This is a genomic window from Arthrobacter sp. zg-Y750 (assembly GCF_020907365.1).
Taxonomy (GTDB): domain Bacteria; phylum Actinomycetota; class Actinomycetes; order Actinomycetales; family Micrococcaceae; genus Arthrobacter_B.
On record NZ_JAJJOC010000022.1, the window covers coordinates 56,192 to 113,242 of the forward strand.

General features: G+C 67.1%; 55 protein-coding genes (2 of these 55 only partly in view). 9 read left to right on the top strand and 46 right to left on the bottom strand.

Features of this window, described 5'->3' with window-relative positions:
* The 4 genes from LOC57_RS14300 to LOC57_RS14315 all read right to left on the bottom strand — a co-directional run.
* Nucleotides 1-256 carry the 5' end (the start) of an FtsK/SpoIIIE family DNA translocase gene (locus LOC57_RS14300; RefSeq protein ID WP_229960546.1) on the bottom strand. The gene continues 2,654 nt to the left of window position 1, outside the view, so the window shows 256 of its 2,910 coding nt (coding positions 1-256); it begins with the start codon at nt 254-256; its stop codon lies off the left edge, out of view.
* A 122-nt stretch (nt 257-378) separates the two neighbouring features.
* Entirely contained in the window at nt 379-2,070 is a 1,692-nt protein-coding gene (locus LOC57_RS14305; RefSeq protein ID WP_227914013.1) for a ribonuclease J, read from the bottom strand.
* Between the two features lie 6 nt (nt 2,071-2,076).
* Nucleotides 2,077-2,994, bottom strand: a complete 918-nt coding sequence (gene dapA, locus LOC57_RS14310) for a 4-hydroxy-tetrahydrodipicolinate synthase (protein ID WP_229960548.1) — start codon at nt 2,992-2,994, stop codon at nt 2,077-2,079.
* Nucleotides 2,995-3,081: 87 nt separating this feature from the next.
* A complete protein-coding gene (locus tag LOC57_RS14315) occupies nt 3,082-3,891 on the bottom strand; it encodes a helix-turn-helix transcriptional regulator (RefSeq protein ID WP_229960550.1) in 810 nt (269 codons plus the stop codon).
* An 86-nt stretch (nt 3,892-3,977) separates the two neighbouring features.
* Here LOC57_RS14315 and LOC57_RS14320 point away from each other — a divergent pair, with 86 nt between their 5' ends.
* The gene (locus LOC57_RS14320; protein ID WP_227914010.1) at nt 3,978-4,649 is read left to right on the top strand and encodes an SDR family NAD(P)-dependent oxidoreductase; all 672 of its coding nucleotides are present in this window, start codon (nt 3,978-3,980) and stop codon (nt 4,647-4,649) included.
* Between the two features lie 89 nt (nt 4,650-4,738).
* On the top strand, nt 4,739-5,914 hold the full coding sequence (locus LOC57_RS14325; RefSeq protein ID WP_229960553.1) for a heparan-alpha-glucosaminide N-acetyltransferase domain-containing protein: 1,176 nt from the start codon (nt 4,739-4,741) through the stop codon (nt 5,912-5,914).
* Here the strand turns inward: LOC57_RS14325 and LOC57_RS14330 are convergent.
* From LOC57_RS14330 to modA, 9 genes are all read right to left on the bottom strand, one after another.
* Nucleotides 5,911-6,393 (bottom strand): hypothetical protein, encoded by a 483-nt coding sequence (locus tag LOC57_RS14330; protein ID WP_229960555.1) that lies wholly within the window; start codon nt 6,391-6,393, stop codon nt 5,911-5,913. The genes LOC57_RS14325 and LOC57_RS14330 overlap by 4 nt on opposite strands.
* 8 nt (nt 6,394-6,401) lie before the next feature.
* Nucleotides 6,402-7,160, bottom strand: coding sequence for a 4-hydroxy-tetrahydrodipicolinate reductase (gene dapB / locus LOC57_RS14335; RefSeq protein ID WP_227914007.1), 759 nt, complete (start codon nt 7,158-7,160; stop codon nt 6,402-6,404).
* Between the two features lie 20 nt (nt 7,161-7,180).
* Nucleotides 7,181-7,618, bottom strand: coding sequence for a molybdenum cofactor biosynthesis protein MoaE (locus tag LOC57_RS14340; protein ID WP_227914006.1), 438 nt, complete (start codon nt 7,616-7,618; stop codon nt 7,181-7,183).
* Nucleotides 7,608-8,111: a MogA/MoaB family molybdenum cofactor biosynthesis protein gene (locus LOC57_RS14345; RefSeq protein WP_229960557.1), complete on the bottom strand. Its 504-nt coding sequence runs from the start codon at nt 8,109-8,111 to the stop codon at nt 7,608-7,610. The genes LOC57_RS14340 and LOC57_RS14345 overlap by 11 nt, the downstream gene beginning before the upstream one ends.
* Nucleotides 8,108-8,533, bottom strand: a complete 426-nt coding sequence (moaC, locus tag LOC57_RS14350; RefSeq protein ID WP_229960689.1) for a cyclic pyranopterin monophosphate synthase MoaC — start codon at nt 8,531-8,533, stop codon at nt 8,108-8,110. Before moaC ends, LOC57_RS14345 begins: the two co-directional genes overlap by 4 nt.
* 124 nt (nt 8,534-8,657) lie before the next feature.
* Nucleotides 8,658-10,025: a molybdopterin molybdotransferase MoeA gene (locus tag LOC57_RS14355; RefSeq protein WP_229960565.1), complete on the bottom strand. Its 1,368-nt coding sequence runs from the start codon at nt 10,023-10,025 to the stop codon at nt 8,658-8,660.
* Nucleotides 10,026-10,077: 52 nt separating this feature from the next.
* Nucleotides 10,078-11,700 (bottom strand): molybdopterin-dependent oxidoreductase, encoded by a 1,623-nt coding sequence (locus LOC57_RS14360; protein ID WP_229960567.1) that lies wholly within the window; start codon nt 11,698-11,700, stop codon nt 10,078-10,080.
* Nucleotides 11,697-12,542, bottom strand: a complete 846-nt coding sequence (locus LOC57_RS14365) for an ABC transporter permease (protein ID WP_227914001.1) — start codon at nt 12,540-12,542, stop codon at nt 11,697-11,699. Before LOC57_RS14365 ends, LOC57_RS14360 begins: the two co-directional genes overlap by 4 nt.
* On the bottom strand, nt 12,532-13,320 hold the full coding sequence (gene modA, locus LOC57_RS14370) for a molybdate ABC transporter substrate-binding protein (RefSeq protein ID WP_229960570.1): 789 nt from the start codon (nt 13,318-13,320) through the stop codon (nt 12,532-12,534). The genes LOC57_RS14365 and modA overlap by 11 nt, the downstream gene beginning before the upstream one ends.
* Before the next feature lie 38 nt (nt 13,321-13,358).
* Between modA and moaA the strand changes: the two genes are divergently transcribed.
* Nucleotides 13,359-14,561, top strand: coding sequence for a GTP 3',8-cyclase MoaA (moaA, locus tag LOC57_RS14375; RefSeq protein ID WP_442860191.1), 1,203 nt, complete (start codon nt 13,359-13,361; stop codon nt 14,559-14,561).
* Entirely contained in the window at nt 14,562-14,822 is a 261-nt protein-coding gene (locus LOC57_RS14380) for a MoaD/ThiS family protein (protein ID WP_227913998.1), read from the top strand. It abuts the gene before it with no gap.
* Here LOC57_RS14380 and LOC57_RS14385 read toward each other — a convergent pair.
* The 9 genes from LOC57_RS14385 to truB form a co-directional block, all read right to left on the bottom strand.
* The gene (locus LOC57_RS14385) at nt 14,819-16,231 is read right to left on the bottom strand and encodes an HNH endonuclease (protein WP_229960578.1); all 1,413 of its coding nucleotides are present in this window, start codon (nt 16,229-16,231) and stop codon (nt 14,819-14,821) included. The two genes, LOC57_RS14380 and LOC57_RS14385, sit on opposite strands and share 4 nt — an antisense overlap.
* Nucleotides 16,232-16,509: 278 nt before the next feature.
* Entirely contained in the window at nt 16,510-17,904 is a 1,395-nt protein-coding gene (locus tag LOC57_RS14390; RefSeq protein ID WP_227913995.1) for a M16 family metallopeptidase, read from the bottom strand.
* On the bottom strand, nt 17,905-20,130 hold the full coding sequence (locus LOC57_RS14395; protein ID WP_227913994.1) for a polyribonucleotide nucleotidyltransferase: 2,226 nt from the start codon (nt 20,128-20,130) through the stop codon (nt 17,905-17,907). It abuts the gene before it with no gap.
* A 342-nt stretch (nt 20,131-20,472) separates the two neighbouring features.
* Nucleotides 20,473-20,742: a 30S ribosomal protein S15 gene (gene rpsO, locus LOC57_RS14400; RefSeq protein WP_227913993.1), complete on the bottom strand. Its 270-nt coding sequence runs from the start codon at nt 20,740-20,742 to the stop codon at nt 20,473-20,475.
* 146 nt (nt 20,743-20,888) lie between these two features.
* On the bottom strand, nt 20,889-21,872 hold the full coding sequence (locus LOC57_RS14405) for a bifunctional riboflavin kinase/FAD synthetase (RefSeq protein WP_229960580.1): 984 nt from the start codon (nt 21,870-21,872) through the stop codon (nt 20,889-20,891).
* A gap of 109 nt (nt 21,873-21,981) precedes the next feature.
* Nucleotides 21,982-22,671 carry a DUF4345 domain-containing protein gene (locus LOC57_RS14410; protein WP_229960582.1) on the bottom strand — a complete coding sequence of 230 codons (690 nt, stop codon included), beginning with the start codon at nt 22,669-22,671 and terminating at the stop codon, nt 21,982-21,984.
* An 85-nt stretch (nt 22,672-22,756) separates the two neighbouring features.
* Nucleotides 22,757-23,206 carry a hypothetical protein gene (locus LOC57_RS14415; RefSeq protein WP_227927291.1) on the bottom strand — a complete coding sequence of 150 codons (450 nt, stop codon included), beginning with the start codon at nt 23,204-23,206 and terminating at the stop codon, nt 22,757-22,759.
* Nucleotides 23,203-23,577 carry a hypothetical protein gene (locus tag LOC57_RS14420; protein WP_227927292.1) on the bottom strand — a complete coding sequence of 125 codons (375 nt, stop codon included), beginning with the start codon at nt 23,575-23,577 and terminating at the stop codon, nt 23,203-23,205. Before LOC57_RS14420 ends, LOC57_RS14415 begins: the two co-directional genes overlap by 4 nt.
* Nucleotides 23,578-24,495 carry a tRNA pseudouridine(55) synthase TruB gene (truB, locus tag LOC57_RS14425; RefSeq protein WP_231700865.1) on the bottom strand — a complete coding sequence of 306 codons (918 nt, stop codon included), beginning with the start codon at nt 24,493-24,495 and terminating at the stop codon, nt 23,578-23,580.
* Between the two features lie 66 nt (nt 24,496-24,561).
* Here truB and LOC57_RS14430 point away from each other — a divergent pair, with 66 nt between their 5' ends.
* The 3 genes from LOC57_RS14430 (at nt 24,562) to LOC57_RS14440 (ending at nt 30,331) form a co-directional block, all read left to right on the top strand.
* Entirely contained in the window at nt 24,562-25,725 is a 1,164-nt protein-coding gene (locus LOC57_RS14430; protein ID WP_229960584.1) for a pyridoxal phosphate-dependent aminotransferase, read from the top strand.
* Nucleotides 25,726-25,909: 184 nt separating this feature from the next.
* Nucleotides 25,910-28,951: a beta-glucosidase gene (locus LOC57_RS14435; protein WP_229960593.1), complete on the top strand. Its 3,042-nt coding sequence runs from the start codon at nt 25,910-25,912 to the stop codon at nt 28,949-28,951.
* A 126-nt stretch (nt 28,952-29,077) separates the two neighbouring features.
* The gene (locus tag LOC57_RS14440) at nt 29,078-30,331 is read left to right on the top strand and encodes a ScyD/ScyE family protein (protein ID WP_229960595.1); all 1,254 of its coding nucleotides are present in this window, start codon (nt 29,078-29,080) and stop codon (nt 30,329-30,331) included.
* 104 nt (nt 30,332-30,435) lie between these two features.
* On the opposite strand, the gene rbfA is transcribed toward LOC57_RS14440, so the two are convergent.
* The 5 genes from rbfA to rimP all read right to left on the bottom strand — a co-directional run bounded on the left by rbfA (nt 30,436) and on the right by rimP (nt 36,070).
* Nucleotides 30,436-30,918 carry a 30S ribosome-binding factor RbfA gene (gene rbfA / locus LOC57_RS14445; protein WP_227913984.1) on the bottom strand — a complete coding sequence of 161 codons (483 nt, stop codon included), beginning with the start codon at nt 30,916-30,918 and terminating at the stop codon, nt 30,436-30,438.
* A gap of 81 nt (nt 30,919-30,999) precedes the next feature.
* Nucleotides 31,000-33,894: a translation initiation factor IF-2 gene (gene infB / locus LOC57_RS14450; protein ID WP_229960597.1), complete on the bottom strand. Its 2,895-nt coding sequence runs from the start codon at nt 33,892-33,894 to the stop codon at nt 31,000-31,002.
* A gap of 132 nt (nt 33,895-34,026) precedes the next feature.
* Nucleotides 34,027-34,422 carry a YlxR family protein gene (locus tag LOC57_RS14455; protein ID WP_227913982.1) on the bottom strand — a complete coding sequence of 132 codons (396 nt, stop codon included), beginning with the start codon at nt 34,420-34,422 and terminating at the stop codon, nt 34,027-34,029.
* Between the two features lie 49 nt (nt 34,423-34,471).
* Nucleotides 34,472-35,443 carry a transcription termination factor NusA gene (gene nusA, locus LOC57_RS14460; protein ID WP_229960600.1) on the bottom strand — a complete coding sequence of 324 codons (972 nt, stop codon included), beginning with the start codon at nt 35,441-35,443 and terminating at the stop codon, nt 34,472-34,474.
* Nucleotides 35,444-36,070 (bottom strand): ribosome maturation factor RimP, encoded by a 627-nt coding sequence (gene rimP / locus LOC57_RS14465; protein ID WP_229960602.1) that lies wholly within the window; start codon nt 36,068-36,070, stop codon nt 35,444-35,446. It abuts the gene before it with no gap.
* A 105-nt stretch (nt 36,071-36,175) separates the two neighbouring features.
* Between rimP and LOC57_RS14470 the strand changes: the two genes are divergently transcribed.
* Nucleotides 36,176-37,333: a DUF4439 domain-containing protein gene (locus tag LOC57_RS14470; protein WP_227913979.1), complete on the top strand. Its 1,158-nt coding sequence runs from the start codon at nt 36,176-36,178 to the stop codon at nt 37,331-37,333.
* 33 nt (nt 37,334-37,366) lie between these two features.
* Nucleotides 37,367-38,356, top strand: coding sequence for an aminoglycoside phosphotransferase family protein (locus LOC57_RS14475; protein ID WP_229960604.1), 990 nt, complete (start codon nt 37,367-37,369; stop codon nt 38,354-38,356).
* 7 nt (nt 38,357-38,363) lie between these two features.
* On the opposite strand, the gene LOC57_RS14480 is transcribed toward LOC57_RS14475, so the two are convergent.
* The 19 genes from LOC57_RS14480 to LOC57_RS14570 all read right to left on the bottom strand — a co-directional run.
* On the bottom strand, nt 38,364-39,161 hold the full coding sequence (locus LOC57_RS14480; RefSeq protein WP_227927299.1) for a sulfite exporter TauE/SafE family protein: 798 nt from the start codon (nt 39,159-39,161) through the stop codon (nt 38,364-38,366).
* A gap of 5 nt (nt 39,162-39,166) precedes the next feature.
* Nucleotides 39,167-40,966 (bottom strand): proline--tRNA ligase, encoded by a 1,800-nt coding sequence (locus tag LOC57_RS14485; protein WP_229960605.1) that lies wholly within the window; start codon nt 40,964-40,966, stop codon nt 39,167-39,169.
* Nucleotides 40,967-41,136: 170 nt separating this feature from the next.
* Nucleotides 41,137-41,868: a hypothetical protein gene (locus LOC57_RS14490; protein ID WP_227913975.1), complete on the bottom strand. Its 732-nt coding sequence runs from the start codon at nt 41,866-41,868 to the stop codon at nt 41,137-41,139.
* Nucleotides 41,869-42,017: 149 nt separating this feature from the next.
* Nucleotides 42,018-42,863 carry a hypothetical protein gene (locus LOC57_RS14495; protein ID WP_229960606.1) on the bottom strand — a complete coding sequence of 282 codons (846 nt, stop codon included), beginning with the start codon at nt 42,861-42,863 and terminating at the stop codon, nt 42,018-42,020.
* A 99-nt stretch (nt 42,864-42,962) separates the two neighbouring features.
* Nucleotides 42,963-43,853, bottom strand: coding sequence for a GNAT family N-acetyltransferase (locus tag LOC57_RS14500; RefSeq protein WP_331460679.1), 891 nt, complete (start codon nt 43,851-43,853; stop codon nt 42,963-42,965).
* Nucleotides 43,828-44,994: a flavodoxin-dependent (E)-4-hydroxy-3-methylbut-2-enyl-diphosphate synthase gene (gene ispG, locus LOC57_RS14505; protein WP_227914062.1), complete on the bottom strand. Its 1,167-nt coding sequence runs from the start codon at nt 44,992-44,994 to the stop codon at nt 43,828-43,830. The genes LOC57_RS14500 and ispG overlap by 26 nt, the downstream gene beginning before the upstream one ends.
* 139 nt (nt 44,995-45,133) lie before the next feature.
* On the bottom strand, nt 45,134-45,424 hold the full coding sequence (locus tag LOC57_RS14510) for a YciI family protein (RefSeq protein ID WP_227927302.1): 291 nt from the start codon (nt 45,422-45,424) through the stop codon (nt 45,134-45,136).
* Between the two features lie 51 nt (nt 45,425-45,475).
* Nucleotides 45,476-45,826 (bottom strand): hypothetical protein, encoded by a 351-nt coding sequence (locus LOC57_RS14515; protein ID WP_227913972.1) that lies wholly within the window; start codon nt 45,824-45,826, stop codon nt 45,476-45,478.
* 13 nt (nt 45,827-45,839) lie between these two features.
* On the bottom strand, nt 45,840-46,496 hold the full coding sequence (locus LOC57_RS14520) for a MarR family transcriptional regulator (protein WP_227913971.1): 657 nt from the start codon (nt 46,494-46,496) through the stop codon (nt 45,840-45,842).
* A gap of 428 nt (nt 46,497-46,924) precedes the next feature.
* Complete coding sequence (locus LOC57_RS14525) at nt 46,925-48,268, bottom strand: M50 family metallopeptidase (RefSeq protein ID WP_229960608.1); 1,344 nt, start codon at nt 48,266-48,268, stop codon at nt 46,925-46,927.
* A 31-nt stretch (nt 48,269-48,299) separates the two neighbouring features.
* Nucleotides 48,300-49,526, bottom strand: coding sequence for a 1-deoxy-D-xylulose-5-phosphate reductoisomerase (gene dxr, locus LOC57_RS14530; RefSeq protein WP_227914061.1), 1,227 nt, complete (start codon nt 49,524-49,526; stop codon nt 48,300-48,302).
* 37 nt (nt 49,527-49,563) lie between these two features.
* Entirely contained in the window at nt 49,564-50,241 is a 678-nt protein-coding gene (locus tag LOC57_RS14535; protein WP_227913969.1) for an NAD(P)-binding oxidoreductase, read from the bottom strand.
* Nucleotides 50,242-50,290: 49 nt separating this feature from the next.
* A complete protein-coding gene (locus tag LOC57_RS14540; protein ID WP_227913968.1) occupies nt 50,291-51,556 on the bottom strand; it encodes an MFS transporter in 1,266 nt (421 codons plus the stop codon).
* 32 nt (nt 51,557-51,588) lie between these two features.
* Nucleotides 51,589-52,401, bottom strand: coding sequence for an HpcH/HpaI aldolase/citrate lyase family protein (locus LOC57_RS14545; protein ID WP_229960611.1), 813 nt, complete (start codon nt 52,399-52,401; stop codon nt 51,589-51,591).
* A 44-nt stretch (nt 52,402-52,445) separates the two neighbouring features.
* A complete protein-coding gene (locus LOC57_RS14550; RefSeq protein ID WP_229960692.1) occupies nt 52,446-52,952 on the bottom strand; it encodes a MaoC family dehydratase in 507 nt (168 codons plus the stop codon).
* A 31-nt stretch (nt 52,953-52,983) separates the two neighbouring features.
* A complete protein-coding gene (locus LOC57_RS14555) occupies nt 52,984-53,625 on the bottom strand; it encodes a CoA transferase subunit B (protein ID WP_229960613.1) in 642 nt (213 codons plus the stop codon).
* Nucleotide 53,626: 1 nt separating this feature from the next.
* Nucleotides 53,627-54,418, bottom strand: a complete 792-nt coding sequence (locus LOC57_RS14560) for a CoA transferase subunit A (protein WP_227927309.1) — start codon at nt 54,416-54,418, stop codon at nt 53,627-53,629.
* A gap of 43 nt (nt 54,419-54,461) precedes the next feature.
* On the bottom strand, nt 54,462-55,625 hold the full coding sequence (locus tag LOC57_RS14565) for an acyl-CoA dehydrogenase family protein (RefSeq protein WP_227927310.1): 1,164 nt from the start codon (nt 55,623-55,625) through the stop codon (nt 54,462-54,464).
* Nucleotides 55,612-57,051: the 3' portion of an ATP-binding protein gene (locus LOC57_RS14570; protein ID WP_229960615.1), read on the bottom strand. The gene runs 720 nt beyond the window's last position; 1,440 of the gene's 2,160 nt are visible here — the last part of the coding sequence; its start codon lies beyond the right edge, outside the window — the gene reads right to left on this strand; it ends in the stop codon at nt 55,612-55,614. Before LOC57_RS14570 ends, LOC57_RS14565 begins: the two co-directional genes overlap by 14 nt.

Here is a 57,051-nt window from a genome sequence, read left to right on the forward strand (position 1 = left end):
GGGACACATCGGTGCCGAGCTTGCGCACCCCGCCGCCGGCAATACGGGAAATGCCCATCCAGGCGCTTTCAACGGCGCGCAGCGGCAGGGGCAGCTGTTCCGGCGGGGCCGGGCGTGCTGCAGCGCTCCCCCGGCCTGTTGTTCCGCCTCGCGGGCTGCCTTTGCCTGATGCCTTGCTTGTGCTGCCGCCGGCACTCCGGGCCGTGGTACGGCCGGAAGAACCGCTGCGTGCGGCAGGGGAAGTACGAGTCGCCATACCAGCCACGCTACCCGACGGGACCCCTGATCCCCCGGATTTACGCGGCCGGACCGGCATTTACCGGCCTGCTCGGGCCGCGCAGGTACCCGCAAGTACCCGCGGGGGTCCCCTTCAGCGGGCTACGCCTCGACGACTACGGGGACAATCATGGGGCGGCGGCGCAGGCGCCGGTTGACCCAGGTGCCCACTACCCGCCGGACCACCTGCTGCAGCTGGTAGGTGGTGTGGTCCGTGTTGGAACGGACCGCTTCCTCCAGCGCTGCGCTGATCTTGGGAATGATCTCGTCAAAGACCGCATCACCTTCGGCGAATCCGCGGGCATGGATTTCCGGTCCGGAGACGATGGTCCCGGTGCTGCGGTTCACCACGGAGATGATCGAGATGAAGCCCTCTTCGCTGAGGATCCGCCGGTCCTTCAGATCGGTGTCGGTGATCGCTCCCACGCTGGAGCCGTCCACGTAGACAAACCCGCACTCAACCTCGCCGACCACCCGCGCCTTGCCGTCGCGCAAATCCACCACCGTGCCGTCGTCGGCCAGGACAATGTTCTGTTCCGGGACGCCGGTGGCCGCGGCCAGCCGGCCGTTGGCAATCAGGTGCCGGGTCTCGCCGTGGACCGGCATGGCGTTCTTGGGCTGCAGGATGTTGTAGCAGTAGAGCAGTTCACCGGCCGCGGCGTGCCCGGAGACGTGGATTTTGGCGTTGCCCTTGTGCACAACGTCCGCACCCATGCGCATCAAACCGTTGATGACGCGGAAGACGGCGTTCTCGTTGCCCGGGATCAGGGAGGAGGCCAGGATGACCGTGTCGCCCTTGCCGATGCTGATCCGGTGGTCTCCGTTGGCCATCCGGGACAGTGCTGCCATGGGTTCGCCCTGCGACCCGGTGGACATCAGCACCACCTTGTTGTCCGGCAGGTCGTCAACGTTTTTCAGGTCCACCAGGATGCCCTCGGGGACGTTCAAGTAGCCCAGCTTCTCCGCAATGGCCATGTTGCGAACCATGGAGCGGCCCACGAAGCAGACGTAGCGGCCGTGTGCCGCGGCGGCGTCCAGAACCTGCTGCACCCGGTGGATGTGGGAGGAGAAGGAAGCGACGATGATCCGTTTGTTGACCTTCCCGAACAGTTCCTGCAGCACCGGGCCGATCTCGCGTTCGGCAGTGGTGAAACCGGGTACGTCGGCGTTGGTGGAGTCGGCCATAAAGAGGTCCACGCCCTCTTCGCCCAGCCGTGCGAAGGCACGCAGGTCGGTGATCCGCCCGTCCAGGGGCAGCTGGTCCATCTTGAAATCACCGGTGTGCAGCACGGTGCCCGCCGCCGTGCGGATGAACACTGCCAGCGCGTCGGGAATGGAGTGGTTGACCGCCACGAACTCGCATTCAAACGGTCCGAAGCTTTCGGTCTGGCCTTCCTTCACGGTCAGGGTGAACGGCTTGATCCGGTGTTCCTGCAGCTTGGCTTCCACCAGGGCAAGGGTCAGCTGTGAACCGATCAGCGGAATGTCGTTCTTGAGCCGCAGCAGATACGGAACGGCGCCGATGTGGTCTTCATGGCCGTGCGTGAGCACCACGCCCACAACGTCCTCGAGCCGGTCCTGGATGTAGGAGAAGTCCGGCAGGATGAGGTCAACGCCGGGCTGGGTCTCTTCCGGGAAGAGGACCCCGCAGTCAACAATCAGCAACTTGCCGTCGATCTCGAAGACGGCCATGTTCCGGCCGATCTCCCCCAGCCCGCCCAGCGCGACGATGCGCAGCGTTCCCGGTTCCAGTGCCGGCGGGGTCATCAGTCCGGTGCCCGTTGTTTCCGTCATGTCCGGTTACGCCTCGTTCCGGGAAAAGTCCATGCCGGCTTCGGCCAGGTCCGTCAGGACCGTTTCCATTTCGACGGCGTCCGGTGCCACCAGCGGCAGCCGGACGGCGGCGGTGGGGATGACCTTCTGCATCGCCAGGACCTGCTTGGCGGCGACGGCACCGGGAATGTGGGTCATCACCGCGCGGATCAGCGGGTCCAGTTCGAAGTGGATCCGGCGGGCGGTCTCGAAATCCCCGGCCGCGGCGGCGTCCACCATGGCACGGAACTGTTCGGTGGCGATGTGCGCGGTGACGCTGACCACGCCCACGGCGCCGGCGGCCATCCACGGGAGGGTGAGGCCGTCGTCGCCGGCGTAGATGTCAAGCGTGGTGTTGGCCAGCACCCGGGTGATGCCGGCGAAGTCGGCCTTGGCATCTTTCAGGGCAAGGATGCGCGGGTTCTCGGCGAGCTTGAAGATAGTGGAGGTGCTCAGCGCAATTCCGGCGCGGCCGGGAATGTCATAAACCATCACGGGCAGCTCGGTGGCGGCGGTAACGGCATCGAAGTGCGCCACCACTCCTGCCTGCGTGGGCTTGTTGTAGTAGGGGGTCACCACCAGCTGGCCGTCGGCGCCGGCCCGCTCGGCGCGGCGGGCCATTTCCACTGAATGGGAGGTGTGGTTGGTGCCCGTGCCGGCGATGACCTTCGCCCGCCCGCCGACCGTTTCGGCAACCACCCGGAACAGGTCTTCCTTTTCGCTGTCCTCCAGAGTGGAGGTTTCCCCCGTGGTGCCGGAGACCACCAGGCCGTCACAACCGTCTTCCACCAGCTTGTTCGCGAGGTTGGCGGTGGCGTCGAAGTCCGCTGCTCCGTCCTCAGTGAACGGGGTCACCATGGCGGTGACGAGTGTACCGAAGGGAAGGGTGCGGTTTTGGAAATCCATGGGTAAAACGTTACCCGCTGCGCAGCGCAAAGGGGCAACGGTCCCGCGGCCGGCTGTTCCCAGCCGGATGAACCGGACGGGGCGGCATCAGGAGCAGACGGCTGCCTGCAGCACCTTCAGTGCGGCGTTCGACGCCGATCCCGGCTCCGTCCGGTAGACCACCAGTTCCTGTCCGGGTGCAGCCCGGACGTCGAACGCCTGCAGGTGCAATTCCAGGTCCCCGGCCTCCGGGTGGCGGAAGCGTTTGCTCCTCAGCCGTCCGCCGCGCACCTCGGCATCGGTCCACAGTTCCGCGAAGCGGGCATCGGCGGCCAGCAGGCGTCCGCGGACCTCGGCGATCCGCGGCTCGCGGGGCTGGGCTGCCTCCAGCAGCCGGAAACTGGCCACCATGCTGGCGGCCACCGTCTCCCAGTCCCGGTACAGCACAGCCGCAGCCGGGTCCAGGAACATGGATTCCAGCAGGTTGCCGGTGGGGCCGAACCCCAGGAACAGGGCCTCGGCCAGCGGGTTGGCAGCAAGGACGTCGAAGGCCTGGCCAAGGACGAAGGCAGGGTGGTCCGGCCATTCGTTAAGGAAGGCCGCCAGCTGGGGGTCCACGGCGGCGGCGGTCGGAACGGTGCGCGGCGGCGTCAGCCCCGCCAGGCGGTACAGATGCGCCAGCGCATGTTCGTCGAGCAGCAGTGCGGTGCCGATGGCAGCCGCGACTTGGGGCGACGGCGAGGCTTCGCGGCCCTGCTCCAGGCGCATGTAGTAGTCCACGCTCACATCCGCCAGCCGCGCGACCTCCTCCCGGCGCAGGCCCGGCACGCGGCGCCGGCCGTTGCTGCGCAGCCCGACATCGGCGGGCTGGACACGGGAACGGCGGAGGATGAGGAATTCTCCCAGCGGCGAAGGCACATCAGCAGTGTAGCGAGGGTGGGTGCCGTGCACCCGGGAACGGCACGGCGTTCCGCGGCGGCCTTCTGCGCGCAAGCATTGACGCCATGGAAGACGCCATGGAAAACGAGCAGCAGAAAACAGTCCTGATTATCGGCGCGGGGCCCGGCATCGGCCTTTCCGTGGCCCGGCGCTTCGCGTCCGGCGGGGTTGCCCTGGTGGCACGCTCCGCGGAACGGTTGCAGCAGCTGGCCGCCACGCTGGCAGGCGAGGGGATCGCTGCCGAGTGGGAAGCGGCGGATGCTGCGGACCCGGCCGCCCTGCAGCAGGCCGTGAAGTTGCTCGTCGAGCGGGTAGGCCCCATCGACGTCCTCTGCTTTAGCCCGCTGCCCAGTCTCGACCTGATCGGTCCGGTCCTGGACACCGGCGCCGAAGAGTTCCTTGCCTCGCTTGCGCTCAGCGTAGGCGGGGCCGCTACCGCCGTGCGCGCGGTGGTGCCGGGCATGCTGGAGCGCGGACACGGCAGCCTGCTGTTCACCACCGGCAGCGGAGCCCTGCGGCCCTCCCCCGGCCGGGCGGCCAGCGCCGTTTCAACGGCAGCGGAAACGGCGTATGTGGACCTGCTGCACCGGCAGCTCAGCCCGGCCGGAATCCGGGTGGCGCACGTGCTGATAGTCGGACCGGTGGGTCCCGGGCTCAAGCACGAGCCCGAGGCCGTTGCTGCGGCGTTGTGGGAAGCCCACCGCACGGACGGCGGCGTCGTCACCGTTTTGGACTAGGGCCGTCCTGGACTAGGAGCCGTCCCCGGGTAGGCTCCGGAGCCTACCCGTGCGCGGGCAAGCGGGTACGGCGTGAGACGATGCTGTGCATGATCCAACGCCGCCTCACGGGCATCGATGCTGCCCGCGGGATCGCCCTGCTGGGTATGATCGCCACCCACACTATGCCCCTGTACAACCAGGAGACCGGGGATCCGTCGTTTACCGGCTTGGTCTTTTCGGGTCGGTCCTCGGCGCTGTTCGCGCTGCTGGCCGGCGTCGGGCTGGCCCTGCTGACCGGTGGCAGCCAGCCCCACGAGGCGAAGGCCGTGAACCGCGACCGCCGCGGCATTGCGGTCCGTGCAGTCATCATTGCCCTGGTGGGCCTGGCCCTGGGTGGATTGGAGACCAACATTGCGGTCATCCTGTTCCACTACGCGGTGTTGTTCCTGCTGGCCCTGCCGTTTGCCGGCATGCCGCTGCGCCGGCTGGCGGTCTGGGCTGCCGGGTGGTTGCTGCTCTCCCCCGTGCTGGCATACCTGCTGCGCGGCTGGCTGCGGGAAGTCCTTGCGCCGTCGGAGATCGGCGGCAACCTCACGTGGGACTCGTTCCAGGAACCGGCCGCCCTGGCGGCAGACGTATTCGTCACCGGCTTCTACCCGGTGCTGCAGTGGCTGAGCTACATCTTGCTCGGGATGGTCATTGGACGGCTTGACCTGAAGAACCTGCCGGTGCAGGTGGGACTGCTTGCCGCCGGGGTGTTCGCCGCCGTCGCCGCCAAGTTCACCTCGTACTACCTGCTGGGCACACTGGGCGGCCTGCAGGTGCTGGAAGCTACCGAATCCGGGCAGCGGCTGCCGCTGGCCAGGATGCTTGAGGTTAACCTCAGTCCGGTGGAACAGACCGGGTCCTGGTGGTGGCTGGCGCTGGCGGGGCCGCACTCCAACACCAGCCTGGACATGCTGCATGCCTCCGGGACCGCCGCTGCGGTCCTGGGTGCGTGCCTGCTGCTGACCAGGGCCCGCCCCAACCTGCTCCTGCCGCTGTCGGCAGCCGGGGCCATGACCCTGACGCTGTACAGCCTGCATGTATGGGTCATGACCATTGTGGACCAGCAGGACCCGGCGCTGGAGCCGCTCCCGGTGTTCTGGATCCAGGCCGTCTTCTACGTGGTCCTGGCCGTCCTGTTCCAGCGCATCCAGGCGCGGGGACCGCTGGAGTTCGTGACGTCCGGGGCGTCCCGGCTGGCGCGCGGGAAAGCGGCCGGCCGTTCAGCAGCTCGCTAGCTGCCGGCCTTCGCGCGTTCGGCAAACAGCTTCCCGGCCTGCCGCATGGAACGCCGGGCACGGGTGCGGTCCCCGGCGGCGTCGTAGGCGCAGGACAGCCGGAACCAGCTGCGCCAGTCCTCCGGTGCAGCTTCGGTCTCGGCCTTGTACTTGGGGAATTCCGCGTCCGCCGCTTCCCGGATGATGCGCCCGGCCGGTGTGCGGGGCAGATCATCAACGGGCAGGCGGCCTTCTTCGGCCAGGATGGCTGCCATCTTTTCGGTCCGCGCACCGAACATCAGTTCCCGGATCAGTGCCCAGGCGCCTACCACCGGCAACACCAGGTAAGCGGCGCCCATAAAGCGTGCAGTCAGCTCAGACGAGGTCAGCAGCAGCCAACCCCGCTGCGCGGAGACCACCAGGTAGAACAGCAGCAGCAGCGTCACCAGGGCCACGCCCAGTTTGGCGCGGTTGGAAAACAGGCCGGTGAAGAAAGACAACGTGTTCCTTAGTCGTTCAGGTTGAGGTAGCCGTCAAGTCCGACGGTCAGTCCGGGGTGGGCGTCCACCTGGCGCAGCCCCAGCAGCACGCCGGGCATAAAGGAGGCACGGTCGAACGAATCGTGCCGGATGGTCAGCTGTTCGCCGGGGCCGCCCAGGAGCACTTCCTGGTGGGCTACCAGTCCGCGCAGCCGGACTGAGTGCACATGCACGCCGTCCACGTCGGCGCCGCGGGCGCCGTCGAGCTGTTTCACGGTGGCATCCGGCGACGCCGGCACACCTGCCTCGCTGCGGGCGGCGGCAATCAGCGCGGCCGTGCGGACGGCGGTGCCGGATGGGGCATCCACCTTGTCCGGGTGGTGAAGTTCAATGATTTCCACCGACTCGAAGTACCGCGCCGCCTTGGCGGCGAAGGCCGAGGCCAGCACGGAGCCCAGCGCGAAGTTCGGAGCGATGAGCACACCCGTGCCCGGCGACGCGCGAAGCAATATTTCCAGCCGGGCGAGCCTATCGGCGTCCCAGCCCGTGGTGCCCACTACGGCGTGCATGCCGTGTTCGACGGCGAAGCGGACGTTGGCCTCGGTGCTGTCCGGCACGGTGAGGTCCACGACATACTGCGCTCCGGAGGAGACGAGGGTTTCGAGCGGGTCGGTGCGGCCCAGGGCTGCAACGAGCTCCATGTCCCCTGCTGCCCGCACGGCGGCCACAGCCTCGGATCCCATGCGGCCTGCGGCGCCGAGGACCGCCACGGCAAGTTTTTCGCTCATGTGCACCAGATTACCGGTGCTCAGGGGCGGTCGCTGACGCCCACCCACTCGGTTGTGCCGTCCGTGAAGCCCTGTTCCTTCCAGATCGGTACGTTCGCTTTGACGGTGTCCACCAGCTCGGAGCAGGCCGCGAAGGCCGTGCCGCGGTGGGCCGATGCCACGGCGGCCACCAGGGCTGCGTCGCCGATGTCCAGGTTCCCGGTGCGGTGCGCCACCCAGATCCGCACGCCGTCGTACTTGGCGGCAACAGCTGCGGCAGTCTGGCCCAGCACTGATTCGGCGCTCGGATGCGCGCTGTAGCCCAGGGAGGTCACGGACTTGCCGTCGTCGTGGTTGCGGACAATGCCGCTGAAGGTCACCACGGCCCCGCAGTCCGGTGACCAGGCGAGGCGTTCCGCCTCGGCGCTGCTCAGCGGTTCCCGGGAAACTTTGGCGTTCAGGACTTGGCTAGTGTTCACGTTTTCCTTCGAGCTGGCCGCAGATGTGGCCGATGATAGGTTCCAGCACGGCCAGTCCGTCGGCCACGGCCGCCGGCGAGCCAGGCAGGTTGACGATGAAGGTCCGGCCCGCTGTGCCGGCGAAACCGCGGCTGATGGACGCCATTGGTGTGGACGCCAGGCCCTTGGCCCGGATGGCTTCCATGACGCCGGGCACGTGGCGTTCGAGCAGCGGTTCGGTGGCGTCGGGGGTGACGTCATCCGGGCTGAGGCCGGTGCCGCCGCTGGTCAGCAGCACGGACGGTTCCAGGGCGAGGATGCGCTGCAGGGAAGCGGCCACTTCCTCTCCGTCGGGCACCACTTCGGCCAGGACAATGTCATACCCCAGCGCGTAGAGCCAATCCGCTATCAGCGGACCGCATTCATCCTGGTAGGTTCCGGCGGCGGCGCGGGTGGAGGCGATCAGCACGCCGGCGGTGCGGCGCGGCGACGCGGCAGGCTGCGAGACGCTCACAGCGTCCAGTCCCCGCTTTTGCCGCCGGATTTGGCGAGCACCATGGTGTCCGTGATCCGGGCGTGCTTGTCCACGGCCTTGACCATGTCGTACAGCGTCAGGGCGGCAACGGAGGCGGCGGTCAATGCTTCCATTTCGACGCCGGTGAGGGCCTTGGTCTTCACCGTGGCCTCGACGACGACGTCGCCGCCCCGGGGCGTGAAATCCACTGTGACCTTGGTGATCGGCAGCGGATGGCACAGCGGAATGAGATTGGAGGTCTGCTTCGCGGCCATGATCCCGGCCACCCGGGCCACGGCCAGCGCGTCTCCCTTGGGCAGCCCGCCGTCGGCGATCAGCCGGACCACGTCTTCGGTGCTGCGCAGTACCGCCTGGGCGGTGGCCTGGCGCGTGGTCTCAGCCTTGGCTGACACGTCCACCATGTGAGCGGACCCGTCCTCGCGGACGTGGGTCAGTCCGGCGGGTGGTAAATCTTCGGGTTCGACGCTCACGCGGGGTCCTTTCAGTGCACGCTTGATGCGGTGGCTCGTTTAGTCCCACCGGCAATTAGTCCAACAGCAATACTGTCACTTCCGTGCCGGCCGGAACGTCTTCGATGCCCGCAGGGATGGAAACCAGGGCGTTCGAGGAGGCCAGGGCGTGGACCAGGTGCGAGCCGGGACCGCCCACGGGTTCCACCGTGCCGCCGGCATACCGTCCGCGCCGCACCTGGTGTTTGCCGGCCGGGCTGTCCAGTGCTTCGGTGAGGCGGGCCCGGATCTCCGGGCGCGGCCGCGGGGCGCCGGTGACAGTGCCCAGGGCCGGGCGCAGGAACATTTCGAAGGAGACCAGCGAGCTGACCGGGTTGCCCGGGAAGCCGAGGAACGGCACACCGTCCACGGTGCCGATCCCCTGCGGCCCGCCCGGCTGCATGGCCACGGACAGGAACCGGACATCGGCCGAGGCCAACGCCTGCCGCACCACCTCGTACGCACCCTTGCTGATGCCGCCCGAGCTGAGCACTAAATCCGGTGCGTCGGCAACCAGATCGGCGCGGAGCAGGGCGGAGAACTCCTCCGGGGAGTCGGCCAGGATCCGGGAGCGGAGCACTTGTGCCCCGGCCTGCTCCAAAGAGGTCCGCAGCAAGGTGGTGTTGGCATCGTGGATCTGGCCCGGGTCCAGTTGCTGGCCGGGTTCCCGGACTTCGTCTCCGGTGGTCAGCAGCAGCACGCGCGGGCGGGCCCGGACGGGCACCTCGGCCAGGCCCAGGCCGGCCAGCAGCCCCAGTTGCAGCGGACCAAGAACCGTTCCGGCTGCCAGCGCGAGGCTGCCGGCGGCTATGTCGCTGCCTGCGGTCCGCACAAACTGCCCGGCCGGAACAGCAGCCGGCACGTCCACGGTCCCCTGGGCATCCGGCGGAAGGAAGCGGTCGGGACGGCAGGCCTCAATCGGCACGACGGCGTCTGCTCCCGCGGGCAGCATCGCCCCGGTCATGACCGGTGCAGCGGTTCCGGGCTGCAGCGCAGCCGGGGCGGTCCCGGCGGGAATGGAGGCAGCCCGGGCCAGCCGGACCAGGCCAGCGGCCGGGGCGGTGGTGCCGGGGCCGCTATAGGGACCGGGAACGGCGTCGGGAACAAGGTCAGCCGACCGGACCGCGTAACCGTCCATTTGGGAATTCGTAAACGGCGGAAGGTTTCCCGGCGCATACATGTCCTCGGCCAGCACCCGGCCCGCGGCAGTAGCCAGCCCCACCGTCTCCCGGGCCGGCGGGTGTGCTTCGAACCAGGTAGCGAGCAGCTCCCGGACGGCTTCGCGGTGCTCGGCAACACTGCGCGCACCGTGGGCGGAGTGCTGTCCGGAAGCACTGTGCTGTCCGCCGTGCGGGACCTGCTCTGGGGCGCGGGGGGCGCCTTGTGGAAGGGGCTGCGTGGACATCTTCCTCCTAGTGGAGACGGCGGGATGGAGCATCGGGCCCGGCGCCCTGGCCTCAGCGCACCGTCACCCGAATTGTATGCAGGCCGGTGGCGCCGTCGGGAAGCACCGACCGTTTCTCGTCGGTCTGCACAGTGCCGTTGGCATCCACGGCCCGCACGGTGATGTCGTGTCCGCCCGGCGACAGGTCAACAGGAATCCGGTACTGCCGCCAGGTGTCCGCCGAAATTCCGGCGGCCAGTTCCGCGTCCTGCCAGTCGCCGTCGTCAACGCGGACCTGGACGGCACTGATTCCAGTGTGCTGCGCCCAGGCCACGCCCGCCACCGTCACTGTGCCGGCCTGCACAGGCTTGCGGCCGGGAACGTCGATGCGGGAGGACAGCTTGACGGGCCCGCGCTCGCCCCAGCCGCGTTCGGTCCAGTAGGCGGTGTCATCGGCGAATCGGGTCACCCGCAGTTCGGTCACCCACTTGGTGGCGGAAACGTAGCCGTAGAGTCCGGGGACCACCAGGCGGACCGGGAAACCGTGTTCCAGCGGCAGCGGTTCCCCGTTCATGCCCACGGCCAGCAGCGCGTCGCGGCTGTCCGTGAGGGCCTCCAGCGGGGTGGACGCGCTCCACCCGTCGTTACTGGTGGAGAGCACCATGTCCGCGCCGGGCCGCACTCCGGCCGAGGCCAGCAGCTCGCGCACCGGCCACCCCAGCCAGCGGGCATTGCCGATCAGGTTTCCGCCCACCTCGTTGGATACACACGCAAGGGTCACGAAGCTTTCCTGCAGGGGTTTGGCCAGCAGGTCCGCGTAGCTGAGCTCCACTTCGCGGTCCACCATGCCGGTGACCCGCAGGCGCCAGTTCTCCGGATCGATGGCGGGCACGCTCAGCGCCGTGTCGATGCGGTAAAAGTCCGCAGCGTCAGTCACCAGCGGAGTCAGCCCGTCCACGGCCAGTTCAGCCCCCGCCGGAATCGGTGCCGCGGCGCGGGCGGGAGGGGGCAGCCGTACAGCGTCGCGCACGGCAGCTACTCCGGCCTGCCCGCCGCGGGCAATGCCGGCCAGCGCCGCACCGAGCAGGGCCACCAGCGCTCCCCCGCCGACCGAGACCAGGACCGCCCGGCGGCTCACGGCCGCGTCAGCGGGTGCGGGCGCCGCAGCCAGGGCGCGGACACGCACGGCGAGCCAGCGCAGGACCATGACGGCGACGACGGCGGCAGCCAGCGGCGGAACAATGGAGAGGACGGCTGACTGGGGACGGGTCAGGACAGCAGCCAGCCCCGCCGCTCCGAAGGCACCAAGGATCAGTGGCCCGGCGGGCGGGCGGCGCAATTCCAGTACCCCTGCTGCAATAGCAGCGAGGGCAATGATCAGTCCCATGCCTGCCAGCAGGGCGGCTTTGTCCGCAGTGCCGAACAGGGCAATGGCTGCGTCCTTGACGGGTCCGGGAACGGCATTGATGACCACTGAGCCGACGGCCGAGACCGGGGACAGCGACGGACTCAAGAATGCCGCGAACAGTTCCCCGGCTGCGACGCCCAGGCAGGCTGCCACCAGTCCCGCCCCTGCCGCCCAGCCGCGGATCCGCCGCTGAGCGGGAGCGGGCTTACCTGCTGGACGTTCGGCAGGAGTTCCGTCCGGCTTTCCGCCGGGGGCGGGCGGCTCCGGTGCCGCCTCCGGTCCGCTCATCGCGGCAACAGCCGTCCGGCGCCGAGCCGGGCCAGCAGCAGGACCAGAAGGTACAGGGCAATGAGCATCAGGCAGATCCCCAGTGCCGCCTGCGGCTGGTTGGAGTTCAGGCTCAGCTCGATTTGCAGCGGCAGGGTGCGGGTGCGGCCTTCGATGCTTCCGGCGAAGGTGATGGTTGCCCCGTATTCACCCAGGGAGCGGGCAAAAGCCAGCAGCGCTCCGGCCACAATGCCGGGCAGCGCCAGGGGAAGGGTGATGTGGCGCAGGATGGCGGTTGGGCCGGCACCCGAGGTGGCGGCAGCCATTTCCAGGTCCCGGTCCACGGCCGAAAGGCTGTTCAACGAGGCGACCACAAAAAACGGCAGCGACACGAACACCTGGACAATCACTACGGCGGCCGGTGAGTAGCCGACGTCGAGCCCTGCTGCGCCCAACAGCCGGCCGGCAATCCCGTGCCTGCCCCAGAAATAGAGCAGGGCAATGCCGGAGACGACGGGTGAGAGTACCAGCGGGATCAGCAGGATCCCTCGCATGAGCTGTATAGCGGGCCCCTCGAGTTTGCTGAACAGGACAGCCAGCGGCAGCCCCAGCAGGACGCAGATCAGCGTGGAGATAACCGAGGTGGCCAGGGACAGCCCCAGCGCGGTCCGGGCCTGGTCCGAGTCCAGCAGGTCTGAAAGGGAGGTCCACGGGACGTTCAGCAGCAGGGCGGCAACGGGTCCGGCACACAGCAGCAGGGCGAGACCGGCCGGCAGCCAGAGCCAGCCGGGTGTGGTTGCGCGCGCTTCCCGGTCCCGCAGGGAAGTCCGAGCGCGGGCAGGGACGGAAGTATTAGGGGGCATCGGTGTGTCCTGTGCCGGCGGGGCCGAAGCCTGCCTCGGCGAGGATGGCTGCGGCATCGGAGCCGGTGAGCCATTCATAGAACGCTGCGGCACTGGCATTTCCGGCTCCTTCGGCGGTCAGGGCGGCCGGATAACGGTTTGGTGCCGGATCATCCAGCGGCAGGAATCCAACGCCCGTGCCCGCTGCTGCCAGGGCGTCGGTCCGGTAGACAAAACCGGCGTCGGCCTGCCCGGTGGACACCTTGGTCAGCACTGATCGCACGCTGTCCTCGATGCTGGGGGCCTGCAAGGCCAGGCCGGCGGTTACCAGGATCCGCTCCGCAGCCCGGCCGCAGGGAACGGAAGGAGCGCAGACGGCGGTGCGCACCGCGTCGTTCGCGGCGTCGCCCAGCGCTGCAATTCCGGCGGGATTGCCCGGCGCATAAGCCAGGACCAGCGTGTTGCTGGCCAGCACGTTTTCCTCCGCCAGCAGGCCGGATGCGCGCAGGGGGTCAAGCGATTCAAGATCAGCGGTGATCACGACGTCGGCCTGCGCCCCCGACTGCAGTTGTGCCACGAGCTGGCTGCTGGAACCAACGTTGATGCGCAGCTTCCCCCCGCCGTCGTACGCGGCGTTCAGCGTCTCCACCACGTCAGTGAGGGACGATGCGGCGAAAACGGTGACGCCGCCGTCGCCCTCTGCGCCGGAGCCGGTGGACGCACACGCGGCCGTGCACGTGGCCAGGAAAACCGCCGCGCACGCCGCCAAGGTCCTGCGGACCCGGAGAACAAAGCGCATTCATAGAGCCTAACTGTGAAAGAGCGTAACCTCGAGGGATGGGAATACAGCTGGGAATGCCTGCCGTTGGCCCTTCCCCACACGCACCGGGGACCGGATCATCACCAACTAGTACATCAGAGTCCAGTACAGCAGAATTCAGCGTACCGATGGCCCCGGTTCCGGCGGCTGCTGAAGCGCCGGCCACGGCTGTGCTGTCCCCCGGCCCCGCCGCGGCGGACGGCCTGCTGGACAGGTATGGGCGCAGGGCCACCGATATGCGCCTCTCACTGACGGACAAATGCAACCTCCGCTGCACGTATTGCATGCCCGCCGAGGGGTTGGACTGGCTGGCCAAGGACAAAGTCCTGTCACGGGACGAAATTGTGCGGCTGGTCCGTATCGGTGTGGACCGGCTGGGGGTGCGGGAGCTGCGCCTGACCGGCGGCGAACCGCTGGTGCGTGCCGATCTGGTGGACATTATTGCCGGGATCCGGGCCAACCATCCCGATCTGCCGATCTCGCTAACCACCAACGGCCTGGGCCTGGACAAAAAGGCCCAGGCACTCAAGGAGGCGGGCCTGACCCGCATAAACGTTTCCCTCGATTCCCTGCATCCGGACACTTTTGCGCAGCTGACCCGGCGGCCTTTCCTGGACCGTGTGCTGCGCGGGTTGGAGGAAGCGGCGCGGGTTGGCCTGGGTCTTGTGAAGATCAATGCGGTGCTGATGCGCGGCATCAACGACGCCGAGGCCCCGGATCTGCTGGAATGGGCCGTCAGCAACGGTTTCGAGCTGCGTTTCATTGAGCAGATGCCGCTCGATGCCGACCATGGCTGGACCCGCGACGGCATGATCACCGCCGCCGAGATGCGGAGCCTGCTGGAGCGGGACTTCGTCCTGACTCCGGACCCCCGGGAACGCAACGGTGCTCCTGCCCAGCGGTGGGAGGTCCGTCGGCGGGCCACGCCGGAAACCGTGGCCGGCACGGTGGGGATCATTGCCTCCGTCACGGAGCCGTTCTGTGCCGAGTGTGTGCGGACCCGGGTCACGGCAGAGGGGAAAGTGCGCAGCTGCCTTTTCTCCCACGAGGAAACAGACCTGCTCGCCTTGATGCGCAGCGGAGTGGACGACGACGCGGTGGTCCGGCGGTGGCAGGAAGCAATGTGGGGCAAACCGAAGGCCCACGGGATGGCCCACGTTGGGCTGGGTGCGCCCGACTATGTACAGCCTGAACGAACCATGAGCGCGATAGGTGGCTAGGTGCTGATCCGATATTTCGGCGCTGCGAAAGCGGCAGCCGGCACAGAAGAAGAAACCCTGGATGAAGGACCCCTGACACTGGGCGAACTGGCGGAAAAGCTGGGTGCAAAGTATCCGGCCGCCGGGCCCGGGGTGCCGGTGCTTGCCACCGTGATTGCGCGCAGTACGTTCCTGGTGAATGAAACCGCAGCCCAGGATCGGGCCATGCTTCTGCAGGAGGGCGACGTTGTGGATATCCTGCCCCCGTTCGCCGGGGGTTAGGCGCCCGGCAAGGGTGGAGCCGTCGACCGGTACCGATGGCCGGTTGGCGTGCTGATCTCCACAGTGTGCCAGCGGGCACATGTGGCCTTCCGGGCGGTTGGGGCATTCCGCGCAGCAGCAGTGGCCTTCCGGACCCGCGGTGTCGGCTGATCGGTGGTGCCGGGTGCCCCGATGACTGTTGCCCTCCAGCCTGGTGCCTCCTTGGCCTGGTTGCACGCCTCGCACAGCCCCTGGATATTGGCTGCCTCCGTGGGACCGTCATCACGGTTCGGCCGAATATGGTCCTGGTGCCGGATCGGCGCATCACACCACGGGGTCCGGCACATCTGGTCCCGTACCGTGATCAATCGGGCCAGGGACACCGGTACGAACCGGGCCTTCGAGTCCATGGCCAGCAACTCCCCGGAACTCGGGGCAGTGTAGAGGCGGCGCAGCCAGAATCCGGGAGAGGACTCCCCCGGTTCCCCTGACTCCCCCGGCTTCCCTGTCTTCTGAGCCCTTCGACGGGCGCCCTTGCCTACCAGGTCCCGTGCCCACGGTGCCGGAACCACCCCGTACCCGGCCAGGTATGCCGGCTCCCGATCCCCGGCCAGCAAGGTTCGGTCCGTCATCACCAACTGCACTTCCACCGGCACCTGCTCAGCCTTCGCCTGGCCCGTGATGCGTTCAACCATCGTGTCAGCCATGATCTGCCCCCGGCCACGGGAATCACCCCGGGCCCGCAACGAATCCGCCACCCGGCACAAAGCCGCATACACCGCAACACCCTGAGCCACCGGCAGCAGACCCGTCAGGTAGGTCATGGTGTCCGGAGCCGGACGGCAGGACACAAACCGGTCCGCCTCCGCCTTCGCCGCCCGCCGCACCAGCGCGGCCTGATCAAGCCGGTACGTGATCTTCCGGATCCTCGCTATCAGGCGTCCATCCCCCAATCCGTCCAGCCCGGCAGGATCCCCGGCGATTTCCTGATCTACCAGTTGCCGGTCCGCCACGGACAGGCAGGCAGTCTCGCGGACCAGCAGGGTCGCCCGCCACTCACTGATGTGGCCTTCCGAGAACGCTTTGAGCGTGCACGGCATCTCCTGGGTCAAGGCCTTCGCGAAGCCCAGGATCCGTCCGCCGCGGGCAGGAGACTCCCGCCGCGCCAAAGCCACCTGCGCTCCAACGCCCACACCATGCTTCTCCGCCGGCAGCCCGGCACGAGCATGATCAGCACGCACGGACACGTCCAACGCCGCCGCCACCCGCGCCTGCGCCGCACACGCAGCAGCCTTCAGCTCCTCCAAAGCACGGAGCCGGTCAACAAGCCCTGTATCCGAATCAGCAGCAATCGCGGCCAGCGTGTCAGGCGAAGAAAGTTCCAGCGTCAGGGCAGCTACTGCGGCAGTTGACGCCGTTTTTGGGCGCATCTCAAACGCAGCGTGCGGGCCCGCATCTGCAAGTCTTAAGTGCGGTCCGGCGCTGCCGTGAGTACCTGTTGATTCGAACATGTGTTCGATAGTAACGGCGGCAAAAGGCCGCAACAACGGTGTTTTGGGGGCTGTGGATAAAGTACTTGGACATACAGGTACCAGCATCCGGCGCGTCGACACGCGCCGCCCCACACGCCCCCTCACACCCCGCCCACAGCCCCAGGAAACAGCAAAAGCCGGGAACGCCCAGCGTTCCCGGCTTTGACGAAGTGCGGCTAGAAGCCCAATTCCGTCGCTGACTCGAAGGGTCCAACCACCGTGATGGTCCGCGGCGCCGCAGCCAGCTCAGCGGCCAGCTCCTGGACCTGCTCCGCCGTGACGGAGTGGATCCGCCGCAGGGACTCGTCAATGTCGATGAATTCGCCGCTGACCAGTTCAGCACGCCCGAGCCGGGACATCCGCGAACCGGAGTCCTCCAGCCCGAGAACCATGCCACCGGAAATCTGGCCCAGGGCCTTGGCAAGTTCCGCCGGCTCAACGCCGTCGGCCGCCAGGCGCTCAAGTTCGCTCCCGAGCAGGTCAATGACCTGCCGGGTCTTGGCAGGAGAGCAACCGGCGTACATGCCGAAGTAGCCGGCGTCGGCGTACGACGCCGAGAAGGAGTAGGTGGAGTACACCAGGCCGCGCTTCTCGCGGATCTCCTGGAACAGGCGCGAGGACATGCCGCCGCCGAGGATCGTGTTCAGCACGCTCATCGCAAAGCGCCGGTCATCCGTGGCAGTCAGCGACGGGCAGCCCATCACGATGTTCGCCTGCTCCACCGGCCGGTTGTACACGTGTACGCCCGCGGTGCCGGAGATCAGTGCGGGTTCGGTGTTGCGGCGGGGAGACGGTGTGGCTGCAGGATCAAGGTCCCAGCCGGCAGTGCGGAGAGCTTCAAAAACGAGGGTGCAGACCTGGTCATGGTCCAGTCCGCCGGCAGCAGTAACCACCAGTTCCGAGGGACGGTAGTACCGGTGGTAGTGCTCCAGCACTGCTTCCCGCGAGACGCTGCGGATGGCTTCCGGGGTACCGCCGATGGGACGTCCCAGCGGGTGGTCCCCGAGAACGGCTTCGGAGAAGCGTTCGTGGCACAGGTCCGCGGGATCGTCATTGTCCATGGCAATTTCTTCCAGGATGACGTCGCGCTCCTGCTCCAGCTCGTCCGGGTCCAGGACGGCGGAGGTGACCATGTCGGTGATGACGTCAATGGCCATGGGAAGGTCGGTGTCGAGCACCCGTGCGTAATAGCAGGTGCTCTCCTTGGCTGTGGCCGCATTGGACTCACCGCCCACCTCGTCAAAAGCCGAGGCGATGTCCAGCGCCGAACGGCGGCTGGTGCCCTTGAACAGCAGGTGCTCAAGGAAGTGGGTGGAGCCGTGCCGGCCCGCGGCTTCATCCCGCGAGCCGACCCCAACCCAGAATCCGATGGCCGTACTCCGCTGGCCGGGCATTTCCTCCGTCAGTACCCGGACGCCGCCGGGCAGCACCGAACGGCGCACGACAGCGCCTCCCGGAGTGCCGACCACGAGGGTCGGGTCGGAGGGCAAAGTGGTCAGTGGAAGCTTGACGACCGTCCCGTGTCCCTGCGAAGCGGACACGGGACGGGCACCATCGGAAAAGTCCGGCATTTACTCTGCAGACTCGGTTTCTGCTGCTTCGTCGCCTTCGGCGTCTTCAGCAACCACCGGGGAGAGCGAAAGCTTTCCGCGGTCATCGATCTTGGTGATTTCGACCTGGACCTTCTGGCCCACGGAGACGACGTCGTCGACGTTGTCCACGCGCTTGCCGCCGGCGAGCTTACGCAGCTCGGAGATGTGCAGCAGGCCGTCCTTGCCCGGGGTCAGGGAGACGAAGGCACCGAAGGTGGTGGTCTTGACGACCGTACCCAGGTAACGCTCGCCGATTTCCGGAACCATCGGATTGGCGATCGCGTTGATCGCCGCGCGGGCAGCCTCGGCGGAGCCGCCGTCGGTTGCGCCGATGAGGACGGTGCCGTCATCTTCGATGGAGATGTCAGCGCCGGTGTCCTCCTGGATCTGGTTGATCATCTTGCCCTTCGGGCCAATGACCTCGCCGATCTTATCCACGGGGATCTTCACCGAGATGATGCGCGGAGCGAACTCGGAGAGCTCGTCCGGTGCGTCAATGGCGGCCTGCATCACGTCGAGGATGTGCAGGCGAGCTTCGCGGGCCTGCTTCAGCGCTGCTGCCAGCACGGAGGCGGGGATACCGTCGAGCTTGGTGTCCAGCTGGATGGCCGTGACGAACTCGGAGGTACCGGCAACCTTGAAGTCCATGTCACCGAAGGCATCTTCGGCGCCGAGGATATCGGTCAGGGCTGCGTAGCGGGTTTCGCCGTCAACCTGGTCGGAGACCAGGCCCATGGCGATGCCGGCAACCGGTGCGCGCAGCGGCACGCCGGCGTTGAGCATGGACAGCGTGGAAGCGCAGACCGAGCCCATGGAGGTGGAGCCGTTGGAGCTGAGCGCCTCGGATACCTGGCGGATGGCGTACGGGAACTCTTCACGCGAGGGCAGCACCGGAACCAGTGCGCGCTCGGCGAGGGCGCCGTGGCCGATTTCGCGTCGCTTGGGCGAGCCCACGCGGCCGGTCTCACCGGTGGAGTACGGCGGGAAGTTGTAGTTGTGCATGTAGCGCTTGCGCGTTACCGGCGACAGCGAATCGATCTGCTGTTCCATCTTCAGCATGTTCAGCGTAGTGACGCCCAGGATCTGGGTTTCGCCGCGCTCGAAGATGGCCGAGCCGTGCACGCGGGGCAGGACCTCGACCTCGGCGGTGAGCTGGCGGATGTCCGTCAGGCCGCGGCCGTCGATGCGGACCTGCTCCTTGAGGATGCGCTGGCGCACAACCTGCTTGGTGACGGAGCGGAAAGCTGCGGAGATTTCTCCTTCGCGGCCTTCGAACTTCTCGGCAAGGGAAGCCTTGATTTCGTTCTTCAGCTCGTCGGAAGCAGCGTCGCGCTCCTGCTTGTCGGCGATGGAGAAGACCTTGGCCAGCTTCTCGGCAGCTGCAGCTTCAACGGCCTCGTACACGTCGTCCTGGTAGTCCAGGAAGATCGGGAACTCGACGGTGGGCTTGGCAGCGCGTGCGGCCAGGTCCGACTGGGCGTCGCACAGAACCTTGATGAACGGCTTTGCAGCCTCAAGGCCTTCTGCAACAACCTCTTCGGTCGGGGCGGTAGCGCCCTCGTCCTTGATGAGGTTCCAGGCGTTGTCGGTGGCTTCGGCCTCGACCATCATGATGGCGACGTCGTCACCGGCAATGCGGCCGGCAACCACCATGGAGAACACGGCGCGCTCCAGCTCGGAGTGCTTCGGGAAGGCAACCCACTGGCCGTCGACCAGGGCAACGCGGACGCCGCCGATCGGGCCGGAGAACGGCAGGCCGCTCAGCTGGGTGGACATGGAGGAAGCGTTGATGGCAACCACGTCGTAGAGCACGTCGGGGTTGATCGCCAGCACGGTGACCACAATCTGGACCTCGTTGCGCAGGCCCTTCACAAAGGCGGGGCGCAGCGGGCGGTCCATCAGGCGGCAGGCCAGGATGGCTTCGGTGGACGGGCGGCCTTCGCGGCGGAAGAACGAGCCCGGGATGCGGCCGGCAGCGTACATACGCTCCTCGACGTCCACGGTCAGCGGGAAGAAATCGAAACCTTCACGCGGGGACTTGCCGGCGGACGTGGCCGAGAGCAGGGCGGTGTCTTCGTCGATGTAGACCATTGCGGCGCCGGCTGCCTGCTGGGCAAGGCGTCCGGTTTCGAACCGGATAACGCGCGTGCCGTATTTGCCGTTGTCAATGACGGCTTCTGAGAACTGAATTTCGGGACCCTCCATATGAGAGCCACCTCCGTTTCTTCTGTGGGCGGAGGCACCCAGCACCGTTTCAAACTTCCGTCCGTACGGCCGTGCCGTACGTTCAACACCCGGTCTTCGATCGAGGTCCACGGGCTGAAATCTCCCGGAGACCACTACCGAGGACCGCGAATGCTGCGATGCTGGCTGACTCCTGCTGTTTTCTTCTTTGCTGCGTGTTTCTTTTTGCTGCTTGCGGGTCCCCGGTTCAGGGGACCCGTTCGTCAATCAGACAGGTGCGCTTCCGGCTTTCCCGGTGTCCATGCCTGCCTGCGCAAAAGGCGGCTCCCCGTGCTGATGCACAGGTGCCGCCTTTCACAAAGACTATCGACGCAGGCCGAGGCGCTCGATGAGCGCACGGTAGCGGGCGATGTCGGTCTCGCGCAGGTAGGTAAGCATACGACGACGGCGACCAACCAGGGCCATCAGGCCGCGGCGGGTGTGGTGGTCGTGCTTGTGGGTCTTCAGGTGCTCGGTCAGGTCGAGGATGCGGCGCGAAAGCACAGCAACCTGAACCTCGGGGGAACCGGTGTCCCCTTCAGCCCGAGCGAATTCCCGGATGATCTCCTGCTTGACGGCGGGATCGAGTGCCAATGTAACTCCTAGAGTTGTGCCGTGAGGCCCGAGTCAGCACTTCGCTGCCGGGAATCTTTCCGCTCCTTGGGATGAACCCTGGGGCTCACACCCCGGAACACAAAGAAATTCAGCCGCCACGGACCGCAGCCGAATTTGAATCCAGTTTACCTGCCCGCGGCGGTTTCTGTCGAAAGCACATTTCTGGTGCGTTCGACGTCGAGGCGCATCTGCTCCACCAGCGCTTCGGGCCCGGTGTAGGCGACCATGCCGCGCAGCCGCTCCACGAACTCCACCACCACGTGCTGGCCGTACAGGTTGAAATCGTGCACGTCCTCAGCCGGGCGGTCGATGACGTGCGCTTCAACTTGGCGGCTAACCCCCTCGAAGGTCGGATTGGACCCGACGGACACCGCGGCCGGCCAGCGGGCACCGGCCTCGTCCACGAGCCACCCGGCGTAAATACCGTCGGCTGGGATGAGACCGGAAGCTTCCGGTGCCAGGTTGGCAGTGGGGAACCCGAGTTCGCGGCCGCGGGCGGCGCCGTGCACCACTTCCCCGCGCATCCGGTGGGTGCGGCCGAGAAGGCGGGCAGCTGTGCGGACATCGCCTTCCCGCAGCGCCTCACGAATCCAGGTAGAGGAACAGCGCCGCCCGGAGGCCGGACCGTCCGCCAGGGCACCGAAGTCGTCCACCGCTTCGACGTCGAACCCCAGTTCGGCACCGAGGGCGCGCATGGTCTCCAGGTCTCCGGCGTTGCCGCGGCCGAAGCGCACGTCGTGGCCGATGACCACGGTCTTGACGTGCAGTGCGCCCACGAGGACGGTCCGGACAAATTCCTCGGCCGTCAGGGACGCGAGGTCCATGTCGTAGTGCATCATCAGCAGCCCGTCCAGGCCGGTGTCAGCAAGCGCCTGGACCCGGTCCACGGTACCCATGATGAGTTCCGGGGCGCTTTCGGGACGGTGCACCTGGGCGGGGTGCGGGTCAAAGGAAATGGCTACCGCTGCCGCGTCCTGTTCCCGGGCCGCCTTGACCAGTCGGTTCAGCACATGCTGGTGGCCCAGATGCACGCCGTCGAAGTTGCCGATGGTGATTACTGTCGGACCAATGCCGGCCGGTATCTCCGCCAGGTCATTCCAGTAGTACACGCAGGCTCCTTAGCAGCATTTTTTCGTGCCGGACCTTTCGCTTTGTCCGGCGCACCGCCGTCGGCTTCCGCCGCACGGGGACCTATCCATTATGTCCGATCATCGCCGGTCACCGGGCACCGCCCGCAATACCGGGGTCCGCGGCGCCTCCGCCGGCCCCGCCCTGCTGGCTGTACTCCTGCCGCAGTTCACTGGTCTTGGCAATGAACCGGTGCCAGACCAGCAGCGCCGGCGGGAAGGCCAGCTCCACGATCATCAGCACAATAAAGGTGAAGTGCGGCGTGCCGGAAAAGGCCCAGGACACCACCCTGCCAATGCCGCCGAGGAAGACCATCAGGCAGACCAGCCACAGCATGTTCGCCCACTGGAACTTCACGGCTATGGCCACGAACGCGGCTCCGACGCCCACCATCATGGCGGAGAAGAAGCGGTACTGGCTCTCCAGGGTGGCGTTGACCTCTCCCCCGCTTCCGTCCGGCAGGCCAGCGGTGCCGGTGATGAGGTTGTACAGGCCGAAGCCGGCCACCAGGATGCCCACGCCGATCACCACGGCCCGGAAGACTGCCCAGTCATCGCTGGCCTTATACGCTTTGGGGGCCTTGCGCGGCTTCGGCGCCCCGGAGCCCTTTGACCCGCGGCGCGGCTTGGCACCGCTGCCCGGGACCGCCTGCTCCGGCACACGCCGCCCGTCGCCGGTTCCGGGGGCCTGCGCCGCTGCTGCCTGCGGCGGCCGGGTTCCGGGTATGTCGGATCCGGCGCGGCGGTTCCCCTCGCCCGGTGCTGGTGCGGTGTTGCTCATGGCTCCCCCTGATTGGGTTTGGAACAGTGTCTGTTCCTGCCATGGTCTCACGCACCTGACCGGATCAGGTAAGCATGCTGTCTTTCTACTTCCGTGCGTCTGCGCGGTGACGGTACAGCCACCACAGGCCCACCATGGGCAGCACCAGCGGAACGTAGCCGTAGCCGCTGCCGAAGCCGGACCACACAGTGTCATCGGGCAGTGCCGCGGGGTCCACGAGGCCGAAGATGCCCACGGCCAGCACGCCGACCATTTCCACGCCCACGGCCGCAACCGAGACCTTGTACGCGGTGGAACCGGACCGGGCCAGTCCCACGGTTGCCACTATGTAGACAACCGCAGCGAAGGCGGACAGCAGATACGCCAGCGGTGCGTGGTCGAACTTGGTGAGGATCTGGAACGCGGCACGCGCGGTCGCGGCCAGGGCGAAGATGGCGTACACGGCTACCAGCAGCCGCCCGGGGCCGGCATTGCGCGCAGCAGGGGCCGTATCTTTGGCCGCACCGTCGTTGCGGGGGCCCATGTTGCGTTTCATAGCAGGTTTACTCCATCCCAGATCTGTTCCATGCGGAACAGCATGACAAATACGGTGATGCCGACGGCGGAGAGCACAATGTTGCTCCAGCGGCTGCGGTCCATCAGCGACCACCAGACCGCTCCGATTGGAACAATCAGGGCGGTCAGCAGGTAGCCCCAGAATTCCCACGCTTCACCGGCAATGTGCTGCCCGGTGGCCAGGCGGACCAGTGACACCACGCCGTAGACCAGCAGGAAGAGTTCAACGGCGGCAGCGGAGAGGATCGTGAGGTCGTTCGGCCCGTGGCGCAGGGCGGCTGCGCCGATGCACAGCACCACCGACACCAGGCAGATCAGCGAGCCGACCAGGAAAAGAAGGTCCACGCCCATTTACGCTTTCTCATTTCCGGGCGCGAAGACCAGCAGCGCTTTGGCGGCGGTGCCCTTGTCCTCGAGCAGGCCCACCACGTGGCCCTCGGGGTCCATGGCAGCCACCGGCCCCGGCTCCGGGTTACCAGTGGCGGTGATCCTGCGGCCGTGGGACAGGTCCTCCGCTTCGGCCGCGGAGAGGTTACGGACCGGGAAGAGCTGCGCGGCGGCGTCGTCCAGCTCCAGGACGCGCAGGTCACCGGCCAGCTCCTCCAGAGTGGACGCGTCGTCGATGCCGAAGGGCCCCACGCAGGTGCGGCGCAGGGACGTCAGGTGCCCGCCCACGCCCAGCGCGGTACCGAGGTCGCGGGCCAGGGCGCGGATGTAGGTGCCGGAGGAGCAATCCACGGTGACGTCGACGTCGCGCAGCTTGCCGCCGTTCTCCCGCCGTATGTCGTGGATTTCGAAGCGGGACACCGTTACGGGGCGGGCCGGCAGGTTCACTTCGCCGCCCGCGCGGACCTTGGCATAGGAGCGTTCCCCGTTGACCTTGATGGCGCTGACGCTGCTGGGGACCTGCTGGATGTCTCCGGTGAGGGCCTGCACGGCGGCACGGATTTCTTCATCGGTCACTGCGGCGGCAATCGTTTCGGCAGTGACCTCGCCCTCGGCGTCGTCCGTCAGGGTCGACTGGCCCAGCCGGATGGTGGCCTCGTACGTCTTGGTGGTACCCACAATGTAGGTCAGCAGGCGGGTGGCCTTGTTGATGCCGACCACCAGCACGCCTGTAGCCATGGGATCCAGGGTGCCCGCGTGCCCCACCTTCCGGGTGCCAGCCAGCCGCCGGAGGCGGCCGACCACGTCGTGGCTCGTCCATCCCTGCGGTTTGTCCACAATAATCAGTCCTGAACGGACCTGCCCTGAATTCACGCCTTTCAGTATATGGTGCGGCGCGGTGCCCGGCGGGCGCGCCGCGGGCCGGCCCGACGGCGATACGATGCGGATATGGCACAGCTCTCAGCCCACGTCCGCGCCGTTCCCGCAAACCAGATCCGCGAAATCACCCAGGCCGCGTGGGCGAAACCCGATTCCATTGTCCTGAGCATCGGCGAACCCGGCTTCCCCACTCCGGCGCATATCCTCGACGCGGCGCGGTCCACACTGGACCGTGACGAAACGGGGTACACGCCCAACGCCGGCATCGCTCCCCTGCGGCAGGCTTTTGCCCGGCACGCCGAAGCGCTCAGCGGCACGCAGGTTTCCGCGGAACGCGTGTTTGTCACCTCGGGCGCCCAGCAGGGACTGCACCTGGCGATGAGTATGCTCCTGGACGCGGGGGATGAGATCCTCGTGCCGAATCCCGGCTACCCAACCTTCGCGATGACCGCTGAACTGCTGCACGCGGTTCCCGTGCAGTACCCGCTGTATCCCGAGCACAGCTTCCAGCCGCGGATCGAGGACCTTGAGGCGCTGCTGGGACCGCGGACCCGGGTGCTGCTGCTGAACTCGCCGTCCAATCCGCTGGGCGCGGTGTTCAGTCCCGAGTTGACCAAGCAACTGGTGGATCTTGCCCGGCGGCACGATCTGTGGATCATCTCCGACGAATGCTATGAGGCCTTCACCTTCGACGTTCCGCATGTCAGTCCGCTGGCGTTCGACGGCGACGCCGGGGAACGGGTGATCACCTCCCTCACGCTGTCCAAGACCTACGGCCTGACCGGGCTGCGGATCGGTGCGCTCGTGCTCCCGTCCGGCCTGGAACCAGTGCTGAGCACAGTGATGGAGTCCATTGTTTCCTGCGTGGCTTCACCCTCACAGTACGCGGCGCTGGCCGCGTTGACCGGACCGCAGGATTACGTATCCACCGCTGCCGCCCACTACCGGGCGAACCGGGATGCAGCCTGCGCGGTACTGGACCGGAAGGGCATCGGGTATCTGGAAGCCCAAGGCGCCTTCTACCTGTGGGCCGATGTGTCCTTCGCGGCCGGGGGCAGCGTGCGGGACTGGACCGTGCGGTTCCTGGCCGAACAGGGTGTGGCCGTGGCGCCGGGGACGGCTTTCGGTTCCATTGGCGAGGGCTGGATCCGGATCGCCCTGTGCGGGGACCGGGATGAGCTGCTCGAAGGGGTCGGCCGGCTGCCGGAGCCGCCGGCAGCAGGAACTACCTAGAACGCCGACGGCAGCTGGTTTTTATACTCGCACAGCGTCGAGCACGCACCGCGGTCAATACCCGCAGTCTCGGTTTACGTGCGTAGTCCGGCCCCCTAGTCTTTGAGCGCTCCACCCGGGGAACGCTTGCGGGTGCGTGTTGGGGCAGTCTCTCATCGGACCGAACCCTGCCGAGGAGTACTTTGTGAAAAAGTCACCCGCACTAATGACCCAGGCCCTGGCCGCGCGCTTGAGGCGGCATTCCTCCAGCGGCCATCGCCGCCCCGATCATACGCAGACCCTGAAAATCCTCGCTGTGGCCGTCTGCTCAGCTGCACTGGTGGTCCCTTCCGGAGCTGCCGGCGCCGCGAACGGACAGCAGGCCGCTGCAGGCAGCGGCCAGGCCAACGGAAACTACTGGGACGAGGACCAGTCCGCGACGGACCGGGCCAACGCCCTACTTTCCCAAATGTCGCTGGAAGAAAAAGTCGACATGCTGCACGGCGAGCTGAACAACGAATACGGGTTCTACAACGCGCCCATCGAACGGCTGGGCATTCCCGCCCTGACCATGACCGACGGCCGCACCGGCGTGCGGCAGGCCAACACCAACTTCAACAACGGCGAGTCCACCCTGCTGCCCTCCGCCATTTCCGTTGCGGCCTCATGGGACCGCAACGTCTCGGCGCGGCATTCACAGGTCGCCACGGACGAGACCTTCCGGAACGGCCTGAACATCCTGCTCTCACCGTCCATCAACATTGCCCGGGTTCCCCAGAACGGCCGGAATTTCGAGTCCTACGGCGAAGACCCGCTGCTGCAGGGCATCATGGGTTCAGCCTATTCCGAAACCACGCAGAACTACGGCGGGGTGATGTCGAACCAGCAGGACTGGGCTGTGTACACACAGGAGACGAACCGCCTGGAGGGCCTGAACAACGTCCTCAGCGAACGGGCGTTGCAGGAAATCTACACCCGGCCCTTCGCCATTGCCGTTGAAGGATCCCATCCCGGGTCCGTTATGTGCGGCTTCAACAAGGTCAACGGCGAATACTCCTGTGACAGCGACTACCTGCTCAACCAGATCCTCAAGACCCAGCTGGAGTTCGAGGGGTGGGTACTGACGGACTACGCTGCCGAAACCACCACACTGGGCATCAACAACGGACTGGACCAGCAGCAGCCGGGCAACTTCGACCCGGTGGCGGGTGAGGCCGGCACGTGCCTGTTCTGCCAGCCGCTGATCGATGCCGTCAACAACGGTGAGGTATCCATTGACCGGATCAACGATGCGGTGCTGCGCATCCTCCGGTCCATGTTTGGACTCGGCCTCTTCGACCGCAGCTACGAAGGACAACCGCTGCCGGTCGAAGCGCACAACGCGGAATCGGCAGACATTGCCGAAGAAGGCATGGTCCTGCTGAAGAATGACGACGAGCTTCTGCCACTGGACGCGGGGGCCCTGGATTCGATTGCCGTGGTCGGCACCGATGCGGACGTGGTGGTCCAGGGCGGAGGCAGCTCCCATATCGCCAACCCCACCGAAGAGACCTCCGCACTGGAAGGCATCCAGGACCGCCTTGCAGATACCGGTGCGGACGTGAACTTTGTCCCCGGCACCGATCCGGTCACCTCCACGGCATACCTGCCCGGCGCCCAGCCCATCCCGTCATCGTTCCTCACCCCAACGGCCGGGACGCCGGGAACCGGGCTGACCGCCCAGTACTTCCTGAACCAGGACTTCTCCGGCACTCCGTACCTGGACCGGGTGGAGCCCTATGCCGGGTTGAATGCAGGCTTCTTTGTCTACACCAACTTCAACGCCTCCTCACCGCACTTCCCTACCCAGCCGCAGGAACTGGACACCAATATGTCGGCCCGCTGGACCGGCACGCTGACAGCGCCGGTGACCGGGACCTACGAGCTGCAGGTAGTCACCAACGGACGGACCACCCTCACCGTTGACGGCAACCAGGTCATCAATGAAACCGACTTCTTCACCCCCTCCGCAGAAGCCGAGAACCAGACCATCTCCGTACCGCTGGACTTCACCGCCGGCTCCACCCACACCGTGGAGTTGTCCTACGCCTTTGACACCGGCTCCCAGTGGAACGGCAACGGACCGCAGGTCAAGCTCGGTTGGGTTCCGCCGGCCGGTGTAGTCCTGCCGCAGGTGGAAGCCGCCGCCGAGCAGGCCGCGGCTGCCGATGCCGCCGTCGTTATGGTCCGTGACTTCTCGTCCGAGGCCGGCGACCTGCCGGATCTGGCGCTGCCGAATTACCAGGCAGACCTCATCCGTGCGGTGGGAGCCGCCAACCCCAACACCGTGGTCGTCATGACCACCGGCGGTGCCATGGAGGTAGTGGACTGGCAGGACGCGGTGGATGGGCTGGTCCAGGCCTGGTACCCCGGGCAGAACCAGGGCACCGCCATCGCGAGCCTGCTGTTCGGTGATACCAATCCCTCCGGTCGGCTGCCGATCACCATTCCGGTCAGTGACGAGCTGACGCCAACCGCCACCACGGCGCAGTTCCCCGGCAACGGACTGGACGCCGAGTTCACAGAGGGCATTTTCGAGGGCTACCGCGGTTACCAGGAGTTCGGCCTGCCCACGGCCTACCCGTTCGGGTACGGCCTGAGCTACACCGACTTCGACTATTCGGACCTGCGGATCACGTGTGGCGCGTTCAAGCCCGGCAAGGCCAAGGGCCTGTCGGACCAGCTCTTCGGGGACGACACCAGCGTCTCCGAGGATGCAGCCATGGCGCAGGACGGCATCGCGGTTGACCCCGAGGTGTCCGCCCCGGAGGATGCCAAGGCGGGTCCGACCGCCGGGTCCGCCTCGACGGCCAGCCCGTCGCCGTCACCTACCGAGACGTCCACCCCAACGCCGAGCCCGACCAAGAGCCATGGCAGGGACCGGTGCAAGGGCAAGCCGCTGGAAGTTTCAGTGCGCCTGACCAATGTGGGCGAGCGGATCGGCAGCGAAGTGGTCCAGGCCTACGCGGGCCGGCTGCCGGCACCGGTAGCCACCGCCCAACGGTCGCTGGCCGGATGGGAGAAGGTAACCCTCGCCCCGGGGCAGAGCCAGCGGGTACGGCTGCCCCTGGACATCCAGTCCTTCTCGTACTGGGACGAGAACACCGATCAGTGGGTGACGCCGGCCGGCAACGTGCCGGTGTACGTCGGATCGTCCGTTGAGGACACACCGCTGGCCACAGTCGTGCGGATCCACGAGCGCGACTGAGTCCGCACGGGCGGTACCCACCGCCCGCTGACCTTCCCGCAACCAGGGGGAAGGCTTGCTTGCGAACAGGCAGGCCTTCCCCCGTTGCCTCTTTTCCCAGCACCCTCGCCCCCAAAGGAGACACTCGTGAAATCGTCATCATCAGCTGCCGCTGTCCTGGCAGCTGCCGCGCTGCTGGCCCTGGGCGCCTCGCCGGCCGCGGCCGGCGGCTACGGGCCCCGCCCGCCGCAGCCACCCGATCCGCCCGCCGCGGGCGAAGTCACCACCGTGGCAGAAAACCTGCTCTCGCCGCTCAGCTTCGCCGTGAGCCGCGGCGGAGCCATAGACGTAGCCCAGTCTTTTGCCGGGGTGCTTACCCGGATAGCTCCGGATGGCAGCACGGAAACCCTGGACGCCGTCGGAGGCGGCTACGGTTCCGCAGGTGTATCCCGCATCCACGGCCGGACCTACTACACCATGGGCATCGGCGCCGACACCGAAGACCCGGCGCAGAACATCAGCCTGCTGAAGTCGGTGGACCGGGACGGCAATGTGGAGACCCTTGCCAACATCGCCTCACACGAATACGCCGAAAACCCTGACGCCGTAAACACCTACGGCTTCGAAGGCCTGGATGCAGCCTGCGCGGCCCAGCTGCCCCCGGAGGTCCGCACAGCCCGCCCCGGCCGCACGGACTCGAACCCGTATGCCACGGTTCCCACCCGGGACGGCATAGTGGTTTCGGACTCCGGCATGAATGCCCTCGTGCTGGTGGACTGGGACGGGGACATCTCCACCCTGGCCGTGCTGCCGGCGATCCCCGTAACTATCACCGCACCCATGGCGGAGGCCAACGGGCTGCCGGAGTGCACTGTGGGACTCACCTACAACACGGAGCCGGTGCCCACCGATGTGGAGCGCGGCCCGGACGGGATGCTTTATGTCGCCTCCCTGCCCGGGGCGCCTGAGGGCTTCCCGACCGGGTCAGTGTTCCGGGTGGACCCCCGGTCCGGCGAAATGGAAGTGGTGGCCACCGGCTTCAGCGGAGCCACCGGACTCGCGGTTGCTCCGGACGGGGACATTTACGTGGCCGAGCTGTTCGCCAACCGCATTTCGGTCATCCCGGCCGGGAGCGATACGCCCGAACCATTCTACGAAGTGAACCAGCCCGGCGCCCTGGAACTGCGCGGCTCAACGCTCTATGCCTCAGTGGACGTACTTCCCCCCGGAGGCCCGCAGGAACCGGGTGAGCCACCCGCCGAGCCGCCCGTACCCGAGGCGCCTCCGGCTGGCCGGATCATCGGCGTCGAGGTGGTGCATGCCGGCTGCGGCGGCGCAGACGGTCACGGCGGAAACAGCGGCAGCGGGCTCCCATACAGCACACAGGACGAGGAGGACTAACTTTTGGCAGGCGGCCAACTCCCCTGACCGGCAACAAAAAGGAAGCGGCTCCCGGAGGGAAACCGCTTCCTTTTTGCGTCAGCGTCAGCTGCCGTTATTGCTAGCTACTTTGCGTCCGAGTCGACCGGCGCATCGGAGTCCTCGAGATCGTCCTCGAAGTCTTCGTCGTCCTCGTCCTTGCGGTACGGGTCGGCGTCGCCGGCGTACGTGGCGCCTTCCTTGAGCGCAGCCAGTTCGGCGTCGCGCTCCTTGGCGGCCCGGATGAGCTCCTCGAGGTGGTTGGCATTGACCGGAATCTCGTCAGCCACAAATTCGAGCGTGGGCGTCAGCCGGACGGTGATGTTCTTACCCACCTCGGCGCGGAGGATGCCCCGTGCCGATTCCAATGCGGCCTTCGTGTCTGCCTGCTGTTCCTCGTCACCGAAAACGGTGTAGTACAGCGTGGCGTGCTGAAGATCGTTAGTGACGCGGGCATCGGTGATGGTGACGAAGCCCAGCCGCGGATCCTTGACCCGCCGTTCGAGCGCCTGGGCAACCACTACCTTGATGCGGTCAGCGAGTTTCGCAGCGCGTGCTGGATCTGCCATTACCTCTCCTTACCTAAGAACGTTGAAAAGCGCGGATCCGGAGCCGCCGGGAAACTTCCCGGCGGCTCCGGCCACGGACTGCTAGACGCGCGGCTTCTCGCGCATCTCGAAGGTCTCGATGATGTCGCCTTCACGCAGGTCGTTGAACGAGCCCAGGCCGATACCACATTCGAAGTCCGTGCGGACCTCGGTGGCGTCGTCCTTGAACCGCTTGAGCGAGTCAACAGTGAGGTTCTCACCGATGATCTTGCCGTCGCGGGTGACGCGGGCCTTGGCGTTGCGGCGGATGACGCCGGAGCGGACGATCGAGCCGGCGATGTTTCCGAACTTGGAGGAACGGAAGACTTCGCGTACCTCGGCGGTGCCGAGCTGGACTTCTTCGTACTCAGGCTTGAGCATGCCCTTGAGCGCAAGCTCAATGTCATCGATTGCTGCGTAGATGACGGAGTAGAAGCGCATGTCCACGCCTTCACGCTCTGCCAGGTCGGCAACGCGTTCAGCCGGCTTGACGTTGAAGCCGATGATGACGGCGTTGTCCACCGTCGCCAGGTTGACGTCGTTCTGCGTGATGGCACCAACGCCGCGGTGGATGACGCGCAGCTGCACGCCTTCGCCGACGTCGATCTTGAGCAGCGAGTCTTCCAGGGCTTCCACGGCACCGGAAACGTCACCCTTGAGGATGAGGTTAAGGGTGTCGACCTTGCCGTCGGCAACAGCCTGGTCGAAGTCCTCGAGGCTGATCCGCTTGCGGCGCTTGGCCAGGGCCGCGTTGCGGTCCGCAGCTTCACGCTTTTCAGCGATCTGGCGGGCGGTACGCTCGTCGTCGGTGACGAAGAACGTGTCACCGGCGCGGGGAACGTTGGACAGGCCGAGCACCTGGACCGGACGCGACGGTCCGGCTTCGGTGACGTTGTCGCCGTTCTCGTCGAACATGGCACGGACGCGGCCGTGGGCCGTTCCGGCCACGATCGTGTCGCCGACCTTCAGCGTTCCGGACTGGACCAGCACAGTTGCAACTGCACCGCGGCCCTTGTCCAGGTTGGCTTCGATCGCGATGCCGCGGGCATCCTTGTTCGGGTTGGCGCGCATGTCCAGGGCAGCGTCTGCGGTGAGCAGCACGGCCTCGAGCAGGGCGTCAATGTTGAGGTTCTGGCGGGCAGAGACCTCAATGAACATGGTGTCGCCACCGTACTCCTCGGGAACCAGACCGTATTCGGTCAGCTGGCCGCGGACCTTCTCCGGGTTGGCGCCTTCCTTATCGATCTTGTTCACCGCAACCACGATCGGCACTCCCGCTGCCTGTGCGTGGTTGAGTGCTTCCACCGTCTGCGGCATAACGCCGTCGTCGGCTGCAACAACCAGGACCGCAATATCGGTGACCTTGGCACCACGGGCACGCATGGCGGTGAACGCCTCGTGGCCCGGTGTATCGATGAAGGTGATGGCGCGCTCGGTGCCCTCGTGGTCGAAGTCGACCTGGTAGGCACCGATGTGCTGGGTGATGCCGCCGTGTTCGCCTTCAACAACGTTGGAGTTCCGGATGGCATCCAGCAGGCGGGTCTTACCGTGGTCAACGTGACCCATAACGGTGACTGCCGGAGGACGTGCTTCCAGTTCGTCGTCGCCTTCGGCTTCCAGCTCGGCATCGAAGTCAATGTCGAACTGGCTGAGGAGCTCGCGCTCTTCATCCTCGGGGGACACAACCTCGATCCGGTAGCCCAGTTCCTCGCCCAGGATCCCGAAGGTTCCCTCATCGAGGGACTGCGTGGCCGTTGCCATTTCACCGAGGTGGAACAGCACGGTTACCAGTGCGGCCGGGTTTGCCTCAATCTTGTCGGCGAAGTCCGTGATGGACGCGCCGCGGCGCAGACGGACAACAGTGTTGCCGTCGCCGCGGGGTACCGAAACGCCGCCCAGCGACGGAGCTGACATCTGCTCCAGTTCCTGCCGCTTTGCCCGCTTCGACTTGCGCTGCTTGCCGCGGCCTGCGCCGCCCTTACCGAAGGCACCGGCAGTGCCGCCGCGTCCGCGGCCGCCCTTGCCGAAGCCGCCGCCAACAGGTGCGCCGCCGCCGGTTCCCGGGGCTCCGCCCGGTCCGCGGCGCGGTCCGCCTGCACCGGCACCGGGACGGCCCGGGGCTGCCGGACGCTCGGTGCGGTTGGGCATCATGCCCGGTGTGGGACGGGTTCCGCCGGCGCCTGCCGGACGGGGTGCACCCGGACGCGGGGCGCCCGGACGTGCTCCGCCTGCTGCGGGACGGGGTGCACCCGGACGCGGAGCGCCCGGACGGGGTCCGCCTGCACCGGCTGCGGGACGGGGGCCGCCGGCACCGGGGGCACTGGTCCGTTCGGCCTCGTCACGGCGTCCACCCGGACGCGGCATCCCCTGGGAGGTGGCAAACGGGTTGTTGCCCGGACGCGGTGCGCCCGTTCCCCGCTCGCCTTCACCGCGGCCACGCGGCCGGGGCATGCCCTGGGAGGTGGCGAAAGGATTATTGCCGGGGCGGGGGCCGCCGGCGCCGGGACGCGGAGCGCCCGGACGCGGTGCCGACGAAGCGGACGCGTTGTCGGCGTCTGCCTTGCCAGCCGCGGGGGTTTCGGCTGCCGGGGCGGCCGGAGCGGATTCGGCAGCTGCCGGGGCGGCCGGAGCTGCCTCAGCGGGGGCCGGAGCTGCGGGGGCGGCCGGAGCCGGAGCAGCAGGCTGTTCCGCTGCCGGGGCCGCAGGCGCGGCCGGCGCGGGCTTGCCGGGCTTGGGTGCTGCGGAGCGCGGGGCTGCAGGCTTGGAATCGGCGGCCGGTGCGGCTGCCTTGTTGTTGTCAGACGCCGGGAAGGCGCCTCGAAGCTTCTTTACTACCGGGGCCTCAATGGTCGAAGAGGCGGAACGGACGAATTCGCCCAGTTCCTGCAGTTTTGCAACTGCATCCTTTGAGGTAATGCCGAGCTCTTTTGCGAGCTCGTGTACGCGGACCTTGGCCACATTTCTCCTGTCTCGGTCCGCACCGAGCCAGGTACGAACCGTCTATTTGCTGCGGGCTTCCACTGCAGTTGCAGCAGGGCCCATCACAGAGCACAACAAAGCACTCATCGCTGGGTACTCATCGGGTTTCCATCAGATTTCTGACCCGCTTTCAGGTTGGACGGTTTTGAAGCCGTTCCCGGTCGGAACGTCCTCAAGGGCCTTGAACCAACGCTCCACGTCCGTTATTCCTACAGCGCCCCGGAAGGCCCGCGGGAATGCGGAACGTTTCACTGCCAATCTCAGGCATGCCGGCTCCGGGTGCAACCAAGCACCCCTGCCGGACATTCGGCGGTCCTGGTCCACACGGACGGCGTTGACGCCTTCCATGCTGACCCGTACCAGCCGAAGCAGCACAGCCTGGTCATCCTTCTTCCTGCACCCTATGCATGTCCGCTGCGGAACGTGCGTACGGTCCCCGGTTTCCCTGGCAGCGCCGGAAGCGGCTGCAGGTGAACGGGAGGCGGAGGGTGACCCGGCCTTATACATTCTAGCGCCTTTCTTAACCGGCGCTGCATCCGCTCCCGGCACGGACGGCCTAGGAGGCCTTCGCGTCGGAAACGATGTCGATCCGCCAGCCTGTCAGCTTGGCCGCAAGGCGGGCGTTCTGCCCTTCCTTGCCGATAGCCAGCGATAGCTGGTAGTCGGGTACGACCACACGTGCCGAGCGCATGTCTTCGTCCGTGATGGTCACGGAGTTGACGCGCGACGGCGACAGTGCGTTGGCGATGAACGTTGCCGGGTCCTCGCTGAAGTCGACAATGTCGATCTTCTCGTCGTGCAGCTCGTTCATGACCGCACGCACGCGCGAACCCATTTCACCGATGCAGGCACCCTTGGCGTTGATGCCCGGGACGTTGGCCTTGACCGCGATCTTGGTGCGGTGCCCGGCTTCGCGTGCCAGTGCCACGATTTCCACGCTGCCGTCCGCGATTTCCGGAACTTCCAGTTCGAAGAGCTTCCGGACCAGGCCCGGGTGCGAACGCGAGAGGGTGATGGACGGGCCCTTGAAGCCGCGGCGCACATCAACCACGAAGGCGCGCAGGCGCGCACCGTGCAGGTACTTCTCGCCGGGGACCTGCTCGGGCGGCGGCAGCAGTGCCTCCACCGATCCGAGGTTCACCTGGATCATGTGCGGGTTGTTGCCCTGCTGGATCTGGCCGGAGACCAGTTCACCTTCGCGGCCCTTGAATTCGCCGAGGATGTTGTCATCCTCGACGTCTCGCAGCCGCTGCAGGATGATCTGCCGGGCGGTGCTGGCGGCAATGCGGCCGAAGCCTGCAGGCGTGTCGTCGAACTCCCCCACCTCGGCGCCGTCGTCGTCCAGTTCCTTGGCCCAGATGGTGACGTGGCCGGTTTTCCGGTCCAGTTCCGCCCGGGCCGAATCCTGTGCACCGTTGGTCTTGTGGTAGGCAACCAGCAGAGCCTGCTCGATGGTCGGAACAAGCAGATCCAGGGGGATCTCCCGTTCGCGTTCCAGCAGCCTCAGCGCACTCATATCAATATCCATCTAGGCCTCCTCAGCTGTGGTTTCATCATCCGGGGCGTCCTCGCCGGCCGGGTCGTCTTCAAGGTGGGCGAATTCAACTTCAACGCGGCCCTTGCGGATGTTGGCGAAAGGCAGATGGAGCGGGTCCCCCTGCTTGGCTTTCATCCCTTTCTTGACCGGGAGTTCCGGTATCAACGTAATGCCGTCATCATCGACGGAAACAATGCGGCCCATGACGTCGTCGCCGTTCACTACGGAAACCGACACCATCCGGGTCACGTTGCGGCGCCAGTGGCGCGGTTCAGTCAGGGGACGGGAGACACCCGGGGAGGAAACCTCCAGGTTGTAAGGGCTGCCGTCGTCGTGGGGATCATTATCCATGGCCTCGGATATTGCCTGTGCGGCAGCCGAGATCCGGTCCAGGCTGACTCCGCCGACCTGGGTCTCGGGAAGGTCCACGACCACGTGGACCGTGCGGTGGGCGCCGGCCATTTTGATCTCGATGTCTTCGAGGAAGAGGTCCTGCATCTCTACCGTGGGGGCCAGGTATTGCTTGAGCCGCTGCGTCTCCGCGGCTACTTCTGCACGCATCGCGTTCTTGCGGTAATCCGATGACGTGTCTTTTTTGGGGTTGGGCCGAACCGCCATAGCTGCCTCCCACTAGATGTTGTTGTAGTACCTAGACTACCGACTTTCCGCGGGCCTTGAGGCATCGATGCAGATGGGAGCGCCTTCGTGACATGATCGACTGTTGTGGATACCCCTTTGCAGAAGGCCGGAACCGAGCTCCCGCGCGCCCGCACCCGCGGCCGCCGGAGGGCCGCAGCGCGGCGGGTTGTGTTGTTCCTCGCACTGGGTTCGGTGGTGCTCAGCTTCGGCCTGATAGCCGGGAAAGGCGACGCCGCCGATCACACCCGGTCCTTCTCGCAGATTGCCTCCGCCCAGGCCCGCAGCGAAGCACGCGCCCTCGCGGCCGAGGCACAGGCCTTGGCCGGCGGGGCGCCGGACGGTACCGCTGCCGAATTCCAGCTCCACGCCGAGGGACTGCGCACGCAGGCCGCGTTGCTGGCGGGCACGGGACGGGAACCGGCAGCGGCGCCCACGCGGCACAGTTACGTGGAAACCCTCTCCACGTCCCGGCCGGAAGCCGGGCCGGGCGGGGAACCCGGGTCGGACACCGAACGGCAGCAGCGGAACACTGAACGCTATCTTCAGGCGCTGTGGGATTCAGCCGAGGCGAACCTGCATGCGGCTTGGCGGGCCGATGCAGGCACTGCCCGCCTCCTGGCCGCCACCGGCAGCGCGCAGCAGATCTGGGCCCTGCGGCTCGCTGACCTGTCCGGCGTCGAACTGCCCGCCGGGCCCGATGCAGCAGGCACGGACGCCGCCGGCACCGGCGGCTCCGCCCACTGCCCCGGCGGCAAGACCGGGGACCGCCCCGAAACGGCAGCGGCGACAGCCGCGCCCGGGGACCGCCCCGATGCGGCCGCTGCCCTCAAGACAGTCATTGATGCCGAACTGGGCACGGCCTATGCCTATGAGGTGGCCCTGGCCCAAGCCGAGCCGTCGCCGGAAATGGCCGGGGCGTGGCGCAAGCAGGTGACCGGCCACAAGGCAACCGGCACGGACGCGGTGGCGCATCTGTCCGACCTCTGCCTCCCGGCCGTGGCACCGGTGGCGGCATACCGGCTGGATCCGGATTTCCTCCGGGACCCCGCGGCGTCGCTGCCCGCTATGGAAGAGCAGTTCCCCGCCGTCTACGCTGACCTGGTGGCGCTGTCCGACGGCAACCTGCGCGGCTGGGCCATCGAGCGCCTGACCGCCGTCTCCACGGAGCGCTACCGCACGGCGGACACTGTCCCGGCGGCTCCGGGGCTGGATGCCGTTCCGGACGACCTCCCGTGGAACTGAGTCCCCCTGTCCCCCACTGCATCGGAGGTCCCCATGGCACCCGCCGTCGTTGTTCCTGACGGGCTGCGCCGCCGCTACCTCGGCAGCCGGGACGGGCGCAGCTGGCTGGAAGGCCTGCCGGCCCTGGCAGAGCGCAGCATGGCCGGTTTCGGCGCAACCTCGGATTTAAGCGCCGCGGGCCAGCCGTGGCACGGCCACGGCGCCATGGTCCTCCCCGTACGCCTGGCGGACGGGACGCCGGCCGTGCTGAAGTTCCCTTTTCCGCATCCGGAAGCCGCCGCTGAGGCCGCTGCCCTGGAACTGTGGGACGGGCAGGGCGCGGTAGGACTGCTGGACCGTGACGCTGCCGGAACATGCCTGGTCCTTGAACGCCTGGATCCGGAAAATTCCCTGCTGGACGTGCAGATGGCCGACGCCGTGCGGATCTGGGGCTCGCTGGTGCGCCGGCTGTCCCGCCCCGCGTCTGATGCTCCTCAGTGGGCGGCCGTCCCGGCCCTGGCCGAGCATGCCGAACAGCTGTCCGATGAACTCCCCGCGGAGTGGGAGGCACTGGGCCGGCCGTTTGAACGCTGGCTGCTTGAGGCCGCCCTGCAGGTATGCCAGACCCGTGGCGCAGTGGGCAGGCGTTCCTCCCGCGACGTTCTGGTTCACGGGGACCTGCACTACGCCAACGTGCTGGCCCGCCCGGGAAAGCCGGGCGAATACGCCGCCATTGATCCGCAGGCTGTTTTCGGCGAGCCGGAGTATGCCGTGGCACCCATGCTGTGGAACAGGCTGCAGGACCTGGACGCGCAGGCGCCCGAAACGGCGCTGCTGGCCCGTCTGGACGCGCTCTGCAGTGCCGCCGGGCTGGACCGCAGTGCCGCCCTGGACTGGAGTGTCCTGCGCGAGGTCGCCAATGCCGTGGACTATGTGCGGCTGGGCCGGCACGGGGATGCACAGCGTTCCATGTGGGTGGCCTCCACCCTGACCGGCCGGCGCCATCCGGGGGTCCCGCCCGTGAGCGAGCTGCCGGCAGCCTAGGCCCGCCCTAGCCGCGGATGTTCTCCACCCAGACGTCGTGGCCGAGTTTGACGATCAGTGCAGCCACCACCACCAGGAACACAATCCGGATGAACTTGCTGCCCTGCTTTACCGCCATGCGCGCGCCCAGGTATCCGCCCACCATGTTGGCGAAACCGAGCACCAGGCCCAGCCCCCAGAGCAGGGACCCGTGCGGCAGGAAGAAGGCCAAGGCGCCGAGGTTGGTGGCCATGTTCACGATCTTGGCCTTGGCGCTGGCGGCGAGGAAGTTGTAGCCGAGCATGGTCACCATGGCGATGATCAGGAACGAGCCGGTACCCGGACCGATCAGTCCGTCATAGAAGCCAATGACCAGGCCAATGCCTACGGCGGTGCCGTAATGCCGGCGTCCGGTGTGGCGGAGTTTCGTCAGCTCCCCCACCGTTGGCTTCGTCGCCGTGAAGACGGCTACGGCGACCAGCGCCGCCACAATCACGGGTTTGAAGACCGAGGACGGAAGCGACGCCGCCAGCACGGCCCCGCCGAAACTTCCGGCCAGCGCCACGCCGGCCATGGGCAGGGCTGTCCGCAGGTCCGGATGGGCCCGCCGGTAATACGTGACGGCACTGGTGGTGGTGCCGAAGATCGACCCCAACTTGTTGGTTGCCAGGGCCTGAACCGGTGAAATACCGGGCACGAGGAGCATCGCAGGAAGCTGGATCAGTCCACCGCCGCCCACAACGGCATCAACCCAGCCAGCGGCCAGGCCCGCCACCACCACTAGGGCGATGGTGGCAAACGTGACCTCCTCGAGACCGGAGACCACGCCGGCTAGAGGGCGGCTGCGCGGCGCACGTACTCCACCGCTTCGGCTACCGGAACGTTTTCTGCCGTACCGGTGGCGCGGTCCTTGATTTCCACTACGCCGTCGGCCAGGCCGCGGCCTACCACCAGGATGGTGGGAACACCGATCAGTTCGGCGTCACCGAACTTCACGCCCGGGGACACCTTGGGCCGGTCGTCGTAGATGACTTCCAGACCGGCTGCTTCGAGTTCTTCGGAGAGCTTCGCAGCGGCGTCGAAGATTTCCTCGCCGCGGCCGGTGGCCACCACATGCACGTCGGCCGGGGCCACGGCCCGGGGCCAGATGATTCCCTTGTCGTCGTGGTGGGATTCAGCGAGGGCGGCGACCGCGCGGGTCACGCCTACTCCGTAGGAGCCCATGGTCACGGTGGCCAGCTTGCCGTTGCGGTCCAGGACCTTCAGGCCCAGGGCATCGGCGTATTTGCGGCCGAGCTGGAAGATGTGGCCCATTTCGATGCCGCGTGCGGCCTCCAGGGGGCCGGAACCGTCCGGCGCTTCGTCACCTTCGCGGACCTCGACGGCTTCGATGGTGCCGTCCCAGGTGAAGTCACGGCCGGCGATGAGGCCGAGGACGTGTTTGCCGGGCTCGTTGGCTCCGGTGATCCAGCTGGTGCCGGTGACCACGCGGGGATCCACGAGGTAGAGCAGGCCGGTGGCGGATTCCTCACCCAGCACGGGTTCTTCCACGGACAGTCCCGGGCCGATGTAGCCCTTGACCAGGCCGGGGTGCTTCTTGAGGTCCTCGTCCGTAGCGGCCTCGACGGCAAGTTCGCCGCCCATTCCCACGTGGGAGCTGATGTTGGCTTCGATGCGCTTGAGGTCGACGGCGCGGTCTCCCGGCACGCCGACGACGACGATGCGGCGTTCGCCGGTGGGCAGGGTGACGGCCAGGACCACGTTCTTCAGGGTGTCCGCAGCAGTCCATTCGCCCGTTTCACGCGGGAAGCGGGCGTTGACGTCAGCCACAAGGGTGTCGATGGTGGGCGTGTCGGGGGTGTCCACCACGCGGGCTGCGGGAGCTCCGGTGTAGTCGATCTCTGCCGGGACAACGGTGGTGACGGCTTCGACGTTGGCCGCGTAGCCGCCGGCGGAACGCACGTAGGTGTCTTCACCGACCGCCATCGGGTGCAGGAATTCTTCGCTCTTGGACCCACCCATGGCGCCGGATACTGCCGAAACGACGACGATTTCCAGGCCCAGGCGCTCGAAGATGCGCAGGTACGCGTCACGGTGCGCCTGGTAGCTGGCGTCCAGTCCTTCGTCGTCCATGTCGAAGGAGTAGGAGTCCTTCATGATGAATTCGCGGCCGCGGAGCAGGCCGGCGCGCGGCCGTGCCTCGTCGCGGTACTTGGTCTGGATCTGGAACAGGGACACGGGGAGGTCCTTGTAGGAGTTGTACAGATCCTTGACCAGGAGGGTGAACATTTCCTCGTGGGTGGGGGCCAGCAGGTAATCCGCCCCCTTGCGGTCCTGCAGCCGGAACAGGTTCTCGCCGTATTCGGTCCAGCGGTTGGAGGTCTCGTACGGCTCACGCGGCAGCAGCGCCGGGAAGTGGACTTCCTGGGCGCCGATGGCAGCCATTTCCTCGCGGATGATGGTCTCGACCTTGCCCAGCACCCGCAGTCCAAGCGGCAGCCAGGAGTAGATGCCCGGAGCGGCGCGGCGGATGTAGCCCGCGCGGACCAGGAGCCGGTGGCTGGCGACGTCGGCGTCGGCCGGGTCTTCGCGCAGGGTGCGCAGGAAAAGGGTGGAGAGTCGAAGGACCACGCTGGGAATCCGTTTCTGCAGCCGCAGGGCTGCATTCAAGCTGGGACAAAGGGAGTAATGCTCCCCTCTAATCTAGCGCGTACCGCCGGTTCGGCCCGACAAGCGCTGCGACGACGGCGGGGCCGGCCCTGACCTGCAGGACCGGCCCCGCCGGGGCGTACAGCTGGGGCTTACTGCTTTTCCAGCTCGGCGAGTACCGCGTTGATGAGTTCCTCGGCCTCGGCCACGGCTGCCTCGGGATCTTCCGGAGCCTGCACGCTCATGTTGACGCGGGTGGTTCCGGAGATGCCGGATACCTGAAGGGTGGTATCCATGGTGCCGGTGCTGGTCACCGTGGTGACGAAGGCCTGAGTTACATCGGCATCCGTAGACGCGTCAAGACCCACATTGGTGGCCGTAGCCACGGCGCCAGCTGCGTCCATCTGGAACGTTGCGCACTCGTCCAGCAGTTTGCTGTCATTCTCCACCTGGGTTTCCAGCACCGCCGCATCGGGGTGGCTGACCACGGTGAGGGCCGACGTGGGGGAAAGCATCATCATGGCAATTTTTGCGTTGTCCAGCAGCTCGCCGATATCGGTCGAGGCGAAGGCGGCGCACTGCTCGGGGGTGATAACCACGCCCGCCAGCGCATCGCCGGCTCCGGTCATCTCCGGACGCAGCTGCTCGTCATTGATGACCTTGGCGCCGAGTGCCTGGTCCGAGTTCACGGCGAGCAGCGCGTCTTCGAGCTGATCCTCCATGTACTGCTCCTCGCCCACCGGACGGGTGGTGGGGGTGGCCGATTCCGACGGCGACGAGGAAGCCGACGGGGCGGAGTCCTTGCCTTCGGCGGAGCTTCCGCAGCCGGTCAGGGCTAGGACACCGGCTACTAGCAGCGCACCGGCGGTTGTGGTCTTCTTCATGGTTCCCCCAATTTTGTCCCGCTTGCGGATTGCGCAGCGGCAGTGTGATGGTTGCAGCTTTCCGTAAATGGAAAGTTCACTGAGCATCCTAACCGCGTGATCCACCTCACCCAAAAATCCCCGATTATGGCCGGTGCCGCGCTCCGGGCCTAGCCTTCCAACCGGTTCAGCACTTCCTCGAGGATCGGAGCTGTGTAGCGGATGGCTTCCTGCGGATCGCCTGCCTCATTGAGGGTGATCTGGACCGAGTTGGTACCGGACCAGGCAGTCAGGATCAGCGTGGTTTCCGTGACTCCGTTGGCCGTGGACCGGGTCTGGTAAGCCTGCGATGCCTCCCCAACCGGTGGCATGTCAGCCTCTTCGGTAACCGAGGAAATGGTCTGGCCGTTAACCGTCAGCGTGAACTGCGGGCAGGCAGAGAGCTGGCGTTTGCTGGTTTCGATTTCTGCGTCCACCGGTTCTTCCCCGGGCCAACTGATGATCGAGATGGAGTCGGGTTTCCCCGGGGCATTTCCGTCAATGGCCAGGGCCGCCATGCTGGCTTCCTCGCTGGCCTTTGCCAGGTCCATATCCTCGGTCGGGTTGCAGGGGGAATACTCGGCGCCGCGCATGGCTTCGACGGCCTGCATATTGGCCCGCTTGAGATCGGATTCCTCCACCACGGTGCCGCCAATGTCCAGGTCCGTGTTCATCTCATCCAGAAGTGCGGCCAGGTTCGCCCCGCTGATACTGCCGCCGGTGCCGGGCCCTGCAGCGGATCTTGAAGGCTGGGCGGACCGGGCGGGCTTGGCGGACTTGGCGGGCTTCTCCGACGCGGATGCTGCAGGCTTGGACCGTTCTTCCACGTCGTCCCCGCCGCCGCATCCGGTCAGCGCGAAGGCAAGCGTTAGCCCCAGTCCTGCGGCGGCGGCACGGAAAGCTCCGGCACGGAAAGCTCCGACACGGAACCCTCCGGCACGCGTGAAACCGGCATAACGGGTCCTTGTCTTATCCATCTGGTTCCCCCATTTGTCGTAGGTGACGGGCAGCCAGGGCAGCCCGTGCGTGTGCCAGAGCCTACGGCATAGCCGGAATCAGGCCGTGAAAACGGGGGGCTAAAACAGGATGGTGGCGAAGGTGCCCACCTGCTCAAAGCCGACGGCCTCGTACGTGGCGCGGGCGGGCGCGTTGTAGGAGTTCACGTACAGGCTGGTGATGGGGGCAATGTCCAGCGCGGCGGCGACGACGGCGGACATGTAGGAGCGGCTCAGGCCCCGTCCGCGGTACGCCGGGTTCATCCAGACCCCCTGGACCTGCACGGCCTGGCTGGACACTGTGCCCAGTTCCGCCTTGAAGACCACTTGCCCGGCGGCGTCGAGATCCATCAGGGAATGCCTGCGGTCAATGAGGTTCTTCACCCGCTGCCGGTAATGCCGGTCTCCGTTGGAGACGGGCGAATACCCCACCTCTTCCTCGAACATGGCCGTACACGCCGGCAGCAGCACATCCAGGTCACCGGGACGTGCGGCGCGCAGCCCGGGTGCCGGGGCGACGCCGGATTCCGCCGTCATCTGCAGCAGAGGCTGATCGGGGCGGACATCAAAAGGCTCCGGGGAGGACTGCCGCAGCTGGGACCAGATGGAGAGCACGGCCTCCGACGGGCCGAAGACGGAGGAGAAGCGGTTCCGGGACCGGGCAAGGTAGCTGCCAACCTCCGGCCCGGTATCGGCGTCCAGGCCCACGGGGACCACGTTGACGCCCGCCCAGCAGGCACCGATGAGGGTGCCACCGTCGAACACCCCCACAATGCGGCCCCCTGCCGAGGTGGGCGCGGCGGTACGGGTGGTCTCCAAGTGCGAGAGCATAAAAATATTGGCCACCGGATCGGCGGCGGCCAAGTCCCACAGCGCCACGGTGTCTTCGTCGCGCAGGATCCGCAGCGCCGCACTCGTGGCGGCGCTGCGGACCGTGTTCGCCGGCTTAGCTGACGGTAACCATGGGGCCACCCGTCCCAGCATCCTCACCCTCGGGTTCCCCCATCTCTTCCGCGATCCTCATCGCTTCTTCGATAAGGGTTTCCACAATCTGGTCCTCGGGGACGGTCTTGATGACTTCGCCCTTGACAAAAATCTGTCCCTTGCCGTTACCGGAGGCTACACCCAGATCAGCCTCGCGTGCTTCACCGGGACCGTTTACTACGCAGCCCATTACGGCTACGCGCAGCGGAATGGTCATGCCTTCCAGTCCGGCGGTGACCTGCTCGGCCAGGGTGTAGACATCCACCTGGGCGCGGCCGCAGGACGGGCAGGACACGATTTCGAGCTTGCGCGGGCGCAGGTTCAGCGACTGCAGGATCTGGTTGCCCACCTTGACTTCCTCCACCGGCGGAGCGGAGAGGGAGACGCGGATGGTGTCACCGATGCCCTTGGACAGCAGCGCACCGAACGCGGTGGCGGACTTAATGGTGCCCTGGAACGCGGGACCGGCTTCGGTCACGCCCAGGTGCAGGGGCCAGTCGCCGCGTTCGGCCAGCAGTTCGTAGGCCCGCACCATGACCACAGGGTCATTGTGCTTCACGGAGATCTTGAAGTCGTGGAAGTCGTGTTCCTCGAACAGGGACGCTTCCCACACAGCGGATTCCACCAGGGCCTCCGGCGTGGCCTTGCCGTACTTGGCCAGCAGCCGGGGATCCAGCGAACCGGCGTTGACACCGATGCGGATGGAGACGCCGGCGTCCTTGGCGGCATTGGCGATCTGCTTGACCTGGTCGTCAAACTTGCGGATGTTGCCGGGGTTCACGCGAACCGCTGCACAGCCGGCGTCGATGGCCGCAAAGACGTACTTCGGCTGGAAGTGGATGTCCGCGATCACGGGAATCTGTGACTTCTTCGCGATGATCGGCAGGGCGGCTGCGTCGTCGGCGCTGGGGCAGGCGACGCGGACAATGTCGCAGCCCGACGCCGTCAGCTCGGCGATCTGCTGCAGCGTGCCGTTGATGTCCGTGGTGGGGGTGGTGGTCATGGACTGGACGCTGATGGGCGAGTCCGAGCCGACTCCGACGGAGCCCACTTTGATCTGACGGGTTTTGCGTCGCGGCGCAAGCGTGGGCGGCGGTGCAGCTGGCATTCCAAGGTTGACCGAGGTCAAAACGTCCTCCATGTGCCGAAACGGCAGGTATTAGGCTGTGAAACGCGCGTATGACAACGCGCCCTTCCTATTATCACCCCGGCCCGGACCTGTTCGGTGGCACCGGGGCGGATATCACTCAGGGCTTAGAGCGCCCGGATCAGGAAAGGTTCGTGAAAGCGCCGATGGCGGGCTTCCACGCGGTGGTCTTCATCCCCGAGATGGCGCCCGCAACGGCGAACGGATCCTGTTTCAGGAGGTTGAGCAGATCACTTTCCTCTTCGGCCACCATCAGCAGCAGGGCTCCGGCGCCGTCGGCAAACGCTCCGGCGGACAGTACCCTGCCCTCGTCCGCCAGCTGCTGCAGCCACCCGCGGTGCGCGGGGCGGTGCTCGTTGCGGAGTTCATCCGAACCGGCTTCGTAGACATACTCAACTGCAAAAATACTCATGGGCTCAAGCCTACGGGATGCCCCGATACCGAACCGCAGGAGTGACGCAGGCTACAGCAGGAACAACCGGATCGGCATGGCCACGGCTGCGGCCCAGAGCATGGAAGTCAGCGTCCCGATGATGAAGCGTTCGGCGGCTGCCGGGGTTTCCTTAAGTTCGGCGTAGCGGCCCAGGCCCTTGACCGCCACCACATAGGCAATCGCCACGGGTTCGTCCGCGAGGACGGCGGCGGCCACGGCCAGGCGTTCCAGCATTCCGATGGCCAGTCCGCCGCGAAGGACCGCAGGCGGCGGGGGCGGCGGGTTGCCGACGTCACGGGCAAGCCGGAGCACGCCGGCGGTCACCGGCCAGCCGAGCAGTGCTGCAGCCAGCAGTCCAAGCGCAACCCACAGGACAGCCACTACCGGTCCCCCTTCATATCTGTTCCATCCCTGCCGGATCTGTTCCGTCCCTGCCGGCCCCGCCCGCACCCGGAGGTACGGCGAGGTCATCCGCGCGCCGCAGCAGCACGGCGGCCGCCGGCCGGGCAGCCCATTCCTCCTGCCACCCCGCCCTCGCTACGGCCTTACTCACTGCCTGGGAGCTGATGCCGAGCATACGGGCGGCACCTGTCTGGGCTCCCCATTTGCCGGGTTCGACGTGTTGCAGGATCCGCCATTCCGACTCTGTCCGCTCGGCGATCAAGCGGCCCAGCAGTACGAGTACTGCCTCCGCCTCGGCGGCGCCGGGCGATCCTTCGACCGCCACCGCGGGCCGGTCGCCGGTTTTCTTGGCCCGGTCGACGGCTCGGCGGGCGGCAACGAAGGCCGGCCCGCCGGCCTCCCGCGGGCTGCGCGGCAAGGGTTCATGGACCGGTCCGACGCCGATTCCCACGTACCAGTTCCCGTTCCTGAGGACCTGGAGAGCGGCGTCGACGGCGGTCTCGGCACTTGCGCAGACCCCTTGTACCTCATCCCCAACGGAGCGTTCGAAGGGCAGCACCATGGGCAGCTCAGCGAGGGCAGCCAGGAGCCCCGGAACACGGTCTCCGCTCCCCTGGCTGTTCCTTTGGTCAATGGTCAGGACGAACATTCTGCAACCGTAAACGTATGCAAATCAAATTGCAACCAATAAAGGGTTCAAACTAGTTTCCAACCTAGACGCGGTGGCCGGGTACGGGCCGCAAGACTCACAGCTCCAGCTCCACTCGCCGGGATTCCTGCAGATCACCGCACGCGATGTCCGTTTGCTGACGGTTTGGGTTTCTGCTGCCACTTACAGTTTCTGCTGCCGGTCGAAACCGGTCGATTTCACACAAACTGGCAGCAGATTCCTCACCCAGCATTTTCCGAACTGCAAGCAAACAGCAGGGACAGCAGGATAAGGCGGCCCAGCGGACGACGGCGCGCGCAGGCGCCCGGATAAGGCGGCTTTAATATCCCGGCGAGCTCTGCGAGCAAGGGATTTCGTTGCCGCCGTTCCGGGCACCGGAGCGCGGCAGCAGGCACCCGAGCACACCGCTAGTTGAACAGGCTGACCGGCTTCACAATGTCGGCGTAGATCAGCAGCGCGCCCATACCCATCAGCAGCACCGCCACCGCATACGTCAAGGGCAGCATCTTGGCCATGTCGAAGGGCCCCGGATCCGGCCGGCGGAACAGCTTGGCCACACGGCGGCGCAGCCCCTCCCACAGGGCGCCGGCCACGTGCCCGCCGTCCAGCGGCAGCAGCGGAATCAGGTTGAACACAAACAGGGCCAGGTTGACGCTGGCGACCAGCCCGATGAGCGTGGCTACCCGGCTTTGGAGCGGGATGGCGTCCTGGGAAGAAATTTCCCCGGCGATCCTGCCTACGCCCACCACGCTCATGGGTCCGTTCGGGTCACGCGGCTCGGAGGAGAAGGCGGCCTGCGCCACGTCCACTACGCGCTGGGGCAGGTTCACCACCACGCTGGCAATGTTGGCCAGGTTCTCCCCCACCGTGGGCAGCACCGCCCCGGCAGACTGCCGGACGAGGGCCTGCTCGGCACCGACGCCGATGAAGCCCACTTCCTGTGTGACGTAGTTGCCCTGGTCATCGGTCTCTGCGGCACCGTCGTCGCCCACCACCGGACGTTCGGTGAGCAGCGGGGTGATGGTGGTCTGCTGCTCGACGCCGTCGCGCTCGTAGGTCAGCGGAACACTGCGGCCCGCGGTCTCGCGGATCCAGCCGGAGAGCTCCTCCCAGGAGGACACCTGCTTGCCGTCAAAGACCGTGATGGTGTCCCCCGGAAGCAGTCCGGCCTCATACGCCGGCGCCGCGGGGTCCTCGGCGGTGCAGTCGGTCTGGCCGGTGGCCGCCTGCTGCTCGGCGCTGATAACGCACTTGTTGACCTCCGCCAGCGTGGTGGTGGTCTGCGCGGTGCCGAAGCCCATCAGCAGTACGGCGAAGAGCACCACGCCGATCAGCAGGTTCATCAACGGCCCGCCGAGCATAATGATGATCCGCTTGTAGATGGGCAGCTTGTAGAAGACCCGGTTTTCGTCGCCCTCCACCAGGCGGTCGGTCTCGGCCTGCCGTGCTTCGGTAGCCAACTGCTGGAACATTCCGGTGCTGGAGCGGCGGACCTCGCCGTCGTGCTCCTTGTTGGGCGGGAACATGCCCACCATGGACACGTAGCCGCCCAGGGGCAGCGCCTTGAACCCGTACTCCGTTTCACCCTTGGTGCGGGAGAAAACCGTGGGCCCGAACCCGATCATGTACTGGGTCACCCGGACCTTGAACGCCTTGGCGGGCAGCAAGTGCCCCACCTCATGCAGCGCAATGGACGCCGCGATGCCCAGCGCCACAAAAAGCACGCCCAGGATGAAAAGCAGAATGGTCAACGGGCTTCCTTCATTTCAACGTCACAACTGATCATCTTCCACAACGCTTCCGCGCCGCTTCGCGTGCCCACCGCTCCGCTGCAAGCAGCGAGTCCAGGGTGAGCGGGCCGTCGTCGGGAGCTTCCCCAAGTACGGCGGCGATCGTATCAACGATGTCTGTGAAACCAATCAACCCGTCATGGAAGGCATCCACGGCTTCCTCGTTGGCGGCGTTGTAGACGGCCATTTTCGTGCCGCCGGCGGCTGCGGCGCGCTTGGCCAGGGCGACGGCGGGGAACGCTTCCTCATCCAGCGGTTCGAAGGTCCACTCGGTGGCCCGGGTCCAGTCGCACGGCCTGGCGGCACCGGGTACGCGGTGCGGCCAGCCCATCCCCAGGGCAATGGGCAGGCGCATGTCCGGCGGGGAGGCCTGGGCAATGGTGGACCCGTCCACAAACTGCACCATGGAATGCACCACCGACTGCGGGTGGACCACTACGTCGATCCGTTCCAGCGGGATGTCGAAGAGCAGGTGCGCCTCGATGACTTCCAGGGCCTTGTTCACCATGGTGGCGGAATTGGTGGTGACCATGCGGCCCATTTTCCAGGTGGGGTGCGCCAACGCCTGTTCGGGAGTCACATCGGCCAGATCTGCCCGCTTGAGCCCGCGGAACGGCCCGCCCGACGCCGTGACCACCAGACGGTCCACTTCCTCGTGGGTGCCGGAACGGAGGGCCTGGGCCAGGGCGGAGTGCTCGGAGTCCACGGGAACCAGCTGTCCCGGTGCGGCGGCCCGCTTCACCAGCTCGCCGCCCACAATCAGGGACTCCTTGTTGGCCAGCGCCAGCATGTGTCCGGCCGCCAGCGCAGCCAGCGTGGGTTCCAGGCCAATGGACCCGGTGATGCCGTTCAGCACGACGTCGGCTTCCGGCCAGGCGGCGACGGCGGTGGCCGCGGTGGGGCCTGCAAACAGTTCCGGATCGTAGCCGGTGACGCCGGCGGAGGCTGCGGCCGCATCGATATGCCGGCGCAGCGTTGCCACGTCCACGGCAGCACATCCCACTGCTTCGGCCCGGGTGTGCACGGCCTGCTGCGCGAGCAGGTCCAGGTTCGAGCCGCCGGCCGCCAGCGCCACAATGCGGAACCGCTCCGGGGCGCCGTCGGCCACGTCGATGGCCTGCGTACCGATGGATCCCGTGGATCCCAGCAGGACCACGCGGCGGGGCAAGTGGTTCGAACCGGGCCGGCGGGAACGGACGTAGTCGTGGTCGGAGGACATCGATTCGGAAGGCTGCATGCCTCCAGTATCCCGCACCCTACCGTCCGGGCTGCAGTGCCTGCACAGCATCGGCGATGGGCGTGGTGCCGGTGATCAGCCCCAGCGCCTGGTGGACGCCGTCGCCGGTCTTCAGCAATTCGGCCAGGACGGCGGCGACGTCGGAGCGCGGGATGGTGTCCCGGGGTACGTCCGGGGCCAGCTCCACGACTCCCAGAGGTGCGTCGTTGGTGAGGATGCCCGGGCGCAGGATGGTCCAGTCCAGCTGGCTGCGCGCCATGAGGTCCTCTTCGGCGGCGAGCTTGGCCACGAGGTAGGCGTACATCACCTCATCCAGGCCCTGCGGGCGGTTACCATCCCGGACTGCGTCCAGCCCGCCGGAGGAGACCTGGAGGAAACGCCCGGCCCCGGCCTGCTCGGCGGCTTCGGCCAGCAGCACCGCGGCGGCGCGGTCCACCGTGTCCTTGCGGGCGGCTCCGCTTCCCGGCCCGGCACCGGCGGCGAACACCGCGGCGTCGGCGCCGGTGAGCACCTGCACCACGTCTTCGAGGGTGCTGTTCTCCAGGTCCAGGACCACCGGAGCCACGCCGTCGCCTTCCAGGTCCGCTGCCTGCTCCGGGTTGCGGATCAACCCGGCGACGTCGTGGCCGTCCGCGGCCAGCAGGCGTCCGAGTTCGCGGGCAATTCTTCCGTGGGCTCCAGCTATCACTATGCGCATGACAGCTAAACGGCTCCCGTCCGCGGATGATTCCCACCCGGCAACAGCTTTACGTCCGATTCAGTGCCGGAGGCGTGCCCGCCCTGCCGGTCCCAGCTCCGGCATTGCGGAGCAGATAAACCGCTGCCGCGGCACAGATGAGGAAAACCATCCCGCCCGCGGCTACCGGGAGGGCAACGTTTACCACGGCGAGGGCTCCGCCGGCTGCGGAACCTAGGGCCAGGCCCAGCAGCCCCAGCACGCGGGATGCGGCATTGACACGCCCGCGGAGTCCGTCCGGAACCAGGCGCTGCCTCAGCGATGTTGCGCAGATCCCCCACACAACAGCGTGGAAGATGTACGCCGCCAGAAGCAGTGCCGCCGCTGAGGCGTTGTGTGTGACGGCGAGGACGAGGAGGGAGCCGGCGCCGATGGCGAGGGCGGCGGAAATGGTCCAGCGGTAGCCGAACCATGCACTCATACGGGGCGTTGCATACGAGGCGATCAGGCCGCCGGCGGCTGACACGGCGAGGATGATGCCGTACCCGGCGCCGTCGACGCCCAGTTGCTGCTGCGCGAACAGCACCAGAATCGAGAAGGCCAGCATGTAGCCCGTGCTGGCGAGGGCGCCAATAAGCGCAAGCCCGCCGACCAGCCGGTGCCGCACCAGCCAGTGCGCACCGGCCATGGCATCCCGCCATACCGTGCTGCCGGGTACGGCGATACGGTCCGGGGCGGCAGTGCGGTCCGGTCCGGCGGTACTGTCCGGGGCGGCGCGCGGCGGCAAGGCCAAGGCCAGCACCCCTGCCACGGCCCACAACCCGCCCATCGCAAAGAGGGGTGCCGATGCAGCCAGGGCGAAGAGAAGCCCACCCAACGGCGGCCCTGCGAATTCATCCGCGACAAGCTGCGACGCCGAGATCCGGCTGTTCGCCCGGTCCAGGTCCCCAGGGCCTACGAGGCCCGGGACGAGGGAAACCGCGGCATTGTCGGCAGCGCTTTCAAGCGTTCCGACGACCGCGAACGCGGCATACACCAGAAGCAGTCCACCGATTCCGAAGTGGACACACAGCGCTAGGGTGGCCACCGCTGTGCCCCGCAGCAGATTAGCTGACACGAGCACGAGCCGGCGGTCGGCCCGATCCACCCACACCCCGACGGGCAGGGCTGCGAGCAGGCGTACAAGTGCATAAACCGTAGCGAGCCCGGCAACCCACCGCGGGTCGTCCGTCAGGGATGCGGCCAGCAGCGGCATCGACACGAAAGCCAGCCCGTCCGCGAGGTTCGACGCGGAATTCGCACCCCACAGGGCATTGAACGCACAGCCAAGGGACATGGCGATGAGCCTACCCTCCGGCCCCTGCGGGGCTACGCTCCGGCGCGGCGCAGGGTCTGCCCGGCCTGCAGCAGCAGCGGCCCGTCAATCATCTGGCCGCGGAAGCTGAACACTCCCCCGTGGTTCTTCGCCTCGGCGAGGACCTGCTCGGCGTAGGTGACATCCGCGGGGTTCGGTGCGTAGGCTGCGCGCACTGCCGCGACCTGGTCGGGATGGATGCAGGCCTTGGCAGCAAAACCGGAGGCAACTGCATCGCGGGCTTCCTGCTCCAGCCCGGCGATGTCCGGGATGTTGCCGTAAATGGAGTCAATGGCGCCCTTGCCAAACGCTCCGGCAGCCAGCAGCACGGTGCACCGGGCCTGGACGGCCACGCTGCGGTAGGAACCGTCGTCGCGGCGGCTGGACTCCCCGCCGAGGGAGGCGAGCAGGTCCTCGGCACCCCACATGAGGGCTGCCACGGTGGGCACCGCGGCAATCTCGGCGGCACGCACCACGCCCAGGGCGGTTTCCAGCAGGGCAACGACCGTGAAGCCTGCGAGCGCCTGCCCGATAGCGGCCGGGTCTTCGGCCTTGGCCAGCATCACCGTGCGGTAAGGGGTGTCCCACAGGGCGGCAAGGTCACGCTCAAACTCGTCGCTGCCCAGCGGATTGACCCGCACAATGGTGGACGCCGGATCCAGTTCCGCGGACCGGAGGTTCTTCCGGGCAGCGTCCTTGTCCCTGGGTGCCACGGCATCTTCCAGGTCCAGGATGACGGCGTCCGCCCGTTCGGCTGCCTTGCCGAAACGGTCGGGCCGGTCTCCCGGGCAGAAAAGCAGGGCGGGTCCCATGGGGAAGGTGGTCATGCGCTGGACTCCTCGGTCTTTACGGTGATGCTTATCGCTCCAACCTATCGCGTGGCCGCAGCCTGTTCCTGCGCTGCGTATCCGTCCGCCGTCCACAGCAGGGCCGTCCGGGTACACCGGCCGACGACGTCGCCGTTCTGGTTCCGGCCGGTGTGGGCCAGCGTGACAATCCCCTGGCCCGGCCGGGAGGAGGACAGCCGCATATCCAGCACTTCGGTTTCGGTATAGAGGGTGTCGCCGTGGAACAGCGGGTGCGGGAAGCTGATCTCCCCCAGCCCCAGCTGCGCCACCAGGGTGCCCTGCGTCAGCTGCGCGACCGACTGTCCCACCATCGTGGCCAGGGTGAACATGGAGTTCACCAGCCGCTGCCCGAACGGCTGCCCCTGGCTGTAGGCGGCGTCCAGGTGCAGGCCCTGGGTGTTCATGGTCAGGGTGGTGAACAGGACATTGTCCGCTTCGGTGACCGTGCGGCCGGGCCGGTGCCGGTACACCGTTCCCGGCTCGAATTCCCCGTACCAGAGGCCGCGCTGCTCAACCACCCGGGGCGCCATGGCCGTCTTCTCGGTGCCGGCGTCCGGCTCCTCATACGTCAAGGGACACCTCCAGCGGAGCACCTGTTCCGGCCAGGACCTCGTCCACGGTGACACCGGGCGCCGTTTCGCGCAGCACCAGCCCCTCCGGTCCCACCTCGATGACGGCCAGGTCCGTGACAATCAGGTCCACGCATCCCTTTCCGGTCAGCGGCAGGGAGCACTCGGCCACGATCTTGGGCCGGCCGGTCCGGTCCAGGTGCTCCATCATCACAATGACGCGTTTCGCGCCGAAGACCAGGTCCATGGCCCCGCCCATGCCCTTGACCATCTTTCCCGGCACCATCCAGTTGGCCAGGTCGCCGTTGGCCGCCACTTCCATGGCGCCCAGCACGGCCACGTCCACGTGCCCGCCGCGCACCATGCCGAAGGACGCCCCGGAATCGAAGAAGGAGGCCCCGCTGTTCACGGTGACCGTTTCCTTCCCGGCGTTGATCAGGTCCGGGTCCAGCCGGTCCTCGGCGGGATAGGGTCCGACGCCGAGGATTCCGTTCTCGGAGTGCAGCACCACTTCCACGCCCTCCGGGATGTAGTTCGGGATCAGGGTGGGCATACCGATGCCCAGGTTCACGTATTCGCCGTCGTGCAGCTCCCGGGCCACCCGGGCGGCCAGCTCATGCCGGGTCAGTGCCATCTCAGGCCTCCTTCATTTCGGCAGCGGCTTCGGCAGCCGACGGCGCGGCGCTGACGGTGCGTTTTTCAATCCGTTTTTCCACGTCCGGTGCCAGCACCACCCGCTGCACGAAGATACCGGGCACGTGCACCTGGCCCGGATCCAGCTCACCCGGTTCCACCAGTTCCTCCACCTCGGCAATGGTGATCCGGCCGGCGGCGGCGCAAAGCGGGTTGAAGTTCATGGCTGTGGCGTGGAAGACCAGGTTGCCGTGCCGGTCTCCCTTGGCGGCATGGACCAGGGCGAAGTCCGGGGTCAGGGACTCCTCCAGCACATAGTCGGCGCCGTTGAAGCTGCGGACTTCCTTGGGTTCGGAGGCTACGGCCACCAACCCCTCGGCGTCGTACTTCTGCGGCAGCCCGCCCTCGGAGACCTGCGTTCCCACCCCTGCCGGAGTGTAGAAGGCCGGGATGCCGGCGCCGCCGGCACGCAGCTTCTCCGCCAAGGTGCCCTGCGGGGTCAGGACCACTTCCAGTTCCCCGGAGAGGAACTGGCGGGCAAATTCCTTGTTCTCGCCCACGTACGAGCTGACGGTGCGGCGGATCCGGTGGTCGGCCAGCAGCCGGCCCAGCCCCCAGTCATCCACGCCGCAGTTGTTGCTCACCGTCTCCAGGTCCGTGGTGCCCTGGGCATGCAGGGCATCGATCAAGGCCACAGGGATGCCGCAGAGGCCGAAGCCGCCCACAGCCAGGGAAGCCCCGTCCGGGATGTCGGCGACGGCTTCCGCCGCGCCGGGATACACCTTGTTGATCATCGCTTTATCCGTTTCTGCTCGGTTCGCACGCCGCCGGTTCCGGTTACAGGCCCATACTGCGGGCAATAAGCATCAACTGCACCTCAGTAGTCCCCTCGCCGATTTCCAGGATCTTTGAATCCCGGTAGTGCCGGGCCACGGGGAATTCGTTGATGAAGCCGTAGCCGCCGAAGATTTGCGTGGCGTCCCGGGCATTGTCCATGGCCGCTTCCCCGGCAATCATCTTCGCCATTGCGGCTTGGGTCTTGAACGGACGTCCGGCGAGCATCCGGGCCGCCGCGTCGTAATAGGCCAGGCGGGCGGTGTGGGCGCGGGCCTGCATGCGGGCGATTTTGAAGGAAATGGACTGGTAGGTGCCGATGGCTGCTCCGAACGCGGAGCGTTCCTTGGCGTACTTCAGGGATTCATCCACGCAGCCCTGGGCCGCGCCGGTGGCCAGCGCGGCAATGGCAATGCGGCCCTCGTCCAGGATCTGCAGGAAGTTCGCGAAACCGCGGCCGCGGGTGCCCAGCAGGTTCGCTTCGGGCACCCGCACGTCGGTGAGGGTCAGCGGGTGGGTGTCGGAGGCGTTCCAGCCCACCTTGTTGTAGGGCTTTTCCGCCGTGAAGCCGGGGGTGCCGGTGGGCACGAGGATGGTGGAGATTTTCTTCCGGAAGGTGCCGTCCGGCTCGGTGACCGTGTCCGTGACGGCGGTGACCGTGACCAGGCGGGTGATGTCGGTGCCGGAGTTGGTGATGAATTCCTTGCTGCCGTTGATCACCCACTGCCCGTCCTCGAGCACCGCGGTGGTCTTGGTTCCCCCGGCGTCGGAACCGGCCTCGCGTTCGGTGAGCCCGAAGCCGGCGAGCGCTTCACCGCTGGCCAGCAGGGGCAGCCACTGCTGCTTCTGTTCCTCGTTGCCGAACCGGTAAATGGGCATGGCGCCAAGGGAGACGCCCGCTTCCAGGGTGATGGCCACGGACTGGTCCACCCGGGCAATCTGTTCCAGCGCCAGCGCCAGGGCAAAGTAGTCCCCGCCCATGCCGCCGTACTCCTCGGGGAAGGGCAGCCCGAACAGGCCCATCTCCCCCATCTGCGCCACTACCTTGTACGGGAAGCTGTGCTCGGCGTCGTGCTGGGCGGAGACCGGGGCAATGACCTCGTCGGCGAAGTCGCGCACCGTGTCGGAGAGGTCCTGGTATTCCTCGCTGAGTTCAAAGTCGGGCATGGTCTGCTCCTTCAGTGGAATCGGGTTCGGTGCTTTCGGGTACTGCGGGATCAGGGCTTGCAGGGGCGGGGCCGGCAAGGTCTGGGGTCACGGTGGCCAGGACCTGGTCGGCCTTGACGAAGTCCCCGGGACGGAGGCTGAGGCTGACCCTTCCCGCCACCGGCGCGCGCAGCTGGTGCTCCATCTTCATGGCTTCCACGCTCAGGAGCGGATCTCCGGCAGCCACCCGGGCGCCGTCGGGCACGGCCACGGCCACCACGGTGCCGGGCATCGGCGAGCGCACCACGGGGTCGGCGTCGCCCGCTTCCCGTCCTGCGGCCGCCAGCTGCCGCTCCAGCTGTTCGGTGCGGCTCCGGATGCGCAGGCGTGTGGTGAACGGGCCGTCGGCGCTGTTGCCGGCCAGCCACAGGGCCCCGGTGTCCGGCTCGACTGCCGTGGTGAACGTGTGCAGGATTCCGTCCAGGCTCAGCCGGACGGGCCGGCCGGCCGCGTCCGGGCCGTCGATCACCAGGGCCGCAGCGTACTCCGGACCGTCCTCGCCGATCCGCACCGTGGCCTTCTGCGCGCTGCCGGTGACGGTGACGTTAGTGTCGGCTCCTCCCGGTGCCGGGGCGGCGAAGACCAGGTGCAGCGGCGCAGCGGCCCCGGTGTTCCCGGTCCCCACTCGCCAGCCGTCCGCCCGCCGCCAGGGCGAGCCCGACGCCGGTCCGGCCAGCCGCTGCATGTGCAGCAGGGCCGCGGCGGCCAGTTCGGGATCCCCCGGGGTGCGGAACCGCATCCCCGGCAGCCGCCGCTCAATCAGGGTGGTGTCCAGCCGGCCGGCCCGCACATCGGGGTCCGCCAGGAGCAGCCGCAGGTACTCCACGTTGGTGCCGATGCCCAGCACTGTGGTTCCGGCGAGCGCGCGGTCCAGCCGGGCCAGCGCCGTGCCCCGGTCCGGGCCCCAGGCGATGACCTTGGCCAGCATGGGGTCATAGCTGGAGGACACTGCGAGTCCCAGGAGCAGGGAGGAGTCGATCCGGATACCTTCTCCGGCCGGTTCCTGCAGCCACTGCACCGAGCCCGAGGTGGGCAGGAAATCCCGTTCCGGGTCCTCCGCGTAGATCCGGGCTTCCACGGCATGTCCGGTGAGCACCACATCCTCCTGCTTAAAGGACAGCGGGTGCCCGGCGGCGATCCGGACCTGCTCCGCTACCAGGTCCACTCCGGTGACCATTTCGGTGACCGGGTGCTCCACCTGCAGGCGGGTGTTCATTTCCATGAAGAAGAACTCATCCGGGGCGGCGTCGGAGACCAGGAACTCCACGGTGCCGGCCCCCGTGTAGTCCACGGACCGCGCCGCGTTGCAGGCCGCTTCGCCGATCCGTTCCCGGGTGGCCGGATCCAGCAGCACCGAGGGGGCTTCTTCGATGACTTTCTGGTGCCG

Coding starts and splice junctions, on each gene's coding strand:
- LOC57_RS14385 (WP_229960578.1), bottom strand. CDS start 16,231: ATGCGCCCAAAAACGGCGTCAACTGCCGCAGTAGCTGCCCTGACGCTG.
- modA (WP_229960570.1), bottom strand. CDS start 13,320: ATGCGCTTTGTTCTCCGGGTCCGCAGGACCTTGGCGGCGTGCGCGGCG.
- dapA (WP_229960548.1), bottom strand. CDS start 2,994: ATGGATTTCCAAAACCGCACCCTTCCCTTCGGTACACTCGTCACCGCC.
- LOC57_RS14540 (WP_227913968.1), bottom strand. CDS start 51,556: ATGTCCCTTGGCTGTGCGTTCAATGCCCTGTGGGGTGCGAATTCCGCG.
- LOC57_RS14360 (WP_229960567.1), bottom strand. CDS start 11,700: ATGAGCGGACCGGAGGCGGCACCGGAGCCGCCCGCCCCCGGCGGAAAG.
- LOC57_RS14535 (WP_227913969.1), bottom strand. CDS start 50,241: ATGCGCATAGTGATAGCTGGAGCCCACGGAAGAATTGCCCGCGAACTC.
- LOC57_RS14415 (WP_227927291.1), bottom strand. CDS start 23,206: ATGAAACGCAACATGGGCCCCCGCAACGACGGTGCGGCCAAAGATACG.
- moaC (WP_229960689.1), bottom strand. CDS start 8,533: ATGGTGGACGTGTCAGCCAAGGCTGAGACCACGCGCCAGGCCACCGCC.
- LOC57_RS14390 (WP_227913995.1), bottom strand. CDS start 17,904: ATGCCGGACTTTTCCGATGGTGCCCGTCCCGTGTCCGCTTCGCAGGGA.
- LOC57_RS14420 (WP_227927292.1), bottom strand. CDS start 23,577: ATGGGCGTGGACCTTCTTTTCCTGGTCGGCTCGCTGATCTGCCTGGTG.
- LOC57_RS14410 (WP_229960582.1), bottom strand. CDS start 22,671: ATGAGCAACACCGCACCAGCACCGGGCGAGGGGAACCGCCGCGCCGGA.
- LOC57_RS14305 (WP_227914013.1), bottom strand. CDS start 2,070: ATGACGGAAACAACGGGCACCGGACTGATGACCCCGCCGGCACTGGAA.
- LOC57_RS14455 (WP_227913982.1), bottom strand. CDS start 34,422: ATGTATAAGGCCGGGTCACCCTCCGCCTCCCGTTCACCTGCAGCCGCT.
- rimP (WP_229960602.1), bottom strand. CDS start 36,070: ATGGCGGTTCGGCCCAACCCCAAAAAAGACACGTCATCGGATTACCGC.
- dxr (WP_227914061.1), bottom strand. CDS start 49,526: ATGTCCTCCGACCACGACTACGTCCGTTCCCGCCGGCCCGGTTCGAAC.
- LOC57_RS14545 (WP_229960611.1), bottom strand. CDS start 52,401: ATGACCACCTTCCCCATGGGACCCGCCCTGCTTTTCTGCCCGGGAGAC.
- LOC57_RS14510 (WP_227927302.1), bottom strand. CDS start 45,424: ATGAGTATTTTTGCAGTTGAGTATGTCTACGAAGCCGGTTCGGATGAA.
- rbfA (WP_227913984.1), bottom strand. CDS start 30,918: ATGGCAGATCCAGCACGCGCTGCGAAACTCGCTGACCGCATCAAGGTA.
- LOC57_RS14490 (WP_227913975.1), bottom strand. CDS start 41,868: ATGAAGAAGACCACAACCGCCGGTGCGCTGCTAGTAGCCGGTGTCCTA.
- LOC57_RS14475 (WP_229960604.1), top strand. CDS start 37,367: ATGGCACCCGCCGTCGTTGTTCCTGACGGGCTGCGCCGCCGCTACCTC.
- LOC57_RS14355 (WP_229960565.1), bottom strand. CDS start 10,025: ATGTCCACGCAGCCCCTTCCACAAGGCGCCCCCCGCGCCCCAGAGCAG.
- LOC57_RS14320 (WP_227914010.1), top strand. CDS start 3,978: ATGGAAGACGCCATGGAAAACGAGCAGCAGAAAACAGTCCTGATTATC.
- dapB (WP_227914007.1), bottom strand. CDS start 7,160: ATGAGCGAAAAACTTGCCGTGGCGGTCCTCGGCGCCGCAGGCCGCATG.
- LOC57_RS14395 (WP_227913994.1), bottom strand. CDS start 20,130: ATGGAGGGTCCCGAAATTCAGTTCTCAGAAGCCGTCATTGACAACGGC.
- nusA (WP_229960600.1), bottom strand. CDS start 35,443: ATGGATATTGATATGAGTGCGCTGAGGCTGCTGGAACGCGAACGGGAG.
- LOC57_RS14495 (WP_229960606.1), bottom strand. CDS start 42,863: ATGGATAAGACAAGGACCCGTTATGCCGGTTTCACGCGTGCCGGAGGG.
- LOC57_RS14365 (WP_227914001.1), bottom strand. CDS start 12,542: ATGCCCCCTAATACTTCCGTCCCTGCCCGCGCTCGGACTTCCCTGCGG.
- LOC57_RS14325 (WP_229960553.1), top strand. CDS start 4,739: ATGATCCAACGCCGCCTCACGGGCATCGATGCTGCCCGCGGGATCGCC.
- LOC57_RS14520 (WP_227913971.1), bottom strand. CDS start 46,496: ATGTTCGTCCTGACCATTGACCAAAGGAACAGCCAGGGGAGCGGAGAC.
- LOC57_RS14550 (WP_229960692.1), bottom strand. CDS start 52,952: ATGGCGCCCCGGGTGGTTGAGCAGCGCGGCCTCTGGTACGGGGAATTC.
- LOC57_RS14565 (WP_227927310.1), bottom strand. CDS start 55,625: ATGCCCGACTTTGAACTCAGCGAGGAATACCAGGACCTCTCCGACACG.
- LOC57_RS14555 (WP_229960613.1), bottom strand. CDS start 53,625: ATGGCACTGACCCGGCATGAGCTGGCCGCCCGGGTGGCCCGGGAGCTG.
- LOC57_RS14430 (WP_229960584.1), top strand. CDS start 24,562: ATGGCACAGCTCTCAGCCCACGTCCGCGCCGTTCCCGCAAACCAGATC.
- moaA (WP_442860191.1), top strand. CDS start 13,359: ATGGGAATACAGCTGGGAATGCCTGCCGTTGGCCCTTCCCCACACGCA.
- LOC57_RS14560 (WP_227927309.1), bottom strand. CDS start 54,418: ATGATCAACAAGGTGTATCCCGGCGCGGCGGAAGCCGTCGCCGACATC.